The organism is Martelella sp. FOR1707 (genome assembly GCF_053484265.1).
Genome location: NZ_JBAKFP010000001.1, coordinates 288,599 through 346,269 on the forward strand (window position 1 = coordinate 288,599; position 57,671 = coordinate 346,269).

Here is a 57,671-nt window from a genome sequence, read left to right on the forward strand (position 1 = left end):
GTTGAGAAGAGCGCCCGCCGAACACGGCGGAGCAGCTCGTCAACAAACTGCTGATCGTTCCAGTTCCATTTCAATTGTGTTGTAGGCATATAGACGATGGTATTTCCAATAGGGCGGAGATTTGAAAATTCAATCAGCCCTGGAACCTCCATCCCCTCTTTGACAATATTCATCCAGAAATTCTTGCTGATTTGAAGTCTTCAAGCGAAGCAGCAGGCAGACCACGCCAATATTCTTGTCCGCATCAAAAACGATATCACGACCGGCGTCCGGGCCGGACTTGACCGCCTGGCTGTCGAAGATAGCAAACGATGGCTGGCGCTTGCGGGCCGTCACAAAACCCTTTCTGCGCGAAGCGCTTCCTTGAACAGTTCGAAAGCCGTCGTGCCGCGTCGATCGGGGTAATAGAGGTGGTAGCCGGAAAACGGCTCGCACCAGGGCTCCAGCAGGCGGATGAGGCGGCCATCGGCTATCGGCGCCGCCACCAGGTCCTCCAGGATATAGAGGATGCCGAAACCCTCGAGAGCGGCGGCGACCAGCAGATCGCCGTCGTTGAAGACCGGTCCCCGGCCTGGCTTGACCGTCACCGCGCGGCCGTCGCGCTCGAATGACCAGGGCGACAGCCTGCCTTGCGCGTCGGCGTAGGCGATGCAGCGATGGGCGGTGAGATCTGCCGGCTCCACCGGCGTGGGATGCTCGCGCAGATAGCTAGGAGCGGCCACCACCGCGACACGCAGCGGCGGCCCGACCGTGAGCGCGATCATGTCCTTCTCCAGCCGCTCCCCGAGCCGGATGCCCGCATCATAGCGGCCCGCCACGACATCGGTCATGTCGTCCTCCACGCTCACCGCCACCTCGATGCCCGGGTGGCGGCGCATGAAGGCGGGAAGCATCGGCCACAGCACCGTGTCCGCCGCGTGTTTGCCTGTCGTGATCCGGACCGTGCCGATCGCCGTCCCGCGGGCATGGGAGAGCGCCTCGAGCTCGTCGTTCAGTCCGGCAATAGCCGGCGACAGGGTGGCGAGCAGGCGCTCGCCGGCGGCGGTGGGAGCGACGCTGCGCGTCGTGCGGGTGAGCAGACGAAAGCCGAGCTGGTCCTCCAGCCGCTTCATGGTCTGGCTCAATGCAGACTGGGTGACGCCGAGCCGCTGCGCGGCGCGGGTGAAGCTGCGGTCGGAGGCAATCGCCGCGAAGATGGCGAGGTCGCCGAACTGATCCGGACGCATTGATGATTCCTGCTACTGGGGCCTATTACTCATTAGACAGTTATAATGATCCATTAGCTTATCTACATAGTCGGCAACTGCACAAGAGCAAGGAGACGACGATGTCAAAGATTTGGTTGGTGACCGGCGCAAGCCGGGGACTGGGACGCGAGATCGCGCGCGCGGCGCTCGATGCCGGCGAAACGGTGGTGGCGACGGCGCGCTCCGCCGACGCGGTGCGCGCGGCCTTCGGGGACCACGATCGCCTGCACGCGCTTGCGCTCGATATCACCGATGCCGAAGCCGCCAACGCGGCGGCCGCGGAGACAGCGGAGCGGTTCGGCGCGATCGACGTGCTGGTCAACAATGCCGGCTATGCCGAGCTGGGTTTCTTCGAGACCTTTACCGATGAAGCGGTGCGGCGTCAGTTCGAGGTCAACCTGTTCGGCACGATGAACGTGGCGCGCGCGGTCGTCCCCCACATGCGTCAGCGTCGCGCCGGCCTCATCATCACCATCTCGTCTGTCAGCGGGCTGGTCTCCAATGGCGGGGGCGCGGTCTATTCGGCGTCGAAATTCGCGGTCGAGGGGTGGATGGAAGGCTTTGCGCAGGAACTGGCGCCGTTCGGCATCCGCTCGCTGCTGGTCGAGCCGGGCATGCTGCGCACCGACTTCATGGACGGGAAATCGGCGCGCTTCGGCAGCATCGACATTCCGGACTATGCCGAGGCGATTGCGCAGTATCGCGCGTTCGTTGATGGCGCGAACGGCAACCAGCCGGGCGATCCGACGCTGCTCGCCACGCGGATCGTGGCGCTTGCCGCGCAGGACGAGGCGCCGGCGCGCTTCGTGTTCGGCGACGACGCCCGGCAGTGGGCCGGCGCAAAGGTCGATCAGTTGCGCCAGGAGATCGCCCGGTCGGCCGATTACGACTGATGCGACACTCGGGCGATCTGCCGCAGAGCATAACGCCCGAGAACTCACGATGGCGTCGCGCGCGGAAAGGCTCTATCTATTTGTTTTTACGCAATTCCGGACGGTGAACCGGTGTCCACTTCACCTGGGTTTGCGCTACCACGCGTCCGCCGATGGCAATGATCTCCAATGCAGCGACCTGGACCCACGCCAGGGCGGCGGCTTCGAATCCGGCGGGTTACGGGATAAGCACAACCCGACCCAGAATGGAATTTTCCTCGGCATAGGCATGGGCCGCCGTGGCCTCGCTCAGCGCAAATCGCCGGTCGATGGGCACGTCCAGCTCGCCGGAAGCGGCCCGTTTCAACATCGCTTCGACCGTCCGGTGGACTTCGGGTTTTTCGAGCTGGCTGCCCATGAACACCCCCATAAGCGTCTGGTTGGCCTGCAAGGCGGGCCAGAGGTCGAGCTCCAGCGCCGCGCGCCCGGCATTGCCGACGAACACAAGGCGGCCCTCGGGCCGCAGTGCGGCAAGCGATCCCGCGAGCGTGGAGCCGACGGGATCGACGACCAGATCCACGCCGCGGCCGTCAGTCAGCCGCATGACGGCCGCGGTCACATCCTCGGCGCGGTGGTCGATCGCCGCGTCCAACCCATAGGCCCGCAGCCGCGCGGCGCGATCCGCGCCCGAAACGGTCGCCAGCACCTTCGCGCCGGCGCGATGGGCCAACTGGATTGCCGCAGCCCCGACGCTGCCCGCTCCACCCTGCACGAGGAGGGTCTCGCCTGCGGCCAGCATTCCCCGTGCGAAAAGGCTGTGATGGGCGGTTCCGAAGGAGATGGGAAGCGCCGCCGCAGCCGCCATCTCCAGACCGTCCGGCACCACCCATGTCCGCGAGACCTTTACGGCACGCATTTCAGCATGGGACCCGCCCATGTCGAACGACGTCACCTTCTGCCCGACGAAGCGATCGCGAACCTTCGCGCCAACCGCGACAATCTCGCCCGCAGCCGCATAGCCCGGAACGTGGCCGGCTGCCTCAGGCGCGGCCGTCGCCCGATTGATGAGATCACCGCCTTCGATCGAGATCGCCTCCACCTTCAAAAGCACGCCATCCTCGGGACAGGCCGGCGCCTCGACGTCGGCGTAGCGCAGGACCTCCGGTCCGCCCGGAACATCGTAATATGCAGCCTTCATGGTCTTTCCTTCTATCTGTTCGCAGCCTGAGAGGGTGGAACGGCCGTCATCGACCGATCCTCCGTTGGCGAAACACCTCTTTGTACGGGCGCTGCCCGATAGCGGCGTGTCTCAGTGCTCTCGCACATCCGAAAATGCGCGGATCAACGCCTTGAAGCATCAGCGCCGGAATGCGGCGCCCGGCGCTCACTTGTGGGGCAGGACTTAATCAGTATTGGCTGAAATTCAATGCTCTCAAGGTCAGTGTGCTAGCGAGGACGAAACAAGAATCCAGCAGGTGCACCGTGAGGCTGCGCTGTTGGTGCAGCCCGAGTTCCTGGCGACGCTCGCAGTGCGGAATGAGGACAGAGCGCCCTCTCAGAGCCGCTTCCTTTTTTAGCCGGCGCTCCAACCGGCGGCACATCACGCGGCGATCAGGTCGTGAGCATCCCCGGCGGCTTGGTCCAGTGCATTCAGCGGTATGATTTTCGGCGCCGATGCCTTCTCCTTCAGCGTCGCCAGATCGAACTTTACATAGCCGAGGCTGTTGTAGGTTCGCACGAAGACGGCGCCGCGGGTGAGGTCGATCAGGGTGATCCATGAGGTGTATTCGGTGATGAATTCGGGCGGGGCGTCGGCGGACTGGCCGGTCAGTTCGCCGGCCGATTTGGTCAGGGCGCTGGCCTTGGCGCTGGAATAGACCGAGGCGCCCTTCGGGCGGTCGAACTTGTTCATCACGTGGCCGAGCTGTCGGATCGTCGCTTCCTGGCCGTCGGTCTTTTCGGAGAAATTGGCGTAGTAGACCGCGCGCACGAATCGATCGACGGCGGTGTCGGAGGCGGGCAGCGTGACCGTGGCGATGCCCGAATCCGGCTGGATGAAATCCTGGCCAAGAAATGTCGCGTTGGAATGGTCGACATTGCTGAGATGGGTGTAGTTGTTGAGGTTGGTCAGATGCCAGTCGAAGCGCGGGCTGTTGGTCATCACCCCGGTCGGATTGTCGAACACATGACGCTCGCCGTCGAAGAACTCGATCACGATCGAGGCGCCGGTCCTGTCGTGCACGGTGTAATGGAACGGCGGCACGACGCCGCCAAGGGCCGCCAGCGGATCGACCAGCACAGGCTGTTCCTCCAGCGCGGCCTTGACCTCGGCAACGGTGGAAAAGCGGGCCAGCATCCATGCGCCGAGATCGATGGCGGACAGCACGGGCACCTCGGCGGCGAAGGTGTCGTCCGGGCCATGCGTCTCGGAAAAGGCGAGCAGGCTGAAATTGAGCCCGGCATCGTTCAGGCCTTCGACGACCTTGAGGTCGTCCGCGCTGCCATTGGGCACGACGATGCCGAACACGTCATATTTGCAATCGTAATTCAGCGGGGCGTGGTCGCCGGCCTTCGATGAAAGCTTCGTGCCCTTCGGCAGGAACGCCACCAGATAGGGCAGTTCCACCGGCAGTTCGAGCGTGCGCCCCGCATAGACGGAGCCCGAAAGGTCTTTGAGAAGAAGCGATGTGCACATGGTATCCTCTTTGAAGCTTTGCTGGCCTGATAGTTCGTTCGCGGTTACCGAAGGCGGATCAGATTACCGTGACGGCGTGTTTTCGTGCACTGTCCGATCGAACAGTCGGCATGGTTCTCGTCCCTCATCCGGTCTTCCCTTTGTCCTGTCGGTTTCAGCATATACCCCGCCATTGTTCAATGCGCCGCATGTCGCGCTTCGACCATGCTCAGCGCGGCGGCGGTGAAGAAGCAGAACGCCCCGAACCAGAGATTCGCGTTCGATGCGTCGAGCGCCCATTGCGGATCGGTGCCACGGGGTATGTAGGCGACGGTCGAGGCGATCATGAAGGCGATGCAGCCGAGAAGGTTGATCGCGACGATCCACCATGCGAGCTCGCGCCGCGGGCGGACGTTGTGCGCATGGTTGGTCTCGATATAGGCGAGATAGGCCGAGACCAGGAACAGAACCGAGCCGATCATGCCCGGTAGCCAGATCACCGTGTTCTGCATCAGCCAGCCGGACGGGGCCTTGATGGCGTCGAAGGTGTTGAAGTTGAAGGCAACGGTGCCGACGAACTGGGTCGCGCCGCTGATCCAGCCGACGCTTTTCGGGTCCCATCCGAAAAGGTTCGGTCGCTTCGCGCCGCTGGTATAGGTCTCGTCGGCATTGGCCGCCTGGAAGAGCTGGAGATAGGCGGCGGTGGTAAACGGGATCGAGCCGGCGAAGAAGGTGACATTGGTCGTCCAGTCCGGCAGCCCCTTGGTCAGCGAGGGGAACAGCGCCAGCGCGCTGCCGAGCATGAACAGGAACGAGCCGATGCAGAAGATCAGCCCCATGATCCAGTTGTAGCGCGCGGTGTGCCAGGGCGCGGCCCGGGTGTGTTCCAGCGCGCGCCGTTCCCGGAACAGGCCCTTGCGGTGGTCGCGGGCAAGCCACAGCAGCGGCCGCCCGGCCCTGTGATACCGGCGGAGCGTCACGAACGGCCAGGGTCCGCGCACCTCTTCATGAGGCTCTGTCGTGGCGTTGCGGGCTTTCTGGTTCATGGTCTCGTCCGCGCCCTCTAGCTTATCAGCACGATCACGATGCCGAACAGGGTCAGGATCGTGCTTGAGGTTGCGTAGGGAACGGAGAAGCCAAGGGAGGGAACCTGACTTTCCGCCCTGTCGGTGATCATGCCAAGCGGCGCTGCCGCCGCGCGCGCGCCGGCGCAGCAGCCGAGCAGGATCGCATCATCGAAGCGGAAGATGTATTTGCCGATATAGATTGACAGCAGCATCGGCAGCGCGGCGGCGAACATGCTCCACAGCACGAAGACGAAGCCGAGCTCCTTCAGTCCCGCAAGCACGCTCGGCCCTGCCGAAAGGCCGACGACGGCAATGAACATGTTGAGCCCGATCGAACTCATGAACCAGGTCGTTGCCTGCGGCACCCGGCCGAAGGCGGGACGGATGGAGCGCAGCCAGCCGAACAGCAGGCCGACAAGCAGCACGCCGCCGGCGGTCGATAGCGTCAGCGGAACCGAGCCGATCCTGAGCGTCAGCGAACCGATCAGCGCGCCGACGATGATCGCGGCGGCGATGAAGGCGATGTCGGCCCGGTTGGTCTCGCGATCGAGATAACCGAACTTCTTCGCCACTGCCGAAATATCCGCCGAGCGGCCGACTATGGTGACGACATCGCCGCGATAGAGCCGGGTATCGGGCAGGATCGGAATGTCGACCGACATGGCGCCGCGTCGGATGCCGGTGAGGAATATTCCGCGCGTCTCGGGCATATGGGCGAGTTCGGCAAGCGACTTGCGGTGGATGTTCTTCGCCGTCACCAGAATATCCGTACCCTCGACCTGCACGCCGAGAAGTTCAGCGTCATCGACTTCCGCCAGCACCCGGCCGATCTCGCCAAGCAGCACGTGGCGCTCGCCGGCGAAGGCGAGGGTATCGCCCGGCCTGATAACGGTTTCGGCGGTTGCCTCGGTGATCGCGCCGTCCCGGCGAAGGCGGGGAATAAACAGGCGCCGCCCCTTGAAGAAGTGCTCGGCCTCGAACACCGTCAGGCCGTCAAGCGGCGCGCCCTCATCGACGCGGTAGGCGCGCGCGACATATTGGTGCCACGCCGTGCCCCGGCCGCTGCGGTCGCCAGCGCCGCCCACCCGGCGGATATAGTCGCGGCAGGCGGCGGCGATGTCGACGCGCATCAGCTTGGGGCCCAGTATGCCGAGCATCACCACCGAGCCGAATGTGCCGATCACATAGCTGATCGAGAAGGCGGCGGGGAGGATCTGGTTGGCGCTGGTCTTGGCGGCCGCGGAGATCGCCGATTGTCCGATCGCGGTCTGGGACAGGCCGAGCGCGGAGGACGTCGTCGTCGAGCCGGCGTAGAGCCCGGCGGCGATGCCGACGTCATAGCCGGCAAGGCGGACGGCGAGATAGACCGCGCCGAGGCTCATCACGCAGACGAGCGCGGCGAAGGCCGCCTGCTGCAGCCCGCCGGAAAAGAGGCCGCGCACGAATTGCGGTCCCGCGCTGTAGCCGACGGCGAACAGGTAGAACACGAAGAACACCGTCTTCACGTCATCGGAGACCGTGATGCCGATCTGGCCGATCACCAGAGCGGCGAGAAGCGTCGCGGTGACATCGCCGAGCGATATCCCGGCGAACTTCACCCGTCCGAGGGTGTAGCCCGCGAAGAGAGCAAGAAAGAGCGGGATTTCAACGTTTTCGCGCAGCGTGGTCGCCAGCCAGTCGAGCATGTCGTGCATTCACTCCGTTTTCAGGGCACCAGCGTCAAAAGGACGAAGACGACGAAGATGACGAGGTGCACCGCGCCCTGCAACACGGTCGTCCGGCCGGTGCCGAGCGTCAGCGTGCTGACGAACAGGGTGAGCAGCAGCATCACCATCTGCTCCGGCTCGAGCCCGAGGGTGAGCTGCTGGCCGATGAAGATCGAAACCAGCGCCACGACCGGGATCGACATGCCGATGCTGGCAAGCGCCGAACCCAGCACAAGGTTGATGCTCTGCTGGATCCGGTTTCGCGCCGCCGCCTGCACCGACGAAATGCCTTCCGGCAACAGCACCAGCGCCGCGATCACGACGCCGACCAGCGCATGCGGCAGGCCGGCCGACGAGATCGCGAGGTCGAGCGGATGGGACAGCGCCTCGGCAAGCAGAATGACCACGAGCAGCGATACCGGCAGCATGGCGGCGCTGGTCGCCGTCATCCGCGCTGATGGTTTTTCGGGGTGGTCGGGAAAGAAGCCCTCTTCCGCGGCGGCCTGCTCGTCGTGATCTGGTTCATCGACGAAATAGTTGCGGTGGCGCACGGTCTGGACGAACAGGAATACGCCGTAAAGCGTCAGGCAGCACAGGCTGATCACCAGAAGCTGAGCCCAGGAATACTGCCTTTCCGCGCCGGAGATCGCGAAATTGGGTAGCACGAAGGCAAGCGTCGACAGCGTGCCGAGCACGGCGAGCGCGGCCGAGGCGGCGGGGAGCTTGAAGTTCTGCTCGTGATAGATGCGGCCGCCGCGCACGAGGCAGAGGCCGATAATGCCGTTCAGCACGATCATCACCGCGGCAAACACCGTGTCGCGTGCGACCTCCTCGGCGCCGTCGATGCCGGAGAGCATGATCGAGATGATCAGCGCGACCTCGATCAGCGTCACGCAGCAGGCGAGGATGATCGAGCCCAATGGCTCGCCAAGCCTTGCGCCCAGCACCTCGGCATGGAGCACAGATGCGAACACGGAGCCGCCGAGCAGCAGGACGGCAGGCAGCACGAATACAAGCGAGGTTTCGTGCAGCACGCCGAGCAGTTCGAGCGCCGCCCAGAATGCGGCGAACAGCGGCAGCGCTATGCTCCATATTGGTATCGATCTGCGGCCGTGCATGCTGCGGTTTCTCCTCGGCTTTCTTGCGCGGTCTTTGCTGTGAAGCGGGTGGTTTAACGTGATGGCGTTCCGGCGGGCATTGCCGTTGTCGATGTGCCGAGCACGAAGGCGAGGTTGGCGGCGGCCGTGAATGCCGCCTCGCGCGCATCGCCCTCGGCGAGCCGGGCGTCGAGCAGGCCGTTTTGCGCCGTGGCAAGCGCGGAAACCGTGCCAACGCCGTTCTGGTAGGATTCGAGCGCGGAATCATAGGTCTTGTAGGCCGCCTGACGGAGCTTGACGGCGGAATCATTGGCCTGGATCGCGGTGGCGAGCGCGTTGGAGGCAACCACGATCTCGCGGGCGGCGGCATCCTTCAACTGGTCGAAATTGCGCTCTGCGGCTTCGACCCGGCTCTGGGCCTGCTTCAGATTGGCGTCGCGCATGCCGGCGTCGTAGAGCGGTATGGTGGCGCCGAACATGATGTTGCCGTTGAGGCCGCTGTTTTCCACCGCGGGAAGGCCGGCGGCGTCGAGCTGGGTCTCATAGGTCGAGAGCGTGCCGAACACGCCGATCTTCGGCATGAAGTCCGCCTTTGCCTTCTTGACGCCCTGACGGCTCGCCTCCAGCGCGGCATAGCCGGCGAAGATATCGGGGCGGTTGGCGAGCGCGATCTCGATCATCGTCTCGGTCGGCATGCTGGAGGCGCGCGGAAGCCTGCGATCCTTGGTGTCCTCGATCTTCAGCTTGGTCATTGGCGAGAGGCCGACCGCGCCGAGCAGCGCCTGATAGGTATCCTGTTCGCTTCCGCGCGCCTGGACCACGCGCAATTCCTCCTGCGCCACGATCTGCTCGGCCTGGGCGAGGTCGACCGAGGTGGCAAGGCCGCGATCGCGTCGGGCCCTGATCGCGTCGTAAACGGTGCGGCTGTTGGCAAGCGCCTGACCGGCGGCGCGGCTGTGGGCGCGGGCGGCGTTGTAATCGTGGAATGCGCTGGTGACCTCGAAAATGAGGCGCTGGTGGGTGGCGTTGAACTGGTAGTTGGCGGCGAGCGACAATTGCTTGGCCCCTTCCACCACCGCGCTGCGGCCGCCGAAATCGAAGGCCAGCCATTGCAGCGCCATGAACGGTACGACGCCGTTTATATTGGAATTGAAATAGGCGCTGCCGCCGATCGGGATCGGCAGTTCGGCGGCATTGTTGTTGCTGCCGCCGATGACATTGGCGGTGATCACCGGCAGGTAGGTGGCCTCCGCCATGCCGACGGCGAGTGCGGCCTGGCGGGCCTGCTCCCAGGCGACGCGGGTATCGGGGTTGCTGCGCTGGGCGAGGTCGATGAGTTGCGGCAGGCTGTAAAGTCGGCTTTCGTCCACCGCCGGCGCGGTCAGCGCCAGCGCGCCGCTTGCCTCGGCTTGCCGGCGCATCTCGCCGGCGGAGTCGCCGGCTTGCCATTGCGCATCAGGCGATTGCGGGGCGAGCGCGAGCGTATCGGCGACGCAGCCGGAAAGCGCCAGCATCATGGCAAGAAACGCGCCGCGGCCGACGGCAGGCATCAGATGTCGTCTCATCGGCTCTCTCCCGTTTCCGCCTGTTCCATTCCGGCCGTTTGCTCCGTTGCGGCGGTCTCGCCCTCATCAATGCGCCGCTCCGCGACCGCCAACCAGGATAGCGTTTCAGCATCGACCACGGGCCTGAAGTAAAGCGCCAGCGACAGATCCTCCAGCATGGCGGCGTCGCGGCGATAGGTTTCACGCTCGGTTTTCCCCGGACGCATATGTCGCGGTTCGTAGGAGGCCATGTCAACCGCTTCGCGGATAACGCCGAGGTCCGTCTGGATCGACGCGACGAGCCCCGTGGAGGCCTGGCGCGCGGGCGCGTCCGCGCTGGCGAGCGCCTTGAGCTTGGCGATCGCCGCTGCCGTGCGCCGCTTGACCTCGTCCTTGACGCTGACCGGCCAGATATTGGTGAAGATCACATAGACCACCGCATTGCCGAGCAGGATGCCGATGATGCGATCGCTGGCGGCACTCAGGCTTGTGCCGGGGCCGAAGCCCTGTATCACCGTCAGCAGGAAGGCGAGCGCGATCTGCACGCCGCCATAGGAGATGCGTTCATTGCCTGTGGAAACCCAGGCGGATAGCGAAACCACGGCGAAGATCAGGAAGGCCAGTCCGCCAACCGAATCGAGCTGCGGGATCACGAACAGGATGGCGATCAGGCCGAAAAACGCGCCGATCAGGCAGCCGGTGATGCGCAGCACCAGCTTGTGGACGGTGTCGCCGGTGGTGCCGAGCGCGGCGACATAGCAGGTGATCATCGCCGTGTGGATGCCCTGCCAGTCGATCGACGTATAGATGAAGAAGCAGGTGACGGCCGCCAGCGTCGTTTTCAGCGCGAAATGCAGGTGGCGCGGATGGGAAAAAATGTCTGGCGCGACCGGCGGATCGTCCACCGGGGCGCCCTTTTCAAGCGGCGTTGTCTGGCTGATGTCAATGAGCGCGCCGGCGACCGGTTCTAGCTCGGCAGGCAGATCGGCAGCGGGTTCAGGTTCGGGGAGGTCCTTTTTGGCCAGCACCGCTGCGGCAAGCGCGCTGCAGTCGGCCGCAAGGCGTTGCCGTGCCGGGCAGGCATCGTCCGTGAGGCCTTCCTGTGGAAGGGCCGAGATGGCGAGCATCAGGCGGTAGCTGTGGGACTGGGTCCGCTCCAGAAAGTCGTAGGCCCGGCCGCGCAGGATGCAGAGCAGCTTGATCAGCAGCAGGCGCTTTTCCTGCTCGGCGGTTCCCTCGCCGATGAGGTCCATCAGCTTATCGCGGGCGTCATCTCGTCCTTCCAGAACATCGGCGGACCGCTCCAGCCGTTCGGCGATGGCCTCGCGCAAAAGCTTCTGCGGCGGAATGCCGAACAAAAGATTGTAGACCGCCATCACCGCCATCGGCACGAACACCATCGCCCAGGCGTAGAGCACGGCCCGGGTCGCGATCTCGCCGATCGGCACATTGCCGAGCAGGGTCAGCACGAAGGCGATGACGAGGGCCACGATGCCGGCCTGCTCGCCGGCCTTGGTGGCGGAATCGAGATAGAGGAAGATGAACGAGGCGATCACGATCGCGGCGATCTGCGCCGGTGGAAAGTCGATGGTGAGGTTGATGATGCCGATCAGCAGGAACACGACGAGGCTGACCGCGATGATGATGCCGATGCCGGTGACGACGTTCTCGGCGGCATTGGCGCGCATCAGGAAGATCACCAGATAGCAGCCGATGGCCGCTTCCGGAAAATGGTACATCATCGACAGCACGGTCGAGATCGCGCAGATCGCGCCGATCGACAGTGACAGCCGCAGCCGTCCAGGAAACGGCATCAGGTCATCGATCAGGCGGTGGGACCGCCGCCTGAAGTCGCTGCGTTCAGCAGTGCTCGCCATGGCGAACCACTGTCGAGGCGGATGCGCCGATGCGCATCAGGTTTTCCGGCGGATCGATGAGCTTGATGCGCACCGGAAAGCGCTGCGCGATCCGGACCCAGTCGAGCTCCTTCGGCACGTAGGGAAGGGCGCTTTGAATGTCGATCGCGCCGCCGGAGATCACGCCCCAGCCGATGCCCTGCACCACGCCCTTGATCTCCACCGACCGGTCGGCCATCACATAAACCGAGGCGCAGGTGCCGGCCGGCAGTTTTTCCAGCTCCGCCTCCCGGTAGAGCGCGGAAGCGTACCATTCGCCGGTGTTGACCAGCGTGAACAGCGGCGCGCCGGAAGCGACGAACTGGCCGCTCGATGTGGTCAGCCCGACCACGCGCCCGTCGTGGGGCGCGTAAATCTTCGTGTTGGCGAGATTGTGCCGGGCGATGTCGAGGGCCGCCTGCCGGCTCTGGATCAGCGCCAGCGTCTCCTCCGGGGACGAAACCAGTGCGTCCGCCGCCTTGCTCTGCTGCAAGGCCTGTTCGAGCGATACCTCTGCGTCGCGTTTGGCCGTGCGCGCGTCCTGCACTTCCTGATCTGTGACGTAGCCCTTGGGCTGGAGCGGCAAAAGGCGATCGAGCGTTTCCTGCGCCAGTTCGAGATTGACGCGGGCGCGTTCGATCTGCTGCAGGGCGATCTCCGCATTGGCCGATTCCGCCTCGATACTGCGCTTCTGGCTTTCATGCATCGCCTCGGCGGCCCTCAGGTCGCCTTCGGCCTGGACCACGAGGAGGCGGTAGGATTCGTCCTCGATCTCGAACAGCAGCTGCCCCTTCTCGACCTTGTCGTTCTCCGCGACGTGGATTTCCGAGATCCGGCCGGGAACAGTCGAGGAAATCTGGGTGATCGGCGCCGTCAGGGTCGCATCCTGCGACAGGACATCGGCGCCCATCCTGGCCATGTGCTTCCAGCCGAGAAAGGCGGTTGCACCGATGACGATGACGGGGATGAGGGCGAGGGCGGCAGTCTTTGGGCTCAACATGGCTCTATCGTCCGAACAGGATGAGGGAGGCGGCAAGCCCGATGGCGATCGCCAGGAACAGATAGACGATCACGCGTAGCGGTATCACATCGTCGAGGCCGATCTTGATGAACACCAGACGCAAGACGACCGCGCCGAAAATGCCGATCAGCGAACAGGCGATCCAGGACGGGAAATAGGCGCCGAAGAAGGGGATCACGGGACTGCTGCTCGCGAATGCGCGAAACGGCGTGAAAATTCCCGCCATGAGGAGAAGCATTGAACCCGTTATACGCACGCAAGCACCCAGTTTTGTTATTTTTCCGCCCCCGAGGGTTGTGGCGCAGGAACAACTATCCTGCATAGCAGGAAAGACTGTCAACCGTCAGGGCTGACAGTCTGGGGCTAGAACCTGAAGCTCAGGCCCACCGTCGGGCCTTGCAGGACTGTGTCGAAAACATGCCCGTCATCGTCGTAGTCGATCGACATGTATCTGTAGCCGAAGGAGAGCGCGGTTGCTTTGGTGATCCGGTAGTTGACCGTGGCCATCGCCTGCCAGGTCAGGTCCGAACCCACCGAGAAGCCGCCGACATCGGCCTGGCCGACGAGGCTGACGCGGTCGCCGGCATCATAGGCCATCCGGAACCCGAGGGCGGGATCGACCCAGCCGAATTCGCTCTTAGCGCTGTAGGCGCGCGGGACCGAGGGGATAGAGGCGGTCACCTCCGTGGTGAGATGCGCGAAGCGGAGGCCGCCAAGCGCATCGAAACGAAAGTTATCGGTTTCGGCAAGCCGCACAGCGCCGAACAGCGAACCGGAAAACAGCTTGCTGTCGACGCTGACGTTGATGCCCGGCACGGTGATGCCGTAGGCCGGAATCGCGACCGGGCCGGAGGCCTCGTTGGCGGTGGTGTCGACATACATCAGGTCGGCGTAGAAGCCGAAGGCGCCGTTGGTCCCCCAGGCATTGGCGAAGCCGGCAATGTTCAACTCCTTGAGGATATCCGAGAAGCTGCTGTCGATATGGACGGTAGGCGCCCGCCGGAAGGGCGACACATCGCCAGACATCCCGGTCATCCAGACATAGGGCGTGATCTCGAACTGCCAGCCCTCGGCCGGCGTCTCCATCACGGCTGTTGGCTGCGGCGCGGGAGGCGTGGCGGACAGGTCTGCCGCCTCCGCCGTCAGGGCCATCGGGCATGCCAAAGCCGACACGGCAAATAATACGGACTTCAAATGTGCCCCCAATTGTCTAGCCCTGCAGGCTGTTCTTGAAAATGCGACCGTCCTTCATGATTACCGCGAAATTGTCCGGGTTTGCAACCAGAGCGATATTTTCAAGCGGATTGCCATCCACAAGCAGCATGTCCGCGAAAGCGCCCCTTTCGATCACGCCGAGCCGGCCGTCATAGGGGTTGCGTTCGCCCGACAGCGCCAGAAGCTCGCCGCTGCGGCTGGTCGCGAGCTTCAGCACCTCTGCCGGCGAGAACCATTCCGACAGTCTTGCAAGCTGGGCTCCTTGGGTTTCGGTTTTGGCCGGATTGAACAGGATGTCCGTGCCCCACACCATGCGCTCGAAATTGAATTTCTGCGCCCATTCGAAACAACGCCTCGTGCCCTCGGCGATCATCTGCTGCTCGCCGCGTTGTTTGTCGGTGCTCATCGGATTGGCGAACTCGCCGCCGAGGAAGGGCTGGATGCTCCACCAGATGCCCTTGTCGAGCATCATCCGCACCGTTTCCTCATCCGCGAGCTGGCCGTGTTCGATGCATTGGACGCCGTTTTCGATCGAGCGGCGAATGCCCTTTGCGGTATAGACATGGGTGCAGACATAGGTGCCCCAGTCGGTTGCGGCCTGAACGGCGGCGCGGATTTCATCCGGCGTGAACTGCAGGCTCGGCACGGGATCGTAGAGCGAGGATACGCCGCCGCCGGTCATGATCTTGATCTGGCTCGCGCCCAGCAGCAACTGTTCGCGCACGCGGTTGAGAACCTGCGGCACGCCGTTGGCGATCGACGCAATGCCGGCCTCCTCGGCATGGCTGAGCTGGCCGGAGGACGGGATCTCGTACTCCATCCGGAAATCGCCATGACCGGAGGTCTGGGAGATCATCGCGCCGGATGGATAGATGCGCGGGCCCACCGCCTTGCCGCCGTCAATCGCGCGCTTCAGGGCGAAGGACGGCCCGCCGACATCGCGCACCGTGGTGAAGCCGCGCATCAGCGTCTTCTCCGATTCGTTCGCCGCCACCAGATGAACATAGGGCACCTGCGCGGCCATGGCGGTCTGCATCGGAATGGCGCAAAGCAGGGAATGCCAGTGCGAATCGATCAGGCCGGGAATCAGCACCCGGTTGCCGCAATCGATGATATCGGCATCGGCGACCTCCTCGCTGACGGGGACGAATGCCTCGATGCGATTGCCGCGCACGAGAACGTTGCGGCCTTCGATCAGCGCATTGGAAAGGCCGTCGAACACCCGGACATTCGAAAACAGGATCGCCCGTTCGCCGTCCTGCGCGAAGGCCGGGACCGAGGTGAGCGCACTGGCCGTAGCCGCCCCGACGATGGCCTTGAGCACCGAGCGCCGGTTGACGCCCTGCATCAGCCGCTCATTCAGCCGGATCACCTCCGGCGTGTGGCACGGGCAGCCCGCATGGTGGACAAGGTGCTGGTATTTGGAGCCGGCGCGCATTTCTTCCTCCCGATGCAGTGACGATTTTTTTAGTCGATTGTTTGGGAAGATCGCCGCGATTGCAAGGCGGCGATCCCGAAACGGCACACGCCGACGGTGCGTTCAGGGCGAAGGCGTCGCGGCGGCCTGCGCGGGCTCGAAGAAACGGCCGCCGGCCTCGCGGAAGCCGCTGCTCACCAGATCGTCATTGTCTTCCAGCTCTTTGTACAGCGCCGCCATGGCGGTGTAGCGGCTGTGGCCCAGGGCATCGCTCGCAGGGATCGACGAGATGTCGAGAAGCAGGATATTCATCTCCCTGGCGGCTTCCACGACCTCCGGATCGGTGATGTCGAACTGGCCGGCGCGTTGGCGGTTGCCCTGGAGCAGGCGGGAGACGCGCAATGCAAAATCATCGCCCGAAACCATAACCATCATCGGCGGATCGAGCGGCCCGATGGCTTCGACCTGGGTAGCGAACACATCCTCGTCGATGTCGGGCGCGGCCAGGATGACGTTAAGTTTCCTCAGCGCCTTGATGTCGCCCTCGAGGCTGAGTTGGCGGAGCGACTCCATGGTCAGCCAGCCGCCCATGCTGTGACCGAACAAGAGGACCGAGCGCACGCCCGGCTGGCCGGTGACCTGCTGCAGCACATCCGTCAGGCCGTCGCGGGAGAAGGTCGCGGATTCCTTGTCGGTCACGTAGTCGAAGATGCGGGCCTGGGAGGGCCAGGAGAACAGGATCGGCACGCCGGATATGTTGGAATCGGCCGAAAGCTGCGCGATCCGGAACACCGCCTCCTGGAAGCTGACATTGAAGCCGTGGACGAACATCGCCGCCTTGCCGCTTTCGCGGGCGGCCCGGCCGATCCGGCTGTCGAACGCGGCCCGCGAGAGCGCCGTATGGCGAAGCACGGTGAAATCCTCATCCGGACGGGCCTTGCGGGAAAGCGGCCATTCGATCTCGCCGGGAACATGGTTTGGCGGGATCGAAATCACGAATTCGGCATAGCTTAACTCGTCTTCGCGCTCCCGCGTGTATCCTTCCACGCGGTTTTCGGCCGGCTCCCGCGTGGTTGCGACATAGATCGTCACGGTCCGCGCGGGCGCTGCGGCATCGGGATGCGGATAGAGGACTTCGGTTCCGGGGCGCTTGCCGCAGCCGGCGACCGCGAAGAGCAGCAGGCAAAGGAATATCGCGCGCAGGGCGAACGCCAGCATGCGGCGCGGATCTGCAAGCGTTTGCTGTGGAAACATCCCGTCCCCGCCGTAAATCGCGATCCGCATTGTCGCTTCCCTCGGTAAGCTGTGAATTGTCGTCCCGCGGAGATGCACTGCCGGACCCCTCGCTTTTTTACTACGGACGAACCCACAGAAAATCAATGGCGCGCCCTTACGGCGCGGCCAATCCAAGCATGGAGGCGGTGATCGTGAAATAGAGCAGCAGGCCGGTGAGGTCGACGATGGTGGTCAGCGCAGGGCCGGAGACGACGGCCGGGTCCTGCCTGACGGCGACGGCGGCAAGCGGCAGCACCGCGCCGATCAGCGTCGCGGAGATGACCTGGGCGGCAAGCGCGATCGCGATTGCGAAGCCGATCCCCTCGAGCGTCATCGTGGCGGGCACGTCGGCGGCGTTGGAGATCAGCAAGACCTTCAGGAAGGCGAACAGGAACAGGGTTCCGGCCATCAGCAGTGACACGCGCGTCTCCCGCCATAATATCCAGAGCGTCTCGCGTGTCTTGACGTCGCCGGTCGTGAGCGCGCGCGTCACAAGGCTTGCGGACTGGGTGCCGACATTGCCGCCGGTATCGGCGACCATCGGCATGTAAAGGGCGAGGATCACCAGCGCGTCGAGCGCATCCTCATAGATGTGGACGACATAGCCGGCGGCAAGGCCCGCGACGGCAAGCGCCAGCACCCAGGGCACCCGGCGGAGGAAATCGGACCAGACGGTGTGATCGAAGTAATCATCCTTCACTCCGCCCGCGATGCCGACCCAGCGATCGGCGTCCTCATGCAGTTCCTCGACCAGAAAGGCGTTGGCCTTTTCGGCATGAACCACGCCGGCCACGCGGCCATCCTTTTCCAGCACGGGCATGATGTCGATCTCGCGATCGATCATGTCATAGGCCGTTCGTTCGGCTCCGGCTTCACCGCGCCTGACGGTCGGAACCTTGGTGGTCATGACCTCTTTGATGGGACCGCTTCCGTTGAGGCAGTCCCGGAGGCTGACGATGCCGAGAAGGCGATTGTCGGCGTCGACCACGCAGGCGTTGGTGTGAAAGGCGCCGCTTCGTGTGGCAAAGCGATCGGTCGCCTCCGTGCAGGTAAGGTCGGGGGCAAGCAGCAACGGCGCGGCATCCCATATCGCTTCCACAGGATGTTCCGGCGCAAGCATGGCGCTGGCAATCTCGGTCATTTCATCGTCCCCCAATTTCCTTCGGCGCGTCCTGCCGCAACTGTTTCTCAGCTCTCGGCGCCGCAGCAATAGCGCGCCAGCATTAAAGTTTTTCGAAACTCACGATGGCGGCGGCGTTTGCTTATACGTTCGTAATGACTTACCTTCGATCCTTGACCCGGCGTCAACCGCTGGGTACTCCTTTTGCTGACACAAGATTAGGGGAGAGACCTGTGGCTGACAAACCTTCGGAACAAGAGCTGTTCGATCCGAATGACGAAACCTATGGTTCGGCAGATTTTCTGACCGTTTTGCCCAAAACGGAGTTCCCGCAGAAAGTCCGCGCGCCGCGTTCGGTCTATGCTGCGGTCAAGGACGAGTTGATGATGGACGGCAATGCCCGCCAGAACCTCGCCACCTTCTGCCAGACCTGGGAAGAACCCGAAGTCCACCAGTTGATGGACGACTGCATCGACAAGAACATGGTCGACAAGGACGAATATCCGCAGACCGCCGAGATCGAGGCGCGCTGCGTGAGCATGCTCGCCGATCTGTGGAACGCGCCCGAGGGGCCTGCGACCGGGGCCTCGACGACCGGCTCGTCCGAGGCCGCGATGCTGGGCGGGCTGGCCATGAAGCGGCGCTGGGAAGCGCGGCGCAAGGCCGAGGGCAAGCCCACCGACAAGCCCAACCTGATCACCGGCCCGGTGCAGATCTGCTGGCACAAATTCACGCGCTACTGGGATATCGAGCATCGCGAAATCCCGATGGAAAACGGCCGGCTTCTGATGACGCCCGAGGAGGTGCTGAAGCTCTGCGACGAGAACACGATCGGCGTGGTGCCGACGCTTGGCGTCACCTTTACCGGCGAATACGAGCCCGTGAAGGCCGTCTCCGATGCGCTGGATGACCTGCAGGCGCGCACCGGCCTCGATATTCCCATCCATGTCGATGGCGCCAGCGGCGCCTTTCTGGCGCCCTTCTGCGCGCCGGAACTCGAATGGGACTTCCGGCTCCCGCGGGTAAAATCAATCAATGCGTCCGGCCACAAGTTCGGCCTGGCGCCGCTTGGCGTGGGCTGGGTCGTGTGGCGCGAGGAACAGGACCTGCCCGAGGAGATGGTGTTCTGGGTCAACTATCTCGGCGGCAACATGCGCGACATCACGCTCAATTTCTCGCGTCCGGGCGGCCAGGTCGTCTGCCAGTACTACAATTTCCTGCGCCTCGGCCGCGACGGCTATCGCAAGGTGCACGAGGCCTGCTATCGCAGCGCCGCCTATCTTGCGAGCGAGCTGGAAAAGACCGGGCTTGTGGATATCGTGTTCGACGGCGACATGAAGCGCGGCATTCCGGCGGTATCATGGAAGCTCAAGGAAGGGGTGAAGACGGAATACACGCTGTTCGATCTCGCCGACAGGCTGCGTTCGCGCGGCTGGCAGGTGCCGGCCTATACGCTTCCCGCCAATTGCGAGGATCAGGCGGTGCAGCGCATTCTGGTGCGCAACGGCGTCAGCATCGATCTCTGCTCGCTGCTGATCCGCGATATCAAGGCGTCGGTGGAGTATTTCAAATCCCATCCGATAACCAGATCGGTCTCCGAGGAAGAAGCCTCGGGCTTCCACCACTGACACGCCAATGCGCCCGTCGCGCCCTTGAGGGGCGCGGCGGCGGCGATCCAGTCTTTGGGTGAGCCCCCACTGCTGCTGATCGGCAAGACCCATCCCAATGTTGAGAACTGCTCTAGCCTCATCAAAAGTATGATGTTTTTATCTTGACGTCATACTCGCTCGCACTAAACTGGTGATGCATTTAACCGGGGCGTTTCATGGCAGTTCTCAGAGCGGGCTTGTTTTCGCTATTGGCCGTGCTCGCCGCAGCAGCCCCCGCCGCCGCAAAATCCGATCTTATCCTTGCCATCGGCGGCGAGCCGGATACCGGCTATGATCCGCTGCTGGGTTGGGGGCGATACGGCCATCCGCTGTTTCAGTCGACCCTGCTGAAGCGCGATGCGGCCCTTGAAACCGTTCCCGACCTCGCCAGTGCGTGGTCGCTTTCCGATGACAGGCTGGCCTGGACCATCACGCTGCGACCGGACGTGACCTTCAGCGACGGCACGCCGCTTTCGGCCGAGGACGTGGCCTTCACCTTTAACGCGGCGGCCAAAGCCGGCGGCGCGCTCGATCTGACGGTGATGGACAGCGCCAAGGCTGTTGACGACCTCACGGTGGAAATCCGCCTGAAGCGCCCCTGGGTGACATTTTCGGAGAATTTCTATTCGCTCGGCATCGTGCCGTCGGACGGCTATGGGCCCGGCTATGCCCGCAACCCGGTCGGCTCCGGTCCCTTCAGGATGGTCTCCTGGACGGAAGGGGAGCAACTCATCGTCGAGGCCAATCCGGACTATTATGGCCGGAAGCCTGAATTCGAACGTCTGACCTTCGTGTTCTCGGGCGAGGACACCAGTCTCGCCGCGGCGCGCACCGGTCAGGTCGATATGGTCTCCGTGCCGGCACTGATGGCGGATGACGAGATTGACGGGTTCCGCAAGGTCATCGTGCCCTCCGTCGACAATCGCGGCCTCTCCTTTCCCATGACCGCGCCCGGCGCGGTGAATGGCGAAACGGCGGGCAACGCCGTGACGTCCGATCTCGCCATCCGCCGCGCCGTCAATCTGGGCGTCGACCGGGAGCAGCTCGTCGAGGTGGCGCTGAACGGCTATGGCCGCCCGGCCTATGGACCGGCCGACGGGTTGCCCTGGTCCAATCCCCATGCCGCCGTCGCCCATGACCCGGATAGCGCGCGCGCTTTACTGGACGAAGCGGGATGGGCCGTCCGCGATGACGGCATCCGCGTTCGCGACGGCGTGAGGGCCGCGTTCGACATCTATTATCCGGCCTCCGATTTCGTGCGTCAGGCGCTTGCCGTCGTCACCGCCGAACAACTGAAGTCGTTGGGCATTGCCGCCCGGCCGCTGGGTGCGACCTGGGAGCAGATCGGCCGCGTCGACCACCGAGAGCCGGTGATGTTCGGCTGGGGCAGCCATAGCCCGCTCGAGGTCTACAGCCTTTATAATTCCGCCTGGGGCGGCATCGAGTTCTACAATCCCGGCTATTTCTCCGACGAAACCGTCGATGCCCATTTCGACGATGCCCAGCAATCAGCAAGCCTCGAGGCGTCCTATCCCCATTGGCAGGCGGCGGAATGGGACGGGCAGACGGGTTTTTCCGCGCGCGGTCTTGCCGGCTGGGCCTGGCTCGTCAATCTCGATCACGTCTATTTCGTCAATGAATGCCTCGATATTGGCGAGACCCAGATCGAGCCGCACGGCCATGGATGGCCGATCTCCGCCATGATCGAACACTGGACATGGACGTGTGAGTAATCCCGGCTTGAGCTCCGTCCCGAAATTGGTGGCCACGCGCGTCGCGCGGCTTGCGGCCGTGCTTCTTCTCGTAGCCGTGGTCGCCTTCGCGCTCGCCAAAATCTCCCCGGTCGATCCGGTCAATGCCTATCTCGGCATCGATATCGCCCGCGTCGGTCCGGAACAGCGCGCCCTGATCGCGGCGCGCTGGGGGCTCGACCAGCCTCCTCTGGCGCAGTTTACGCTATGGGTGCGCAACCTGTTGCACGGCGATCTCGGTTATTCGATGATCTACAATGCGCCGGTTTCCGAGGTGATTGCCGCGCGGTTCTGGACCTCGCTGCCGCTCGTGGGGCTGGCATGGCTGTTTTCCGGCCTATTCGGTTTTGCGCTCGGCGTCGTCGCGGGCGCGCATGCGGGTTCCTGGCTCGACCGGGTGATCCGGCTCTATGCCTATTTCCTCTCCTCCGCGCCGACCTTCTGGATCGCGATCCTGCTCCTGATCGTATTCTCTGTCCAGCTTGGCTGGGCGCCGGTCTGTTGCGCCGGACCGCTCGGCGTCGTGCCCGCCGATGTCACCTTCGCCGAGCGGTTGCAGCATCTCGTCCTGCCGCTCGCGGCGCTCTCCCTGCTCGGCGTGGCGCAGGTCGCGCTGCACACGCGCGCCAAGATCGCCGAGATCCTGCAGCTTGACGCCGCCCTTTACGCCCGCGCCCAGGGCGCGGGCAAATGGGACGTCGTGCTCCGGCACGGGGTGCGCAACGCGGCGCTGCCGGCGATCACCATCCTGTTCGCCTCGCTGGGAGAACTGTTTGGCGGCTCGATCCTGGCGGAACAGGTCTTCGCCTATCCGGGTCTCGGGCAGGCCGCCGTGGCCGCAGGCGTGCGGGGCGACGTGCCGCTGCTGCTCGCCATTACCCTGTTCCTCACCCTGTTCGTGTCGATCGGCAACATGATCGCCGACATGCTCTATCACCGCGTCGATCCGAGGATACGGGAAGCGGAATTCACGGCGGGAGGCGCGCATGGCTGAAACCCTCCACGCGCCGGCGCCGGAGCCGATGATCCTGCCGCGCATGGGTAATCGGGTCTGGACGCTGTCGGTCGCCGCGCTCGGGCTGGCGCTGATCCTGTTCGTTCCCCTTGCCGTGCAGATGGCGGGACCGGCGGGGGTCGCCCCCGATTTCGCCGCCCGGCTGTCGCCGCCGGACTGGCGGCACTGGTTCGGAACCGACCAGATGGGCCACGACATGTTGGCGCGCACGTTGAAGGGCCTCAACACCAGCCTCTGGGTCGGGCTTGTGGCCTCGGCCTGTTCGGTGCTGATCGCCACGGTTCTGGCGATCGTCTCCATCGTTGGCGGCAAGTGGGTCGACGGGCTGGTGTCGCTTTTGGTGGACGCCGCCATCGGCCTGCCGCATCTGGTGCTGCTGATCCTGATCTGCTTTGCGCTCGGCGGCGGGCCGGTTGCCGTGACGCTTGCCGTCGCGCTGACCCACTGGCCGCGCCTGACGCGGATATTGCGCGCCGAAGTGCTGCAGATCCGGCAGGCGCCCTATGTCGTCGCGGCCCGCCATTTCGGCAGGTCCTGGGCGTCGATCGCCTTCGGCCACGTCCTCCCGCATCTGCTGCCGCAGATGCTGGTCGGCCTGGTGCTGATGTTCCCGCATGCGATCCTGCACGAGGCGAGCCTGACCTTCCTCGGGTTCGGCCTTGATCCGACGCGACCGGCAATCGGCGTGATGCTGGCGGATTCGATGCGCTACCTGACCGCCGGGAAATGGTGGCTGGGCCTGTTTCCCGGGCTCTGCCTGCTGGCGCTGGTGCTGTGCTTCGATGCCGTCGGCAACGGCTTTCGCCTGATCCTCGATCCAAGGACGGCAGAGACATGACGCTTCTTTCCTTCCACGATTTCGGCATCGGTTTTCGCCGCTACAGCGGCCTGCTTTCGATGCGGGAGGTGCCGGTCGTCAGCGGCATCGGCTTTTCCGTGCGGTGCGGCGAGGTGGTTGCCCTGATCGGCGCTTCCGGCGGGGGCAAGAGCCTGATCGCCCATGCGCTGTTCGGCGTGCTGCCGCCCAATGCCTGCACTTCCGGCGCGATCCGCTTCGAAGGCCGGGAGGTCGATGAGCGGAGCCGGCCGGCCCTGCTGGGGCGGCGCATGGCGCTGATGCCGCAATCGGTGAGCCATCTCGATCCGATGGCGCGCTGCATCAGCCAGCTTCGCTGGGCGGCGCGGCGGTCGGGTGCCGCGGCGGATGATGCCCGCCTTGCCGCGACGCTCGCGCAGTTCGGGCTCGGCCGGGAGGCGGGTAACGCCTTTCCCCACCAGCTTTCCGGGGGTATGGCGCGGCGCATGCTGATGGCGATCGCGACCATTGGCGATCCGGACCTGATTGTCGCGGACGAGCCCACCAGCGGGCTTGACGACGACAATGCCGATATCGTGCTGGCGCGGCTTCGAAGGCTTGCCGGCGATGGCAAGGGTGTTCTGCTGGTCACGCATTCGCTCGCCTCGGCGCTTGCCTATGCCGATCGGGTCTGCCTGATCCGCGATGGCCGGCTCGAAGGCGAGGAAGACGCCACCGGTTTTTCGGGCGGCGGCGGCGGGCTGCACACGGCCTATGCCCGCGCCTTGTGGCAGGCCCTGCCGCAGAATGCATTTCGAGGCGACGACCATGCTTGAGGCGAGACGCGTTCGCTTCGGCTACGGCGTCAGCGCGCCGGTGGTTGACGGGGTCGACATTGCCATCCGCCCGGGCGAGATCGTCGGCCTCACCGGCCGGTCGGGCGCGGGCAAGTCGACGCTGGGGCGGCTTCTTGCCGGCTACCACAGGCCGGCCTCCGGCGAGGTGCTGGTCGATGGCAAGACCCATGCGAAGGGCTACAACGCGGTGCAATATCTCCACCAGTCGCCGATCTTCGCCGTCGACCCGCGCTGGACGGTGGGCCGGATCATCGCGGAGGGCTGGACGCCCGACGAGGAGACCCGGCAGGCGCTCGGCGTTTCGAAGAGCTGGTACGACCGCTTTCCGCACGAAATCTCGGGCGGGGAACTGCAGCGGATCGCGGTGCTGCGCGCGCTCGGCCCGCGCACAAGATACCTCGTGGCCGACGAGATCTCCGCGCCGCTCGACCCGCTGACCCAGGCCCAGATCTGGGATGCCCTCATCGGCGCGGTGCGCAAGCGCAATCTCGGCATGCTGGTCATCAGCCACAACCGCCCGCTGCTCGCCCGCCTGTCCGGCCGCGTCGTCACGCTTTGATCTTCGCTGCCCGGTTGGCGAATGCTGAGAAGGCGGTTATCAAGGGGTGGCGGAGCAATGAAGGAAACCGGGCCATGCAGCGCGTCACCGTAACCCTCGACGACAATCTGATGGACGAGCTGGACAAGGTCGTTCGCGAACGCGGCTACCAGAACCGCTCGGAGGCGATCCGCGACCTGACGCGCGCCGGCATGCAGCAGACCCTCGTCGACAGCGGCGCGGTGGAGGAATGCATCGGCGTGTTGAGCTATGTCTATGACCACGAGGCGCGCGACCTGGCGCGCCGGCTGACAAACACCTTCCACCACGATCACGACCTCTCGATCGTCAGCACCCATGTTCATCTCGACCATGACCGCTGTCTGGAGGTCTCGATCCTCAGGGGCGCGCCGGGCATGGTGAAACATCTCGCCGACCACGTGATCACCGAGCGCCACGTGCTCCACGGCAAGCTGGTCCTCATCCCGGTGGAGGACAATGAGACGGGCGGCGAGGGCGCCTGAGCCTTTGCCAGCAGAGGCAATATCAGCGCGGCAAGCGCGATCCCGCTTTCTTGGTATAACATCATTCGGGAGCATGCCATGATTACCGATCCGACGACGCTCTATCTCCTGCACATCATCTATCTCGTCGCCCTCGCCGCAGAAGCCATGACGGCAGCGCTTGCGGCCGGGCGGCGCAGCATGGATTGGGTCGGCGTGATCTTGCTCGCATGCATCACCGGGCTTGGGGGAGGCTCGGTCCGGGACCTGGTTCTGGATCACCATCCGCTTTCATGGGTTGGCTCGCCGGAGCTTCTTCTGGTGACCGGCGGTGCTGCGGTCCTGACAATCATCATTGCACGGCACATGTATCGTCTAAAGCGCCTGTTTCTCTTTCTCGATGCTGTCGGGCTTGTTGTCTTCAGCATTATCGGCAGCAACATTGCCATCGGCCTCGACCAGCCGTTTCTCGTCGTGGTCGCCGCCGGCATGATCACCGGCTGTGTCGGCGGCGTGTTGCGGGATATCCTGTGCAACGATGTCCCTCTGCTGTTCCATAAGGAACTTTATGCGACCGTCTCCGTCATCACGGTTGCGATCTTCGCAGGCGGCGGCCGGCTTGGCCTCGATCACAACCTCGTCCTGCTGCTTGCCCTGAGTGCTGGCCTCTGCCTGCGTTTGCTGGCGCTCCGCTTTGGCTGGAGCATGCCGAAATTCGTCTACAAACACGATCTGCATTGAGTTCAGCAGCGGATATCAATTCGGCCTTCCTTGGCTGAATCCCTCGATCTCACCCTGGACACGACGGGCCTCTTCGCGCGGCAATCCGCATAAGCCTCAGGCAACTTTTTCAGGCGGAAGACGTTTCTTTCTTCAAAAGGAGAAAGCAATGTCAAAATCCGAATTCTGGAAAGAGATGGACGATGTCCGCGCCGCGATGCTGGGCATTGGATCGGCCCGTCATGTGCCGATGTCGCCCTACCCCAACGACAAGGAAGGGGTGATCTGGTTCATCACCGCGAAGGGCACGGATCTGGTGAAGGCGATCGAGGCGGGCGAGAGCGAGAGTTCGCTGATCGTCACCGGCAATGGAGAGACGCATGCCCGCGTGGAAGGTCGCTCCGAGGTGGTCCAGGACCGGGAAAAGCTCGAGGAGCTCTGGAACCCGATTGCTTCAAGCTGGTTCGACGGCATCGACGATCCCGACATCCGGCTGATCCGGTTTACGCCAGATTTCGCCGAGGTCTGGGCCACCAAGGGCTCGATCGGGTTTGCCATCCAGATCGCGAAGGCCAAGGTGACGGATGAGGAACCCGATATGGGAGACCATTTCGAGGTCCGCTTCTAGCCGATCATTGAGGCCTTTGGCCCAACTCGCAAAGATAGCGATGGCGGTCGATTTACCAGCCGCCGCCACCGCCGCCCCCTCCTCCCCCGCCGGAGAAGCCGCCACCCGAAAAGCCGCCGCCCGAGCCCGATCCGTTGGGCGAGATGCAGGCCGTGAGGTTGGTGCTGAGCGCCTGGCAGGCGCCGAAGATGGTCGCGCCGTTCGCGCCCGTATCGTAGAAGGTCGGGTGCAGGCCGAAGGGGATCGGGTTGATGGTGCCGGAGCCGGCGTCCATGACGCTGTCGAAGGCGCGGCTCCATTCTGACTTCATGTTGAGCGCCACCGCGAAGGGCAGCAGGGCCGGCAGCGCGTCTCTTTCGCTGCGATTGGCGTGGCGCATGTCGCCGACGCGTTCGAGATAGAGGCGCAGCCCCGCGATTTCCGCCTCGCGCGCCCGCCCCTCCTCCGTCGGCTGGCCGATCCGCGCGGCAAATATCCAGAACAGAACCGGCGTTGCCACGAGGCCAAGCGCCGTCGCCCAGCCGAAGGCGCCGGTGAAGAAGCCCGTCACCAGCCACAGCCCCGCGCTCGCGACCAGTCCCCCGCCCATGCCATTTCCCGCCGCATTGCTGAACGTATCCGCCGAGGCGCGCGCATCGAAGCCCGCAAAGGCAAGACCGATCACGATCGGCAGCAGCGGTCCATAGGCGAGGATCCACCCTTCGCCATCCATGCCGGTCAGCGCAAGGGCCGCGGCAAGGCCGGTGCAGAGGAAGGCGGCGGCCAGTTTCCACTTGCCGTTCGGCGCGTAATACCGCCGGCCATGGGTGGCGCGCACCACGCGGGCGAAGTCGCCGTAAAGCCGCCTCAGGACCTGCCGGTTCTTGCGATCGACCAGGACGCTGCCGCCTTCAGCGCGCACACCCGCCACCAGAGCTTCCTCCTCGGGCGCCAGCGCGCCGGTCTCGCCCTTATCCAGCACGATCCGCCAGGCCTTGCCCTCGGGCACGATGGTCATCAGCCCGCGCAGGCCGAGATTGATGACCGTGGCGAGGAGCGCGGAATGGCCGAGCATCCGCCGCATCGAAATATACTGCACCTGAGCAGGCGTCGTGCCGCGCGGCGGCTTGCGCCGCTCGATCACCGGATAGCGTCCGGCGTGCTCCTCTCCGGGCCGCCTGATCCGCCGGGAGACAAACAGGAAAAGCAAGCCGAGAGCGCCGAGGCCGGTAACGGAAATCGCGACGCCCGGATTGCGGCGCAACCACCACCGGAACCGCTCGGCGGCCGCCGGCTCGCTGATGAAGCCCTTCGGGAACCCGACAGCGACCGTGAGCCCCTCCTCCGGGTCGAGAATGCGGTAGGTCTCAATATCGACCGTGGCGCCATCCGGGCTGAGGCGACGAGACACCTCGGTGCGCGTCGAGCCGAGTGGCCCGGTAAAGCCGGCGACCTGTGTCGCCGACGCGCCCTCTGGCAGATGAATGGTCGCTGAGGCATTGTCGATCGGGAAGGCCCAGTAGGAGCCGGTCACATTCCAGTAGAATTGGTCCTGACCGTCGCGGTTTTCGATCTGCGGTCCGGTGCGATAGGAAAGCCGGAAGGTGTGAACGCCCGGTTCGAGATCGGTTCCGGCATCTCCCAGAAAGATGCGGATATAGTCGCTGCGGCGGGCAACCCGCATGGACACCGGCTTGCCGTCGAGCGTGGCGGAAAGGATCTGCAGCGCGCCGGGATCGACGCCGCCCTCCGCCGTGCGTCCCGCGATCGGCAGATCGCGAAAGATACCGTGTTCGATCCGGTACCCCTCCGCCTTGATCGCGATGGTCTCGGTGATATCGAGGCGGCCGGTCGGGCCAATCGCAATATCGCTTTCGAAACGCTCGATCCGCTCGCGCGCCGAGGCCGGCGCGAACCAGATCAGCACCAGCAGGACGGCCGCGACGATCGGCCGCGTCGCGGCCAAACTTCGGTCCCCGCCATTCGTTTTGCAATGACGTGCATAAAAAACTGTCTGAAAAATCGGGCGTGATTTCATGAACAAGACTGCTGGGGACCCTGTTGTTCCGTATGGCGAATCCGGCTGAGGGGGCCTTATAGCCCGGCCAAAAAGCATAAACAAATCCGTTTGTTACAACGATCTTTCCCGACAGGGAGTAAATCTCAACTTACAGTTACTTGCCTCTCTCAGCCCGCCCCTTCATGACTGCGCCATCGAAGGAGAAAGCATGACCGAACGACGTTTCTGGTTCGCCCTGCTTGTCGCCGCCATTCCCGGCGTGGCAAAGGCCGAGACCATCATTTTCGACCCCGCTGTCGGCAGCGAACGGACCTATCACCTCGAAATTTCCATGGCTTCCGGCTTCAGTGATTCGCGTTTCCGCGACAACCAGTTCGTGTCGGCGCTGACTCGCTTTGCGGTCACCGACCGCGACGACGATGGCGAGATCAGCATGGATGTCTTCCCTTTGTGGTTTGCCTATGACGAGGGATCGCGGGTGACGAGCACGGCCTTCGGCGACGCGCCCGACGATCTTGCCCTGCTGATGCGCGAGGGCTTTTCCGCCACGATCGATCCGGAAAGTCACGGGCTCAAGGATTTCGCCCCGCGCGGCGATGCCGAGATGCCGCAAGCCATGCTGGCCCAGATGCGCGACCAGCTCGGCCAGCCGGTCCTGCCGGTCGAAATCGAAGTCGAGAAAGGCTGGACGACCACCACCACGCTGCCCGGCGTTGCCAATGTGGACATCACGGTCAGCGCGGTGACGCCAAACGAGGTTTTCCTCAGCTATGAGGGTGTGTCGGCGGATACGAGACTGTCCGGCGTTTCGGTGCTGGCGCGCGACAGCGGCTGGGTCGAGCGCTCGGTGATGACCTATGATACGCGCATCAATCCCGGCGCGGAGGATGAGCGTTTCTCGCGCCAGACCATCGCGATGGCGAATACGGAAAGCCCCTTCCCGCTCTACACCCACGCATCCCGGGGCGAGCCTGAATGGCATGACATGCCGACCTTTCCGTTTTCAACCATCGTCATGCCGCCCGAGCCGGACATGGTGTTTCCCGGCGGACCGGGAGAGGCAGACAGGCATGGCAAGACTTACACGCTGAGCTTCGCCCACGATCCCGCGGCGGGCAGCAATATCGGCCGTTTCGCGCTTCATGATTTTCATCTCTTCGACGGCGAAACCGCGTTGCCGACGCGGTTCATCGCCACCTTGCCCGTGACTGTTCCGGGCGATGGCGGGTTTCGGACGGTCTCGCGGGCGCGTCCGGTCGGCATCGGCGATGTCCGCGAGGATCTCGAACGGGCAACGGCGCTCACCGCAGATGTCGACTGGTATCCCTCCGAGCCTTTCACGCTGACGCTGCATCCGGATGCAGACGGAAAGGCCAGCGTAAGCCGCAATGACGCCACGGCGGAATTCCGGCCGACCGATGACGGCTATGAGCTGCTGCTCTCCGGCAAAACCTGGGACTTCTTTGGTCTCTCCTTCCCGGAAGGCAGCAACGTCAAGGGACAGATCTACGCCGCCGACAGCGGCGCGGACTGGCTGACGCCGACCGAAAGCCAGGCAAGACGACTGGCACTGCCGGATTACAGCGCCCTCAAGGTTGTGCTCAAGGCTGAAACCGTGCCGGAAAAGATCGAAATCCGCGTCGAACGCTATGCCGAAACGCCGGCCGCGACCCGCGCGGTCACCTTCCGCACCGAACGCGGCAAACGCCTCGATCCCGACACCGAACCCGAGACGCGGGCGCTTTATCCGGATGGCGCGCCGCCGGCGCTCGATGCGCTCACGCCCGAAGGCCTCGATCTGGCCGCGCTGCGTTTCAGGCTCCCGACGACACAGGCAAAGCACTGCGCGGCGGGGCTGGATGAGCCCGTATCGCTTGCCGGTCATCCGCTGGTCTTCGAAACGCAGGCTGACGAACGGACAGGCACGACGACGCTGCAGCTTCAGACCGATGACGGCATCCGCACCCATTTCTACGGGCATGAACCGGTCACCGTCGTCATCGATTGCGAAACCACCGTCGCATGGCGTGAGGCGAGCGAAGCGCTCGATCCGGAGCGGCCATGGCTGATCGATCCTGAAACGCTCGGCGTCGACAACACCATGACGATTGGCGCATTCAACGCGCGTTTCCGGCTGGTCGATGCCGAGGGCACGGCGCTGGCGCTGGTCACGCCGGATGGCACGCCCCTCACCCCCGACGACACGCTCGCTTCGGCGCTGTTCGAAGACGGCCATATCCGCGCGGCCGGCCGGCCCGAACGCATCCTTGAAGCGGATACCGGTTCCGACCCGGTGACCCGGCGCTTCGAAATCCGCTTTCCCGATCTGCCCGAACCGAGGGAGGATAACCGTTGAAAACCGCTCTCGCCCTTCTGCTCGCGCTTGCCGCGAGCGCGGTACATGCCGCCAATGTCGATGAAAATCTGGCTGCCGCCCCGGACGGGGCCTACAGCTACACGCCGCCGGAAAAGGCGAAGGACGGCGTCTATATCATCGATATCTACGACGAAGACGATGACCGTTACGCCCGCGTCTGGAACACCGCCCCGACGCTGGATGAAGGCCGCAAGGTCGGAAAGATCGAGACCTTCTATCCCGGCTCGGGCTACCTCAAAACCCGCGTTCCGCTCAACGAGGACGGCCGCCGCGACGGCGAGATGGTGACCTTCGACGAGGATGAGAATGTCGTGGGCCGCACGCCTTATGAGGATGGAAAGAAAAACGGTACGGAGGTCCGGTACTGGGCGGATGGCAAGACTCAGCGCGAAACCACCTGGAAGGATGGCGTGCTAAACGGCCCCTGGCGCCTCTATTATGAGGACGGCACGCTTTCGACCGAAAACAATCATGTCGACGGCCATATCGATGGCGTGGAGCGCAAATACCACGAAAACGGCAAGCTCGCCGCCGAAATCCACTGGTCGATGAGCCGGCGCGACGGCCCCTACAGGGACTATGACAAGGAGGGAAATCTCATCGAGGAAGGCCGTTATGTCGATGGCGCGGCCGATGGGGTCGTCACCGAATACTGGCCCTCGGGCGAGCGCCGGGCCGAACGTCGCTACGACATGGGCAAACCGACGGGCAGTGCAAAACGCTGGTCGGAATCCGGCGAACTCGTGGCCCAGACCGATTATGCCGAGGATGGCAGCGAGGTGAGAAACCGGAAATGGAAGGACGGTGAGTTGATCTGGCTCCAGGAGCCGGTGCAGATCGACGGCCGCGGCGAAGGGCAAAAAACCGTCGAGCATTACGGCAACTTCACCGAGACCGAGATCAAGGCCGACGGCTATCTCCTGTTCACGAAGTATCTCAACGACCAACTGCTGGACCGCACCGAACTGGTTGACGGCGAATATCGCGGGCTGTTCGTATCGACCACCGAGATCGACCAGATCACCACCCGCGTCCACTATGTCGACGGCAAGGAGGACGGCCTTTACACCCGCGCCTGGCGCGGCCGGGAGTGGGACCGGGGCTATTACGACCATGGCAAGCGCGTCGGCGACTGGCGCCGGACGGAACACTCCAGCGACGTCATCCACGAGACCTATGACGATGACGGCAAGCTGACCGGCGCGCAGCGGACATACAGGATGAACGGCCAACTGAAGCGGCTCGCCACCTATGACGCGGGCGTATTGGACGGACCCTACAAGGAGCTGGACGGCGACCGGATGATTGCCGGCGGCCGCTATGTCGACGGCGAGAAGCATGGCGAATGGCTGGAACCGGTGCCCTACAGGGACGAGACGAAACAGGGCCGCTACGACCACGGCATCAAGGACGGCCGCTGGACGACCTTTGACGGCCATGGCTACCGCATCACGGTCACAAGCTTTAGCAACGGGCTGAAGGACGGGCCGCGCTACATCCTGGCGGAAAACGGCGCGCTGGAGGAAGTGCAGATGTGGAAGGACGACAAGCGCGACGGCACCACCACCTATTACGACGCCGAGGGCCTCGTTTCACACGAGCCCTGGCGCGATGGCCGGCTGAAAGGAAATGCGGTCCCCGCCCGGGATGCGCGATAACCGTTCTCGGGCGGCCGCGAGCCCGCGGGCGCGTATCTGTCGTTTCACAACCGGTTATGCCGCCGCGCGCCGTACGCAAAAAAAAACGCCCGGCACACGCGCCGGGCGTTTTTCTGTCTTCGGAAGCGGAAGGCAATCCTTGGTCCCGATCAGCCGCCGAAGCCGAAGCCGGGGGGCATGTCGGTCAGCGAGATGCCGAACGGTTCGAGGCTCTTCAGGATCCAGGTCTGGTTGTTGCCGATACGGCGGTTATATTCGGCCCAGGCGGATACGAAGCTCTTGAACGTTTCATCCGCGCCGTAGTTCACGGCGATCACCGAAGGCGTGGACAGAACCGGGGTCGGCACCTTGACGCTGCCGACGCTTGCGGCCTTCTTGGAAATCACCAGCCCGTTGAGCATGGTGTTGATCAAGCCCTGCGCCTTGCCGGTGGTGACGGCGACGATCGCCTCATCGCGGGTCTTGAAGCGCAGAATATTGGCCTTGGGCAGATATTGCTGCGCCATCAGATCCTGCGCGGAGCCGAGATCCACGGCGAAGGTATATTGCTGGTCGTTGAGCTCGTTCCAGCTCTTGCCTGCAAGCGTTTCATCGGCGGAGATCAGCACGAAACTGTTGTAATAGGTCGGGTCGGAAAACGAAACCGACAGCGCGCGCACCGGCGTCGCGGTAACGGCGAAGGCCATGTCGACCTTGCCGCTCTGGACGTCCAGAATGGCGTTGGACCAGCTCGATTCCACCACTTCAAGCTCGACATCGAGCGTCTTGGCGATATCCGACGCCATGTCGATGACGAAGCCGGTCCATTCCCCCGTGCGCGGGTCCTTGTTGAAATACGGCACTTCGTTCAGGATCGCCGGAATGCGCAACGTGCCGCGTTCGCGGATGTCGCTGACCGTGTCGGCGCTGGCGGAGGCTGAGAACAGCGAAAGCGCCACCGCCGTCGCGCCACAGATCTTGGCAAACAAGTTCATTGAGAGATCTCCATAATTCCCCGGATTGATCGTATTCTTGAACCGCAACCCCCATCGGCCACGTCCGGGAACAGGCTAGCGGCTCAGCCGATCCAGGCAATGCTAGAGAAAAGACGGCGCTTGTGCGCTTTTTTGTATGTTCGGGTCATAGAGGCGGCAGGATATCGCCGCTCGGCGGGTCCAGAACTGGCCCCACCAGCTCGCGCTGGCAATCCTCGTATAGCTGCTGGACCATGGGGTGGGTCTGCAGGAATCCGGCGCTGCCGAAATAGACCCGGATTTCCGGCAGGCTGGTCAGGCGGAGCGAGGCGACCTTCTCGTCATCGGCGGCCACGCACCATGAGGGAATGATGGAAAAGCCGAGCCCCTCCTCCACGCACAGCTTCACGCTGGAACTGCCCGAGGTCGAGATCGCGGGATGAACCGCCCTGCCCTCGCGGCCGAGAAAATCGACCGAGACATTGCGCAGGGTCTGCCCGGGTTCATAGGTGACGAACGGCTTGTCCGCGGCCCAGGCCGGAATATCCTCCTGCGCCGGCACATCGCCCCAGGCGCGCGGGAAGACAAGCGAAAGCCGGTAGCTGCCGAGCATGCGTTGCGGCACGACCGGATCGCCGAAATAGCGTTCCGAGATGCAGACATCGAGACTGCCGTTCTTCACCAGTTCCGCCAGCACCGTATCGCGCTCGTAGACGGAAAACTCCATCTCTGGAAAAGCCTCGCGGAAGCGGGCCAGAACCTTGGGAAACAGATAGAAGAAGATCGCCTGGGGCATGCCTACCCTCAGCGCGGAACGCTGGTTCTCGATCAGCGTCGTCAGCCGCTCCAGCATGATGTCGAGCTCGGGATGGAGCAGGTTGTAGAGCGCGCGGCCGCGCGGCGTAAGCGTGATGCGCTTTGCCCCCTGTTCGGATTCGATGAGCCTGCTTTTCAAGATCTGCTCGAGCCGGCGCACATGGTTGGCGGCGGACTGATAGGACAGGTTCAGCTCGCGCGCCGCCGCCGAAAACGAGCCGTAGCGCGCCACATGATAGAATGTCTGCACCAGCGTAAGACTGATCTTTGCCATCGCGAAAATCCCCTTTCTTCTCTTTTAAGGGGTGGCCGGCCAGAAGCCTGATACAAAAAACATGACTTTCGAAGGCCATTCTCTTGTATCGACGCCCGAAGCCGACAGCCGTCAATATGACCGATATCGAACGCCATCATACCGGTCAAACCAAATGCATGCCCGCTCCTCACCATCCGCCATCGTCATCGGCTCCGGCATCGTCGGCGCGGCAACCGGCTACTTTCTGGCGAAAGCGGGCGTCAGCGTCACGCTGATCGACAGCAGCGCGCCGGCGGCGGAAGCGACCGGCGCTGCCGATGGCGCGGTCTCCGTGGCCAGCAAGCGTCCCGGCCCGATGATGACGACGGCTCTGGAAGGCATTGCGCTTTACCGCAGGCTTGCCGAGGACGGGCTGTTCGCCGGCCTGTTCAAGCAGCGCTCGACCTTCATTATTGCCTCCAGCGCTGAGGAATGCACGGTGCTGGAGGCGCATGCGGCAGCCCTTTCATCCGCCGGCGTGAGCGTGGAGCACCTCAACAACTGCGCGCTGCGACGGCGCTTTCCGGCGCTTTCGGAAAGCGCGTCCCTTGCCGTGGAAGTTCATGCGGAGGGGCACGCGATCGGCTACCGGATCGTTCACCGGCTGATCGAAGTCGCCGGCATCGCCGTGCACCGCAACACCCGCGCCAGCCGCCTGCGGCTTGCCGGCGACGGCGAACGGGTCGAGGGCGTTGAAACCGACAACGGGTTTCTCTCCGCCGACGCTTTCATCATCTGCGCCGGTTCCGGCTCCGAGCGTCTCGTCAATGTCGGCGCCGGGCTCATTCCGCGCAAGGGACAATTGCTCGTGACCGAACGCGCCTTCGCCCTCAACGCCTCCATGCCCGGCGCGATCATGTCGGGCCGCTATCTGCTTTCCAAGCGCTCCGGCAGCAGCGAGGCTGGTCGGCCCGGACGCGGGTTCGGGCTTGTCATCGACCCTCTGGAGACGGGGCAATTCCTGATCGGCGGCACGCGCGAAGCCTTCGGCGACCGCAAGGTCAACGATCTTGAGGCGGTATCCCGCATCCTGAGCGATGCCGTCGCGCTGGTGCCCGGCCTCGCCCGGCTCAGGCTTCTCAGGGCCTTTGCCGGCGCGCGCACCGCCGTGTCCGACGGATTGCCGCTGATCGGCAGGCTGCCCGGCATAGAAAACGGCTTCATCGCCACCGGCTTTGAAGGGGACGGCATCTGCCTCGGTCCGGTCACCGGCAGGACGATCGCCGAACTGGTCACCGGCCAGCTCCCCTCGATCGATATTGGCCCGTTTGATCCCGCTCGCTTCGGTGTCTGCGAGGTGGCGGCATGAGCCGGGGGACATTCTTTTTCATGGGGCGCGAAATCGCCTTCCGCCCGGGCGAAACCATCGCGGCCGCTCTTGTTGCCGAAGGCGTGACGCAGTTCGGCGCCGACGGGCTCGGCCAGCCGACCCGCTATTTCTGCGGCATCGGCGCTTGCCAGGGCTGTGTCGCGCGGGTCGACGGGATCGTGCGCGAAACCTGCCTGACCCCTGCCCGTGATGGCATGCAGGTGGAGAGCATGGAGGGCGGCTATGTCTGAGCCCAGGAAAACAGCCGACGTGCTTATCATCGGCGCCGGCCCGGCGGGACTTGCGGCCGCAGCCACGCTGAAGCGCGCCGGCGTTTCGGTCGAGATCATCGAACAGCGGCCGACGATCGGCGGCGCGATCTTCCGTCAGCCCATCGACGGCGTCACGCCGGTTCCCCAGCCGCGCGCGGCCAAGGCGCGCTTCGCGCGGCTGAGACAGGCCGCCGAAAACATCCCGATCCACCATGAACAGGTCTTCATTGCGGTCGACGGCGACGGCTGGGTGGTGACGGAAAACCGCCGGACGAGGCGTATCGAAACATGCCGGCCGAAGGCGGTCATCATCGCAACCGGCGCGGTCGAGAAGATCCTTCCGCGTCCGGGCTGGCACCTGCCCGGCGTTTCCACCGCCGGCGGGTTGCAGGTGATGATGAAGGAAACCGGACGGCCGCCCCAGGGCCGCGTTCTGCTCGCCGGCAACGGCCCGCTCCTTATCGCTGTTGCGGCCCAGATGGCGCGGCTTGGCAATCCGCCGGTCGCCGTCGTCGAGGCGGGCGCGCCCTTCAGGGCGGTATCCGCCGGCCTTGCGCTTTTCCAGTTCCCCCGATTGCTGATGGAATCCCTCGGCTATATGACGACGCTTCTTGCCCGGCGGATACCGGTTCTGCAGGCGACCACGGTGCGCGATATCCGTCGGACCGACGAGGGCCTTGTCGTCACGCTGGCCGGGCGGAATGACCGCAGCCGGGAAATCATCGCCGATCGCGTTGGCCTGCATGACGGTATCCGGCCCAATGACTTCGCATTGCCGCCCGAGGGTCAGCCTTCCCCAAGCCACCCCTTGATCCTCCATGCCGGCGACGGGCGCGAGGCGCTGGGCAGCAGCGCCGCCGAAGCCGACGGCCGCAAGGCCGCGGGCCAGGTAATCGCGGGACTTCCCGGACAGGCGCCAAGGCCCGAAGCAATGCTGGCGCACATGCGCGCGGCGCAGGGGGTGCTTGACCGGATGTTCGCACCGACGGCGGGCGCTCAATCCCTTGCGGCGCTGCCGGATGACACGATCCTCTGCCGCTGCGAAGGCAAGACGACGGGTGATCTGAAGCGGCTCGCGCTCGGCGTCGATGCGCCGTCCGAGCGCGAGATCAAGCACAATGGCCGCTTCGCCATGGGCGCATGCCAGGGGCGGTTCTGCGCCCACAATAGCGCGGCGCTGATGGCCGAACTCAGACCGGACCGCACAATACCCGCAGCCGGCAATCTTGCCGGCAGGCGATGGCCGGTCCGCCCGGTCACGATCGGCGCGATGATCGCCGCCGATCCCTCCCCAACCGAACCGAAAGACCAGTGAGGCACCTATGGCACAGGCACAGGCGGCGATCCTGCCGAAAACAGAAATGATTTCCGTCCGCAACCCGTTTTCCGGCGCGCCGGTGGGCGAGCTCTGCGTGAACACGCCGGCGGAGATCGACGCCGCCGTGATCAACGCCAAGGCCGCCGCCAGCGCCTTCCGTTTCTCGACGCCGGCCACGCGTCGCGCCCTGCTCAATGCCCTTGCCGCCGAAATGGCCGCCGATGCCGAAAATCTGGCGCGCCTCGTGTCTTCGGAAATGGGCAAGACCATAAGGGAAGCCCGCAATGAAATCCGTCGCGCCCAGAACACGCTGAGGCTTTCCGGCGACGCCGCCACCTTCCTTGACGGCGAGGCTTTGCACTGCGCCATCGTCGAGGGCGGCGCTGACAGGCTTGCGACTGTCACCTACGAGCCTGTCGGCGTTGTCGGGGCGATAACGCCGTTCAACTATCCGGTCAATCTCCTCTGCCACAAGCTCGGTCCTGCGATTGCCGCCGGCAACGCCGTCGTCGCCAAGCCTTCGCCAAAAGCGCCGCTTGCGGCCAACAGGCTATGCGAACTGGCCCGCAAGGCGGGCTGGCCGGAGGACCTGTTCCAGGTCGTCAATGGTGGCGCGGAGGCAGCGCTTGCCCTTGCCCGCGCGCCAATCGACCTGCTGTCGTTCACCGGCGGTCCGGCCGCCGGTCTGGCGCTGAAGAACGCAAGCGGTCTGGTGCGCTGCCTGATGGAGCTTGGCGGCAATGATCCGCTGTTCGTCCTGCCCGATGCCGATCTTGACCGCGCCGTCGCCACCACGATCGGTCACCGATTCGAGATCGCCGGCCAGAGCTGCGCCGCCGTCAAGAAGCTCTATCTCCACGCTGACATTGAAAAGCCCTTCACCGAAAAACTGATGGCCGCCGTGGACGCAATCGAATTCGGCGACCCCGCGCGTGACGACACCGACATGGGCACCGTGATCGATCTCCCTGCGGCCCGCATGGTCGCCGAGAGGATCGAGGCCACAGTCAGCGCCGGCAAGGGCAGGCTCCTGACTGGCGGCAATCATGATGGCACCGTTTTCGCGCCGACTGTTCTGACTGATGTCGCCGTCGATGCCCCGGTCATTGCAGAGGAGACTTTCGGTCCCGTGATCGCGATCCGCAGCTTCACCGACGCCGGCGCGGCGATCGCCGAGGTCAATGCCAGCGAATACGGGCTGCAGGCGGGCGTCTTCACCAATGACCACGCGCTGGTCCGGATGTTTTCCCGCAACCTCGCCGTTGGCGGCGTGATGATCAATGAGGGGCCGGATTTCCGCGCCGAGCATGTGCCCTTCGGCGGCATCAAGCGCTCCGGCCTTGGCCGCGAGGGCGTACGCGTCGCCATCAGGGAAATGTCGGAACAGAAGGTCGTGATCGACTGAGGAGAGCATAATGCGAATCGGAATTTTCGGCGCTTCGGGCCGTGTGGGAACCAGTCTCGTGGAGCTGATCGTCTCCAATCCCGGCCTTGAGCTTGCCGCGGCCATGGTGTCGCCGGGATCCAAGCTTGTCGGCAAGCCCGTTGCCGGCAGCAGCATTGAATACCGTCCCGCCGATGCGGCGATGAAGAGCCATTGCGACGCCATCATCGATTTTTCGACGCCTCAGGCCAGCATGGCGCTTCAGGAGGCAATCGGCCTCAAGAACATACCGATGGTCATCGGCACCACCGGGTTCTCGGCCGAGGACGATGCCCGCCTTTCGGCCTGCTGCGCCCACCGGCCCATGCTCATCAGCGCGAATTTCGCCCGCGGCTTCGAGGCCTTTCGGCTGAACGTGCTCGGCTTCGCCCGGATGATGCCGGAGGGCGAGCCGCGCGTGACCGAGACCTACCACGCCCGCAAGAAGGCCGAACCCTCGGGGACATCGAAACTGCTCGCGGGGCAGATCGAGGAAGCGAGAAGCGCCGTCATGGGCTTTGCCGCGGCAAAGATGCCGATCACCGTGTTCCGCGAGGGCGATACCGTGGGCATCAACGCCGTCAGCTTCGATCTCGGCTCGGCGGAAGCCCGGTTCACCTACCAGGTCCACACGCTCTCGGCCTATGCCGAGGGCGCCATCGCCGCGGCGCAATGGCTGATTTCCGGTCATCGCGAACCGCGCCGCTACGCACTCGCCGACAGCCTCGCCGCCCGTTGAAATCCCAATCAGAGGAGAACACAATGAACGAACTCAGGAGCCGCTTTACCGGCGTTTTCACCGCCCTCGTCACCCCGTTTCGCGATAGCATGATCGATTTTGACGCCTTCGATGCGCTTGTCGAGCGGCAGATCGCGGCCGGCGTCGCCGGCCTCGTGCCCGTCGGCACCACCGGAGAGGCCGCGACCCTTTCCGACGACGAGGCCGATCAGCTGATTGCCCGCACGGTCGAAAAGACGAAGGGCCGGGCGCTCGTGATGGCGGGCGCCGGCGCCAACGACACCAAGAAGGCGGTAGAAAAGGTCCGCCGCGCCGAGGCGGCCGGGGCCGATGCCGTGCTCGTCGTCACGCCCTATTACAACAAGCCGACACAGGCGGGCCTGATCGCCCATTACGGCGCGGTGGCGAACGCGACCGCGCTGCCCGCCATGCTCTATTCCGTGCCCGGCCGCTGCGGGATCGAGATCTCGGCCGAAACCTGCGCGACGCTGATGCGCAATCACGCCAACATCTTCTCCATCAAGGAGGCCGGCGGCTCGGCGGCACGGGTGAGCGAGCTGCGCCGCGCCTGCGGCGACGAGCTGATCGTGCATTCGGGCGATGACGGGCTGACATTGCCGTTCCTGTCGCTCGGCGCGGTCGGCGTCACCTCCGTCGTCGCCAATGTTGCACCGGACACGATGGTGGCGATGGTCCGGGCCTGGCATGAGGGCAACACCGCCCACGCGCTTGCGCTGCACGATCTGGTGGCGGAACTGACCGACGGGATGTTCGTCGAGAGCAATCCCGGCCCGGTCAAGGCGGCGCTGGCGCTGAACAACCTTTCGGGCCCGGAAATGCGGTTGCCGATGGTGCCGGTCTCCGATGCCAACCGCGAGCGTCTCGCCGGCATCCTGAACCGCTACACGTCGGCGGCCTCAAGCGTGCTCGGCGCGCGCTGACGGCGTACCAGCGCCGGCCCGGCTGTCCGTTTTCGGTCCGGGTTTGCGCGAGGACAATTGAACGCTGCGCTGCTGCGGCTAACAGAATGCGGTTCGGCGCGCTGCACGAGAACGACAGACGGCCGGCTTCCTGTCTCGTGAGGAGCCGGACTTCACCAAAACGAGGGGAACCGAAATGAACAGAAAATGGCATCAACAGCAGTGTTGCGGGTGCTGGGCGGCCCGAACAGGGCATCGATGTGACAACCAGGGAGCAAGGTGATGCAGTATAACTGGGATTTTCATTCGGTATGGCAGTATCGCGACCTGTTCCTCTACGGTCTCGGGATCAGCATCGTCTACACGTTCGGATCGATCTTTTTCGGCGTGATCCTCGGCTTTATCACCTGCGCGGCGCGGCTGTCGCGGTTCCGGGTGTTCAACTGGATCGGGCGGATCTATCAGGAAATCTTCCGCTGCAGCCCGCTCCTGGTGCAGTTGCTGTGGTTCTACTACGCCTTTCCGCTCCTGATCGGCGTCAATATCGACAACCGGTTCGCGGCCATGCTGACCCTGTCGCTTTATGTCGGCGCGTTCTACGCGGAGATCTTCCGCGGCGGGATCGTGTCGATCGACAAGGGCCAGCGCGAGGCGGCAGCGGCCATCGGCATGAGCCCGTTCCAGGCAATGCGCCGCATCATCCTGCCGCAGGCGCTGAAACGGGTGCTGCCGTCCTTCATCAACCAGTCGGTCATCCAGTTCAAGAACACCTCGCTCGTCTCCGTCATTTCGGTTGCCGACCTCGCCTATATGGCCGCGGTGGTGAACGGGCAGACCTACCGGCCGCTGGAATCCTACACGGTCATGGCCGTGCTCTACATCGTCGTGCTGCTGCCTTTGATGCAGGCCGCGGACTGGTTTGAAAAACGGCTCAGGGTCAGCGACTGAGGGGAAGGAAGATGAACATGACACAGCAAAGCCAGACCGGCGCGCCGGTTCTCGAAGCTCTCGGCCTTCAGAAAAGCTACGGCGTTCACGAGGTCCTGAAGGGGATCGACCTGACCCTGACGCGCGGCGAGGTGGTCGCCTTGATCGGCCCGTCCGGCTCCGGCAAGTCCACCTTCATCCGCTGCCTCAACGTGATGGAGACGCCGACCGGCGGCACGATCCGCTTTCGCGGTTGCGATGTTGGCGCAAGCTTCCGCGATGCCGGCGGCAAGATCGGTATAGGCACGCTTCGCCGCCATGTCGGCATGGTGTTCCAGCATTTCAATCTGTTTCCGCACAAGACGGTGCTGGAAAATGTCATCGAAGGGCCGGTGATCGTGTGCCGGAAGCCGAAGAAGGAAGCCATCGCGCACGCAATGGACCTTCTGGCCCAGGTCGGTCTCGCCGAAAAACACGCCGCCTACCCCAATCACCTTTCCGGCGGCCAGAAACAGCGCGTCGCGATTGCCCGTGCGCTGGCGATGGAGCCGGAGGTGCTGCTGCTCGACGAGGTGACGAGCGCGCTCGATCCCGAACTTGTCGGCGAGGTCCTCGCGGTTATCCGCAAGCTCGCCGAAGACGGCATGACCATGGCGATCGTGACCCACGAAATGGCCTTTGCCGCCGATGTCTCGAGCCGGGTCCTGTTTCTGGACCAGGGCGTGATCGCGGAAACCGGTTCGCCGGAACAGGTGATCCTCAATCCGCAGAACCCGAGACTTCAGGCCTTCGTTTCCCGTTTCAGGGGGTAGATCATGGACAGGTTCAAGGTTGCGATCTTCGGCGCCGGCAAGGTCGGTTCGGCGCTTGCGGCAACGCTGTGTCTCACGGGCGACATCGACCTCACGATCATCGACCCTTCCGAGGAGGCGCTCGACGCGTTTGCCGCCCTCGGCCTTCCGGTGAAGGCGCTGCGCCAGCGCCCGAATGAGAAAATGCCGGCCGAGGCGCGCGGGAGCGATCTGATCGTTGCCGCCGCCCCCGACTGGGCTGCCTCCGGCATTGCCGAACTCGCCGGCGCTTCACACGCGCATTTTCTGGATTTCTCCCCGGCGCGGCCTGAAAATCTTTCCCTGCTGCAACGGCTTGCCGAAACGCGCCTGGTGCTTTCGGGCGCAGGCGTGGCGCCGGGGCTGGTGGACAACATTGCCTCGGGGCTGATGGAGCCCGGGCGGACGATCAGCGATCTGACGATCCGGGTGGGCGCCCTGCCCCGCTACCCAACCAACCGGCTGGGTTACGGCCAGATCTGGGACATCGACGCGATGATCGAGGAATATACCCGCGCCTGCGAAGCCGTTCAGGACGGCAAGGCGGTGTTCCTGAACCCGCTGGAGCATCTGGAAAAGGTCACGCTTGACGGCACGGTCTATGAGTGCTTCACCACGGCGCGCGGCCTTTCCGACCTCGCGCCCTATCTGGAGGCGGGGGTGCGGAACGTCACCTTCAAGACCCTGCGCTATCCCGGCCATCTGGATTACATGCGCTTCCTGCTGGATGATCTGAGACTGAAAACACGCCGCGACATGCTGCGATCGCTGCTGATGAACGGGTTGCCGGTCATTGACGAGGACGAACTCCTGCTGTTCCTGACGGCGCGCAGCACGCATCGCAACCGTCCCGCCGAACGGTCACTGTCGCTGCGCTTCCGCTCCGACCGGCATCAGCCGTTCAACGCCATGACCTCGGTCGCCGCGGCCTACGCCGCAAGCCTGATCGACCTTCTGCGCAAGGGCGCGTTCGGCGCAAGCGGCATGGTGGCCCACAATCGTATCGAGAGCGAACAATTGCTGGAAAACCCTTTCCTCAAGCGGCTGCTAGTGGCCTGAACGCGACAACCGCGGTTGGATGATCACGACGCGACGTTTTCCATCGAGGGAACGCCACTCAGCGAGAACGGCGTCAATGCCGGGCTGAAGATCCGCTTTTAGCGCGCCGCCCCGAAATTCGGGCTTCGAAACGCTTATTGATTTGCAGAGGGCCGGGGCTGTCGGGTGACGGCTCCGGCCTTCATGCCGATTCATCGAGTGAAACGGCCGTTTCATCGGCGACGCGTTGACCGGTTTCGGCCCGCTCTTTACAGCCATCATGCACTTTTTTCCATTATTGACGTCGCCGCTGCGGCGAACTGAGGGACGAGGACAGACTGATGGCCAAGGGTTGGAAGCGTCTGGGGGGCAAGCGCGGCGCGGTTCGCGGAAACAACGGAGCGACCGGGGCAGCGCTTCTCCTGACAACGGTCTCCGCGCTCGCCCTGCTGATGCCGCCGTCAGCCGGGGCGCAGACGGTGTTCTGCCTCTCCCCCGACGATGCCAGTTCCTGCACGATTTCGAGCGGCACTTACACGGCCAGCTATCCGCTGGTCGGCGAAGGCGATGATGGCGACGACGACAGCAATGGCGACGATGGCCCCGATTACCGGCTCGACAATTACGGCACGATCACCATCGGCGATGACGGACGCTATGGTCTGGCGCTTTCCTCCAGCGGCGGCGACGGCGACGATGACGGCCATACGGATGGCGGCGATGGCGGCAATCTCTCGGTCTACAACTACGCCCCGATAACCATTGCCGGATCGTCGAATGACGAGGTCTACGGCATTCTCGTCCAGAGCCTCGGCGGCCATGGCGGCGGCGACGAAGACGATACCGGCGCCGGCGGCGATGATGGCGGACGCGGCGGCGACAGCGGCACGATCTATATCGAGAACAATTCCACCGTCTCGCTGCAGCAGGCGCTTCCGAACGGCGGCGCGGGCATCTATGCGCTTGCCCATGCCGGCAAGGGCGGCGACCAGGATTCGACGGTCGGCAACCAGCGCGGTGGCAGTAGCGGCGACGCAAAGGATATGGCCATCGTCAACAATGGCGCGATCACGCTCGGCACGAGCAGCGCCCATATCGACGGCCGCGATTTCGGCTGGGGCATTGCCGCGATCGCCGAAGGCAACAAGGGCGGCCATGACAATGGCAATGGCGGCACGGGCGGCAATATCTCCGTCACCAACAATGGCACGATCGACATCTACTGGAACGACCATAATGGCTCCGGTGACGGCGTGCGCGGCATCTATGCGCTGAGCAAGGGCGGTGATGGTCGCGATTCCGAAGACAACAGCGACAAGGGCGGAAAGGGAGAAGCCGGGTACCAGGTCGAAGTCTATGTCAACAACGACATCCATATCGTTTCCGACAATCATGTCGACGGGCTTTCCGGCGCGGTGGTCGCCATCAGTCAGGGCGGCGATGGCGGCAAGGCGCCCGGCAGCAACAAGGGCGGCAACGGTGGCAATGCCGGCGACACCAGCGGCGATGTTGCCGGCCTCAGCAAGGTCGAACTGCATGGCAGCGCCAACATCACCACCCAGGGCGAGGCGATTTCGGGCGTCGTGATGCGTAGCAAGGGCGGCGACGGCGGCGATGGCGAGGACGGCTCGCGCGACAGTTCCGGCGGCGATGGCGGCAATGGCGGCCGCGTTTCCGTCGGCATCTACGATACCGCGTCGATCACCACGTCCGGCACGTCTGCCTATGGGTTTCTCGCCCAATCGATCGGTGGGACCGGCGGCGATGGCGGCGACGATACCGCGCTTGTCGGCCAGACCGGCGGCGGGGGCGTCGGCGGCAATGGCGGGCGCATCACCTTTGCGACCGACAGCGGCACGGAAACGGAGACCTCCGGCGATTATGCCGCGGCCATTGCCCTGCAGTCGATCGGCGGGGGCGGAGGCACCGGCGGCGATTTCGTCACCGTGCTCGGGGCCGGCGGCGCCGGCGGACAGGGCGGCGACGGCGGCGCGATCACCGCGTCCAATGCCGGCCTCATTTTCACAAGCGGCAATCTGGCGCCCGGCATGCTGGTCCAGTCGATCGCCGGCAGCGGCGGCGCGGGCGACCTGCCGGTCGCCTCGATCATCAGCCTTGGCGGCGATGGCGGACTTGGCGGCGATGGCGGCCATGTCTCCGTCACCAATACCGGCATCATCGCGACCTTCGGCTATGGCTCGCGCGGCATCATCGCCCAATCGATCAGCGGCGGCGGGGGAGCTGCCGGCACGCTTGGCGGCGGCAAGCTTATCGTCGGCGGCAGCGGCGGCGGCGGCGGAGCCGGCGGCCTCGTCCAGGTTTACAATCGCGGCTCCGTGCAGACCTCGCGCAACGCTTCGACCGGCATTCTGGCGCAATCCATCGGCGGCGGCGGCGGCGCGGGCGCGGGCGGTTTCGGCCTGCTTTCCGTCGGCGGCCAAGGCGGCGAAGGCGGCGATGCCGGCGCGGTTCAGGCCTTCCTCGAAGACAGTTCGATCTCTACCGGCGGCGATTTCTCCTATGGCCTGTCCGCCCAGTCGATTGGCGGCGGCGGCGGTGATGGCGGCGACGTGCTCGATTTCGGCGTGCTTGTCGGCGTTGGCGTCGGCGGCAGCGGCGGGATCGGCGGCGATGGCGGTCTCGTCTCCGTCGGCAACCGCAATCTGGTCACCGGCGCCTATAGTGGCGCGCCGACCGTCGCCACCGCCGGCGACAATGCCTCGGCCATTCTCGCGCAGTCGATCGGCGGCGGCGGCGGCACGGGCGGCAACGCGGTGAGTGAGGCCGTGCTGACGGTTGCGCAACTGACGGTGGGCGGGGATGCCGGCGATGGCAGCACCGGCGGCAGGGTCGACGTCGCCTTCGACAATCTGCAGGCATCGACGCTCGGCTCCAATGCCAACGGCATTGTCGCCCAGTCCATCGGCGGCGGCGGCGGCATTGGCGGCGCGGCTTATGGCGCGAATGAATCGCTGGTGTTCGCCTCGACCTTCTCGCTTGGCGGCACGGGCGGCCAGGGCGGCGATGGCGGCCGGGTCAATGTCGACCTCACCGACAGCATTATCTCCACCGGCACGGCCGGCGACGACACGTCGGATTCGATCGGCATCATCGCGCAATCGATCGGCGGCGGCGGCGGCATTGGCGGGCGCGCCATGTCGGCGGCGATTGCCCAGGTGATCCCGGTTGAGGTGCCGGTCTCGATGAGCTTCACGCTCTCGGCGGGCGGCGATGGCGGCGCGGCCGGCAAGGGCGGCGATGTCGATGTCGGGCTCAACGGCACGACCGGCGTAATCACCGCCGGCGACGGCTCGCACGGCATTCTCGCCCAGTCGATCGGCGGCGGCGGCGGAGCCGGCGGCAATTCCTGGACCTATGCCATGACCAGCGGCCTCGGCGCCGGCGTGTTCTCCGCATCCTTCGCCGAGACGCTCGGCAGCACGGGCGGGGCCGGCGGCAATGGCGACACCGTCACGGTGGCGCTCAACGATACGGCTTCGATCGTGACCAGCGGCAATAATGCCGATGGCATCGTGGCGCAGTCGATCGGCGGCGGCGGCGGCAATGCCGGCCGGGCATCGACCGGGGCTTCCGCCTCTTTCGGTTTTTCCGGCTTCACCGGCAAGAAACAGCTCGGCGGCGATGGCGGCGCGGGCGGCGACGGCGACTATGTCACGGTCACGCTCGCCAATGGCGCCGGCGTCGCAACCTCGGGCGACAATTCCCACGGCATCGTGGCGCAGTCGATCGGCGGCGGCGGCGGCACCTCGCAGGGCAGCGCCTTCGGCATTTCCGGAAAGGTCGGCGTTTCCGGCACGCCGATGACGGTGACCGGCTCGCTCTCCATGACGCTCGGGCTGAAGGGCGGCCTCGGCGGCGACGGCTCCGACGTGACGATTTCCGATTACGGTACAATCACCACGACCGGCGTCGGCTCCATCGGCATTGCCGCGCAGTCGATCGGCGGCGGCGGCGGCATTGGCGGCTCGGTCGCCGGCAATGATGTCGCGGCCGGCTCCTACCTCTCGTTGCTCTACCAAACCTATCAGGGCAATGTCGGCATTGGCGGCACGGGCGGCACGGGCGGCGTCGGCAAGGCGGTCGACGTCACCTTCGGCGGCTCCATCGGCACAAATGGCGATCATGCTATCGGCATCATGGCGCAGTCGATCGGCGGCGGCGGCGGTCTCGGCGGCGCGGCGACCATCCCCGGCGGTCGGGTGACCGGCGAGGCAAACCTGCTGCTCGGCGGTACGGGCGGCGACGGCGGCGACGGCGGCAAGGTGACGGCGACCTTCGAAAACGCCAATGCGATCGTCACCAACGGCGTGATGGCCCACGGCGCGCTGCTGCAATCGATCGGCGGCGGTGGCGGCGTTGGCGGCGATGCGACCGACAACCCCTTCGGCGCGATGGTGCTCGGCGCCAATTTCGGCGGCGATGGCGGTGAAGGCTCGGATGGCGACACCGTCACCGTCAAGGGCGGCACGGCCAACATCGCGACCTATGGCAATGACGCGATGGGTCTGGTGGCCCAGTCGGTCGGCGGCGGCGGCGGTCTTGGCGCGATCGGCAGCGGTCAGGATTCCTACCGCCTGCGCGACGCGACGCTGCAGATCCAGGTCGGCGGCAATGGCGGAAGAAGCGCCCATGGCGGCGACGTCAACATCCAGTCCGGCCTCAACATCACCACCAATGGCAGCCGCGCCTTCGGCGTGCTCGCCCAGTCGGTCGGTGGCGGCGGCGGCATGGGTGCGGTCGGCGCGTCCGATGTCATCCTGTCGCTGGGCGTCGGCGGCCGCGGCGGTTCTGGCGGCGATGGCGGCGATGTCACCGTGATCGCGGGCAATGGCAGTTCTATTGAAACCCATGGCAGCGGCGCGCACGGCCTCTTCGCCCAGTCGGTCGGCGGCGGCGGCGGCATTGCCGGCGACGCGACCACCTCGACGCTCTCGCTCGACCGCAAGTTCGACAGCATCGAGGGCAGCGGCGACGGCGGCGATGTCGGCGTCCAGTTCGACGGCACGATCAACGTCTCCGGCGTCGACGCGTTCGGCCTCGTCGCGCAGTCGATCGGCGGCGGCGGCGGGTTCGGCGGCGACAGTTCCGGCGCGTTCGCGGGCTCGACCAGCCTGTTCGGCGATGGTCACGGCGGCGACGTCAACGTGGTCCAGAGCGGCGAGATCAACGCGATCGGCTCGAACGGCATCGGCATTTTCGCGCAGAGCCAGGGCGCTGCCAGCACCGATGCGTCCGATCTCGGAACGATCAGCATCGAGGTCGGCGGCACGGTCGGCGGCGGCACCAATCAGGGCGCCGGCGTTTTCGTCAACGGCGGGCGCGATAACGTGCTGCTCGTCGATAACGGCGCCATGATCAGCGCCTATTCCGGCACGGCGGTCCGCTTCGTCGGCGACAGGTCGTCGGCCGATGGCAGCAGTCTCGATATCTACAATTACGGCGTGGTCGCGGGCGATGTCATGCTGGAAAACGCCGACGGCAACGGTTCTGGCGCGGGCTATGAATACGACCTTGCGACCCAGAGCCTGGCTACGACCGCGTTCATCGCGGTACCCTACAATGCCGGCACGTTCAACAATTTCGGCGTCAGCCGGGGCGCGCGGACGCTGCAGGCCAATGTGGTCAACCACGGTCAACTGTTTGTCGGCGACGAGAATGGCATCGGCGAAACCCGCGTGACCGGCAATTTCCGGCAGGCGGACAGCGGCACGCTGGTCGTCGACGCCGATTTCGAAAACAACCGGATCGACCAGCTCATCCTGCAGCAGGACGCGACATTGGCGGGCACGCTCGATGTCGCGCCGATCTCGCTTCTGCCGCGCAAGCTCTCCTTCCTCACGGTAGACGGCGCGCGCACCGGCACGCTGACCGGCAAGCTGCATGACATCTTCACCTACAAGGTTCTGGAGGAAGGCTCGTCGCTGGCCCTGTCGGTCGACGCCGATTTCGACGGTTCGCGCTTCGGCCTGACCGGCAACCGCGCCCGCATCGCCGACTATTTCCAGCGGGTCTGGGACATGGGCGGCGGGGGCTTTGGCACCGCCTTTGCCGAACTCGCCAAGGTCGGCGGCGGCGGGCTTGCCAATGCGATCGACGCGATCCACTCGCCGATGGCATCGGTGCCCGCATCGCAGTCCGCGAGCATGGCGCAGCAGCGTCTCGACCGGCTGATGAGCTGCCCGGTCTTCGACGGTCCGACGGCGATGATCGTGCAGACGGAATGCGTCTGGGCGCAGTTCGGCGGCCAGCGGTTCAACCAGGGCACGATCGATGGCGTCAGCGGCTATGACGACACCACCTACAGCTATGCTCTCGGCGGACAGTTCGCCATTGCTGATGATCTGTTCATGGGGCTGACGGCGGCTTATGAGAACAGCGACATCAACGGCGCGGACGGCCGCACCTCGATCAACGGCGACACATTCGCGGTCGGCGCAAGCCTGAAGTACAATCCGGGGGCCTGGCTTTTTGCTGGCGCGGTTTCGGGCAGCTACGGCTCGTTCGACAACAGCCGCCAGTCGGTCCTCGGCTCGGTCGGCGGTCTGGCGACAAGCTCGAGCGACGTGTCGACCTTCGCCGCCCGCGGGCGCATGGCCTACACCTTCGCGCAGGACAGCTTCTACGCCAAGCCCTATGTCGATATTGACCTGATCTACGCCAATGCCGGCGGTTACACCGAAACCGGAGCCGGCGTCTTTAACCAGACGGTGGAAGACAGCGACCAGTGGGCGATCATGGCCTCGCCGTCCTTCGAGGTCGGCTCGCGCTTCGCCCTGTCGGAAACCTACCAGCTTCGCAGCTATGCGCGGGCCGGGGTGACCGTCTCGTCGGCTGACGACTGGACCACCAAGGCCCGTTTCACCGCGGCCCCGGCCGGCGCGGGAACCTTCGACGTCACCCTGCCGATGGACGATGTCTTCGGCCGCATCAGCCTCGGCGCGGAGCTGACCAATCTCAACAACGGCATGCATCTGCGCGCCGAATATGACGGCGCGTTTTCCGAGAACACCTCCAGCAATTCCGGAATGCTGCGGTTCTCCTACGATTTCTGAAGCTCGAGGCGCCCCGACATGGGGCGCCTCACAACACGGTTAGCTCTGGCTCGTGTCGACGCGGGTGACGACCGAGAGGCCGGGGGCGAGCTTTTCGGCGTCTTTCTGGTCGGGATCGATGACAATCCTGACGGGGACACGCTGGGCGACCTTGGTGAAATTGCCGGTGGCATTGTCCGGCGTGATCACCGAGAACTGCGAGCCTGAGGCCGGCGAGAAGCTCTCGATATGGCCGGTGAAGGCCTCGCCATTCAGGGCATCGACGGTGAATATAACCTTCTGCCCCGGCTTCATGCCGCGGAGCTGGGTCTCCTTGTAGTTGGCGATCACCCAGCGGCTGTCCGGCACAAGCGCCACGAGTTGGGCGCCGGCGGTGACATACTGCCCCTCGCGCGCCTTGACCTGGCCGAGCGTGCCATCGCGCGGGGCGGTGATCTTGGTGTTTTCCAGGTTGATTTCGGCAAGCGCGCGCGCAGCCTCAGCCGCGGCCACGCTGGCTTCGAGAGCGCGGCGGTTGACGATCGTGGTCTGCAGCGCCTCTTTGGCGACCGCGACCTTGGCATTGGCCTGCGCGACCGCTGCTTTCGCCTGATCGAGCGTTGCCCGCGCCTTGTCCATGTCGCTGCCGGTCGAAAGCTCTTTGGCGCTAAGACGCTCCATGCGCTCCCATTGCGACTGTGCGTTTTCAAGGCTTGCCTTGGCGCTTTCGACGCCGGCCTCGGCGGAGCTGATATTGGCCTTCGCGGTCTTTTGCGCCTGTGCATTGCTATCGAGCGCGGCCTCGGCCGAGCGCAGGCTGGCCTCGGCCTGGGCAAGCTGCTGGCTATAGATGCGGTCGTCGAGACGGACCAGAAGATCGCCCTTCCTGACCCTCTGGTAATCGGTCACGGGCACTTCGGCCACAAGGGCGGAGAGCTGCGGGGAAAGCAGCGTGACCTTGCCCTGGACATAGGCGTCGTCGGTGCGTTCCACCGACCCGTCGAAGGGCGGCAGGTTCCAGGCAAACAACAGGGCGACGATCCCGGCAATGCCGATGGCGAGCGTCAGATAGGTGGCGAATGAGCGGAGAATTCGTGTCATCTTGAAATGTCTTTTTTGGTTGTCAGGCGGTCATACCAAGGATCAGCGATTAGAACCCATATGACCGGAGCGATTTTGAAAGCCGGCTAGGCGAAAGCCGCAGTCGTAGCCATAGCTACGGCGAGGATTTTCAACGACGCAGGCTTTCAAAAGCGCCCGGCCCTTTAAGGGTGCGGCTGGAATGGCCCCCGAGGGCGTCAAAATCCTCGCGCGATGCTCCAGCATCGCTCTGCGGTGTTTTCCTACTCGGATGGCCATTCCAGCGCGCATCATATGGGTCCTAATCGCTGATCCTTGGTATAAGCCCTTCGGCGGCGGCGCGCTTGTGTTCCCATGTCTCGAAGGCGACATCGACGATGAGAACGACAAGGGCGACGCAGGCCAGAAGGCAGAGGAAACGGAAGGCGTCGTTATAGGCAAGCACATAGGCCTGCTGGCGCACCTGGCTTGCAAACTGGACCGCGCCTTCGGCCTTTCGCACCACCGTGTCGCTGATGGTTGCGCCATAGGCCCCGGCAAGCTGGGCGATGCGCTGGCTGACCAGCGGATCGCCGGCGGCGAGGTCCTGCGCAAGTGCTGCGGAATGAACCTGCTCGCGCCAGGTGACGAAGCTTCCGAACAGGGCCGAGCCGAGGATCCCCCCGATGCGCTGGGTGGTGAGGAACACGATAATGAAGCTCAGGAGATAGTTGGGGCCGCGTTTGAGCGCCGCCATGATGCCGACCAGCATGGCGGGCGGCAGATAGAGGCCCGCCGCAAAGGCGATCAGGGTCTGGCTCAGATACATCTGCGAGGGACGGGTAAGGCTGGTGGAATGGCTGTCGAGCCAGGTCCCGATAATCAGCAGCACCAGCGCAAAGCCATGCATGGCGGCAACCCGTCCGGGCTTCAGCAGCATGGCGCAGGTCGCGCCGGCCGCGATGGTTGCCAGCAGGATGACGATATAGAGGCCACGCAGCTGCTCGTTGCCGAGCCCGAGCATCATGAAAAACGCCCGCGCGCCGCTCGACTGTTCCGAGAGAATGATGCGGAAGATCAGCAGAGCGCCGGTGAAATGGATGATCTCGGCGGAGGTAATCCACCTGATGTCGAGTAGCGGGTTTTCCCGGTGCGTCTCCATCAGCACCATGATGGTCAGGCTGGCGACGCCGAGGATCATCAGCCAGCCGATCCACGGCTTTTCCGTCCACCAGTAGATCTTGCCGACCGTCAGCGCGACGGTGAGCGCGCCCATGCCCACGAACAGGAAGCCGAAGGCGATCAGGTCGTTGCGACTGATCACCTTGACCCGTTCGCCCGATACTAGAGGCAACTTGTAGATCAGCGCGAGCGAAATCAGGGCAAGCCCGATCTCGCAGATATAGAGCCGCTGCCAGCCGCCATGGTCCAGAAGAACCGGCGCCATCAGCCCGGCAAGCGGCGTGCCGAGCGAAATCACCGTCATCGCGGCGCAGATGCCGATCGAGAACTTCTTCTCGCGCGGCAGGCCCTCGAGCATATAGAGGATCGCGATCGACGACATCGGCGCAGCGGCCACACCGGCAAAGAAGCGCACGATGATCGCGGACTGATAGCTGTCGGTCCACAGATGGCAGAGACTGATCAGCACATAGAGAACGATCGAATACTCGGCGAAGCGGCGAATGCCGAATTGCTGACGCATCTTGAACAGCATCAGCGTCAAACTGGCATTGGGCACCAGATAGGCGGCAAGCAGCCATGTCGCCTCCGCCGTCGTGGCTTTCAGCGGGCCGGCGATCTGCTGGATCGACACGGTGATGAATGACATGCCAAGGGCCTGGGTCAGGCCAACGACGGTTGCGGCAAACATGTAGAGCAGCAATTGCGGCAACGGTTTGGGCGGCTGCATCGGCGGCGCGCCGGGATAGAGCGGCGGCGGTGACGCGGGTTGCTCGTCCGGCGCTTCGGCAGCTTTCTCTTCCGGCTCTTCGCGCAGTTCGGCACTCTGGACGGCGCTCATGGTTCGCGCTCCATCCGTTCGATGCGTCCCACGATAGCGTGCAGCAGGCTGGTCGCATCCTTCAGCGCCTCTTCGTCTTCCGGAACGAAGAAGGCGCCGATAAAGCTGGCGCGTTCGGCAAGCAGCTTTTCGGCCATCGCCCTGCCGTGCGGGCGCAGGCGCACCAGGTTGACCCTGCGGTCATCCGGGTCGGGCACGCGCTCGATCAGATCGAGCTCCGCCATCCTGTCGAGCATGCGCACCAGCGTCGGCTTCTCCAACTCCAGTTCGCAGGCAAGCGCGCTCTGATTGCAGCTCTCGCTTCTGGCAAGCAGGGTCAGCACCCGGGCGCGCGAAAAGGTCAGCCCCAACTCCGCAACCCGCGCATTGTAAAGCGTGCGCATCTTGCGGCTGGCAACGCCAAGCGCCTCGATAAAGGCGATCTGCAATTCCGTCGATGTCTGGGCCATGTCGATAGAACACTATATGTTAGCTAGCTATTAGTTAGCATACTACATATAAATTTGACAAAAGCAAGACCGGTGTTCTCGGGCGTTAACGTTTGCTCGTAGGATTATCGTCGGGGCGCGAGCCAGGTCGGAGGGAATTGCTGGCAGCAGCAACCAAACGTTCGATTATGCGTGAGAAACGGCTCTGTCGCCGCGTACGATGCGCAACCAGACTGTGCGGACCAACAGGATGCTCAGCGCGATCGGAGCGATCAGGCGCGCTTCGCCACCGGACGAATGCGGTCGCCGGCCTCTATCACCAGCGGATCGAAACCGCTGCCGGGCTGTTCCAGCATCTCGAAAAGCTGGGCGCGCATGCGCGGTTCCCAGAATTTGCTGATGTGATCGGCGACGCCCGCCACTGCCTCGTCGTGCGGGCGGGTGCGGAAGAAGGCGGCGATCTGGTTTGCCATATGGGTCAGCTTTTCAGGGGCCATTTGCTCTATCCTCTGCTAAAGGGGGATGCCGCTGGACGACGGATCTACTCCGCCGCCTCGACCCGCCGGGCCTGTCTTGAAAAGCGCTCATAGTCTTCCTGCCAGTCCGTCGGCCCGTTCGACGGCGAGACCTGAACCGCCGTCACCTTGTATTCCGGGCAGTTGGTCGCCCAGTCGGAGAAATCCGTGGTGATGACATTGGCCTGCGTGGCCGGGTGGTGGAAGGTCGTATAGACGACGCCCGGCGACATCCGGTCGGTGATCTTCGCCCTCAGGCTGGTTTCGCCGGAACGGCTCTGCAGTTTCACCCAGTCGCCGTTCTTGACGCCGCGAAGCTCGGCGTCATGTGGATGGATTTCGAGAACGTCTTCCTCGTGCCAGACGACATTATCGGTCCGTCGCGTCTGCGCGCCGACATTATACTGGCTGAGAATGCGCCCGGTGGTCAGAAGCAGCGGGAAGCGCGGCCCGGTCTTCTCGTCGGTTGCAATGTAATCAGTGCGGATGAAGCGCCCCTTGCCGCGCACGAAGCCGTCGATATGCATGATCGGCGTGCCGTCCGGCGTCTCGTCACTGCAGGGCCACTGGACCGAGCCTTTCTCGTCCAGCAGTTCATAGGTCACATTGGCAAAGCTCGGCGTGGTCGCGGCGATCTCCGCCATGATCTCGGACGGGTGCGTATAGGACCAGTTGCCGCCCATCGCATTTGCGAGCAGCTGCGTCACCTCCCAGTCGGCATAACCGGCCTTCGGCGACATCACCCGGCGCACCCGGTTGATGCGCCGTTCGGCATTGGTGAAGGTTCCGTCTTTTTCCAGGAAGGTCGAACCCGGCAGGAAGACATGCGCGTAATTGGCCGTCTCGTTCAAAAAGATGTCGTGCACGATGACGCATTCCATCGCCGCCAGACCGGCGGACACATGCTTGGTATCGGGGTCGGACTGCAGAATATCCTCGCCCTGGCAGTAAAGCCCCTTGAACGTGCCATCGACGGCGGCATCCAGCATGTTGGGAATGCGCAGGCCTGGTTCATCCGAGATCGGCACGCCCCACGCCTTCTCGAAGATATCGCGGACATCCGCATTGTTGACATGGCGATAGCCCGGCAGTTCGTGCGGGAAGGACCCCATATCGCAGGAGCCCTGAACATTGTTCTGGCCGCGCAGCGGGTTCACGCCGACACCGCGCCGCCCGATATTGCCGGTCATCATGGCCAGGTTGGCAAGGCCGATGACAGTGGTCGAGCCCTGCGAATGTTCGGTAACCCCAAGGCCGTAATAGATCGCCGCATTTCCGCCCTTCGCATAAAGCCGGGCGGCTTCGCGAACCGCGTCAGCCGGAACGCCAGTCAGCGCCTCGACGGTTTCCGGGCTGTTGGCCGGATCGGCGGCAAAGGCGGCATAATCCTGGAACTCGTCCCAGTCGCAGCGTTCACGGATAAAGCCCTCGTCGTAAAGCCCCTCGGTGACGATCACATGCGCCAGCGCGGTGACGACGGCGACATTGGTGCCCGGGCGCAGTGCCAGATGATGGCTTGCCGCCACATGCGGCGTCCGGACCAGATCGATGCGGCGCGGATCGATGACGATGAGCTTTGCGCCCTGTCGCAGCCGCTTTTTCAGCCGCGAGGCGAAGACCGGATGCCCGTCGGTGGGGTTGGCGCCAATGACGAGCGCGACATCGACGTCTTCAACGCTGTCGAAATCCTGCGTGCCGGCAGAGGTGCCGAATGTCTGGCCGAGGCCGTAGCCGGTCGGCGAGTGGCAGACGCGGGCGCAGGTATCGGTGTTGTTGTTGCCGAAGACGGCGCGGGTAAGCTTTTGCACCAGATAGGTTTCTTCATTGGTGCAGCGCGAGGAGGTGATGACGCCGATCGAATCCTGCCCGTAATTCGCCTGGAGACGGCGCAGCCTGGATGCGGCAAAGCCGAGCGCCTCCTCCCACGAAACCTCGCGCCAGGGGTCGGTGATGTTCTCGCGGATCATCGGTTTCAGGACACGGTCCTTGTGGCTGGCATAGCCATAGGCGAAACGGCCCTTGACGCAGGAGTGCCCGTGATTGGCCTTGCCATCCTTGTAGGGCACCATGCGCACCAGTTCCTCGCCGCGCATTTCCGCCTTGAACGAACAGCCGACGCCGCAATAGGCGCAGGTGGTGACGACCGAGTGTTCCGGCTGGCCGATATCGATGATCGACTTTTCCTGCAGCGTCGCCGTCGGGCAGGCCTGTACGCAGGCCCCGCAGGAGACGCATTCGGAGCCGAGGAAATCGTCGCCGAAGCTGCCGGGCGACACGCGGGATTCGAAACCCCGTCCTGCAATCGTCAGCGCAAACGTGCCCTGCACTTCCTCGCAGGCGCGCACGCAGCGCGAACAGACGATGCATTTCGACGGGTCGTAGGTGAAATAGGGATTGCTCTCATCCTTCGGCAGGTAGCGGGCGTTCACCTCGCCGCCGCCGTCGCGCGTCCTCACATGGTTGCCGCCGTCATAGCCGTAGCGCACATCGCGCAGGCCCACGGCACCGGCCATATCCTGCAATTCGCAATCGCCATTGGCTGCGCAGGTGAGGCAATCCAGCGGATGGTCGGAGATGTAGAGCTCCATCACCCCGCGGCGCAGCGTCTTCAACTGGTCGGTCTGGGTCGAGACCACCATGCCATCGGCAACCGGCGTGGTGCAGGAGGCTGGTGTGCCGCGCCGCCCCTCGATCTCCACCAGACAGAGCCGGCAGGAGCCGAAGGCGTCGACCATGTCTGTCGAGCACAGCTTGGGGATGGCGATCCCGGTTTCCATGGCCGCCCGCATCACCGATGTGCCTTCCGGAACGGTGACCTTGAAGCCGTCAATCGTGAGCGACACCGTCGCTTCCGATTTCGAAGCCGGCGTGCCGTAATCGATTTCCTTGATCAGGGACATGTCACTACTCCGCCGCTTCTGCCGGTTGGGGCCGTGATTGGGGACGCGGTCCGAAATCTTCCGGAAAATGCGTAAGCGCGCTTGAAACCGGATAGGGCGTGAACCCGCCCAGCGCGCAGAGCGAACCTAGCCGCATCGTGTTGCAGAGATCGTCCAGAAGCGTCTTTTGCTCGGCCAGTCCTGCGCCGGCGGCGATCTTGTCGATCACCTCCG

47 protein-coding genes (2 of these 47 running past the window's edge) are annotated in these 57,671 nt (G+C 64.4%); 22 read left to right on the forward strand and 25 right to left on the reverse strand.

What is annotated here, in order from left to right:
* The 3 genes in view from V6765_RS01315 to V6765_RS01325 are tightly spaced (each overlapping or abutting the next) and all read right to left on the reverse strand, a layout consistent with a single transcriptional unit that may run on beyond the window.
* A protein-coding gene (locus tag V6765_RS01315; RefSeq protein WP_448425809.1) for a hypothetical protein crosses the window boundary here: on the reverse strand, window positions 1-173 show its beginning. 235 nt of this gene lie to the left of the window's left edge; 173 of the gene's 408 nt are visible here — the first part of the coding sequence; the start codon lies at window positions 171-173; its stop codon lies off the left edge, out of view.
* Window positions 130-336, reverse strand: coding sequence for a hypothetical protein (locus tag V6765_RS01320; protein WP_448425810.1), 207 nt, complete (start codon window positions 334-336; stop codon window positions 130-132). The genes V6765_RS01315 and V6765_RS01320 overlap by 44 nt, the downstream gene beginning before the upstream one ends.
* On the reverse strand, window positions 333-1,226 hold the full coding sequence (locus V6765_RS01325; protein ID WP_448425812.1) for a LysR family transcriptional regulator: 894 nt from the start codon (window positions 1,224-1,226) through the stop codon (window positions 333-335). The genes V6765_RS01320 and V6765_RS01325 overlap by 4 nt, the downstream gene beginning before the upstream one ends.
* Before the next feature lie 101 nt (window positions 1,227-1,327).
* On the opposite strand from V6765_RS01325, the gene V6765_RS01330 reads away from it, so the two are divergent.
* Window positions 1,328-2,140, forward strand: coding sequence for an SDR family NAD(P)-dependent oxidoreductase (locus V6765_RS01330; protein ID WP_448425814.1), 813 nt, complete (start codon window positions 1,328-1,330; stop codon window positions 2,138-2,140).
* Between the two features lie 217 nt (window positions 2,141-2,357).
* Here the strand turns inward: V6765_RS01330 and V6765_RS01335 are convergent, their stop codons facing one another.
* The 13 genes from V6765_RS01335 to V6765_RS01395 all read right to left on the reverse strand — a co-directional run bounded on the left by V6765_RS01335 (window position 2,358) and on the right by V6765_RS01395 (window position 18,171).
* Entirely contained in the window at window positions 2,358-3,317 is a 960-nt protein-coding gene (locus V6765_RS01335) for a quinone oxidoreductase family protein (RefSeq protein WP_448425815.1), read from the reverse strand.
* A 402-nt stretch (window positions 3,318-3,719) separates the two neighbouring features.
* A complete protein-coding gene (locus V6765_RS01340; protein WP_448425817.1) occupies window positions 3,720-4,814 on the reverse strand; it encodes a linear amide C-N hydrolase in 1,095 nt (364 codons plus the stop codon).
* A gap of 176 nt (window positions 4,815-4,990) precedes the next feature.
* Complete coding sequence (locus V6765_RS01345) at window positions 4,991-5,839, reverse strand: hypothetical protein (RefSeq protein WP_448425819.1); 849 nt, start codon at window positions 5,837-5,839, stop codon at window positions 4,991-4,993.
* Between the two features lie 17 nt (window positions 5,840-5,856).
* Window positions 5,857-7,554: an aspartate-alanine antiporter gene (aspT, locus tag V6765_RS01350; RefSeq protein ID WP_448425821.1), complete on the reverse strand. Its 1,698-nt coding sequence runs from the start codon at window positions 7,552-7,554 to the stop codon at window positions 5,857-5,859.
* Window positions 7,555-7,565: 11 nt separating this feature from the next.
* Window positions 7,566-8,684: a calcium:proton antiporter gene (locus V6765_RS01355; protein ID WP_448425823.1), complete on the reverse strand. Its 1,119-nt coding sequence runs from the start codon at window positions 8,682-8,684 to the stop codon at window positions 7,566-7,568.
* A gap of 53 nt (window positions 8,685-8,737) precedes the next feature.
* A complete protein-coding gene (locus V6765_RS01360; protein WP_448425825.1) occupies window positions 8,738-10,228 on the reverse strand; it encodes a TolC family protein in 1,491 nt (496 codons plus the stop codon).
* Complete coding sequence (locus V6765_RS01365) at window positions 10,225-12,084, reverse strand: FUSC family protein (protein WP_448425826.1); 1,860 nt, start codon at window positions 12,082-12,084, stop codon at window positions 10,225-10,227. Before V6765_RS01365 ends, V6765_RS01360 begins: the two co-directional genes overlap by 4 nt.
* On the reverse strand, window positions 12,068-13,102 hold the full coding sequence (mdtN, locus tag V6765_RS01370) for a multidrug transporter subunit MdtN (RefSeq protein WP_448425827.1): 1,035 nt from the start codon (window positions 13,100-13,102) through the stop codon (window positions 12,068-12,070). The genes V6765_RS01365 and mdtN overlap by 17 nt, the downstream gene beginning before the upstream one ends.
* A gap of 4 nt (window positions 13,103-13,106) precedes the next feature.
* Window positions 13,107-13,349, reverse strand: coding sequence for a YtcA family lipoprotein (locus V6765_RS01375; RefSeq protein WP_448425829.1), 243 nt, complete (start codon window positions 13,347-13,349; stop codon window positions 13,107-13,109).
* 137 nt (window positions 13,350-13,486) lie between these two features.
* Window positions 13,487-14,275, reverse strand: coding sequence for a hypothetical protein (locus tag V6765_RS01380; RefSeq protein WP_448425831.1), 789 nt, complete (start codon window positions 14,273-14,275; stop codon window positions 13,487-13,489).
* Window positions 14,276-14,333: 58 nt separating this feature from the next.
* On the reverse strand, window positions 14,334-15,776 hold the full coding sequence (locus V6765_RS01385; protein ID WP_448425833.1) for an amidohydrolase family protein: 1,443 nt from the start codon (window positions 15,774-15,776) through the stop codon (window positions 14,334-14,336).
* A gap of 102 nt (window positions 15,777-15,878) precedes the next feature.
* Entirely contained in the window at window positions 15,879-17,039 is a 1,161-nt protein-coding gene (locus tag V6765_RS01390; protein WP_448425835.1) for an alpha/beta hydrolase, read from the reverse strand.
* A gap of 106 nt (window positions 17,040-17,145) precedes the next feature.
* Window positions 17,146-18,171, reverse strand: a complete 1,026-nt coding sequence (locus V6765_RS01395; RefSeq protein ID WP_448425837.1) for a magnesium transporter — start codon at window positions 18,169-18,171, stop codon at window positions 17,146-17,148.
* 212 nt (window positions 18,172-18,383) lie between these two features.
* Between V6765_RS01395 and V6765_RS01400 the strand changes: the two genes are divergently transcribed.
* The 9 genes from V6765_RS01400 to V6765_RS01440 all read left to right on the forward strand — a co-directional run bounded on the left by V6765_RS01400 (window position 18,384) and on the right by V6765_RS01440 (window position 26,607).
* Window positions 18,384-19,778: a glutamate decarboxylase gene (locus V6765_RS01400; RefSeq protein ID WP_448425838.1), complete on the forward strand. Its 1,395-nt coding sequence runs from the start codon at window positions 18,384-18,386 to the stop codon at window positions 19,776-19,778.
* 197 nt (window positions 19,779-19,975) lie between these two features.
* Window positions 19,976-21,532 carry an ABC transporter substrate-binding protein gene (locus V6765_RS01405; RefSeq protein ID WP_448425839.1) on the forward strand — a complete coding sequence of 519 codons (1,557 nt, stop codon included), beginning with the start codon at window positions 19,976-19,978 and terminating at the stop codon, window positions 21,530-21,532.
* A 28-nt stretch (window positions 21,533-21,560) separates the two neighbouring features.
* A complete protein-coding gene (locus V6765_RS01410; RefSeq protein WP_448425840.1) occupies window positions 21,561-22,544 on the forward strand; it encodes an ABC transporter permease in 984 nt (327 codons plus the stop codon).
* Window positions 22,537-23,403: an ABC transporter permease gene (locus V6765_RS01415; protein WP_448425841.1), complete on the forward strand. Its 867-nt coding sequence runs from the start codon at window positions 22,537-22,539 to the stop codon at window positions 23,401-23,403. Before V6765_RS01410 ends, V6765_RS01415 begins: the two co-directional genes overlap by 8 nt.
* Complete coding sequence (locus tag V6765_RS01420) at window positions 23,400-24,197, forward strand: ATP-binding cassette domain-containing protein (protein WP_448425842.1); 798 nt, start codon at window positions 23,400-23,402, stop codon at window positions 24,195-24,197. Before V6765_RS01415 ends, V6765_RS01420 begins: the two co-directional genes overlap by 4 nt.
* Window positions 24,190-24,777, forward strand: coding sequence for an ABC transporter ATP-binding protein (locus tag V6765_RS01425; RefSeq protein WP_448425843.1), 588 nt, complete (start codon window positions 24,190-24,192; stop codon window positions 24,775-24,777). Before V6765_RS01420 ends, V6765_RS01425 begins: the two co-directional genes overlap by 8 nt.
* Window positions 24,778-24,851: 74 nt before the next feature.
* Window positions 24,852-25,280: a nickel-responsive transcriptional regulator NikR gene (gene nikR / locus V6765_RS01430; protein ID WP_448425844.1), complete on the forward strand. Its 429-nt coding sequence runs from the start codon at window positions 24,852-24,854 to the stop codon at window positions 25,278-25,280.
* A gap of 78 nt (window positions 25,281-25,358) precedes the next feature.
* Entirely contained in the window at window positions 25,359-26,000 is a 642-nt protein-coding gene (locus V6765_RS01435; RefSeq protein ID WP_448425845.1) for a trimeric intracellular cation channel family protein, read from the forward strand.
* A gap of 148 nt (window positions 26,001-26,148) precedes the next feature.
* Complete coding sequence (locus tag V6765_RS01440; RefSeq protein ID WP_448425846.1) at window positions 26,149-26,607, forward strand: pyridoxamine 5'-phosphate oxidase family protein; 459 nt, start codon at window positions 26,149-26,151, stop codon at window positions 26,605-26,607.
* A gap of 52 nt (window positions 26,608-26,659) precedes the next feature.
* Here the strand turns inward: V6765_RS01440 and V6765_RS01445 are convergent, their stop codons facing one another.
* Window positions 26,660-28,552: a DUF2207 domain-containing protein gene (locus tag V6765_RS01445; protein WP_448425847.1), complete on the reverse strand. Its 1,893-nt coding sequence runs from the start codon at window positions 28,550-28,552 to the stop codon at window positions 26,660-26,662.
* Between the two features lie 262 nt (window positions 28,553-28,814).
* On the opposite strand from V6765_RS01445, the gene V6765_RS01450 reads away from it, so the two are divergent.
* Together V6765_RS01450 and V6765_RS01455 are read left to right on the forward strand one after the other, a co-directional pair.
* Window positions 28,815-30,962 carry a hypothetical protein gene (locus V6765_RS01450; RefSeq protein WP_448425848.1) on the forward strand — a complete coding sequence of 716 codons (2,148 nt, stop codon included), beginning with the start codon at window positions 28,815-28,817 and terminating at the stop codon, window positions 30,960-30,962.
* Entirely contained in the window at window positions 30,959-32,641 is a 1,683-nt protein-coding gene (locus V6765_RS01455; RefSeq protein WP_448425849.1) for a hypothetical protein, read from the forward strand. The genes V6765_RS01450 and V6765_RS01455 overlap by 4 nt, the downstream gene beginning before the upstream one ends.
* Before the next feature lie 149 nt (window positions 32,642-32,790).
* Here V6765_RS01455 and V6765_RS01460 read toward each other — a convergent pair whose 3' ends face one another.
* Window positions 32,791-33,615 carry a transporter substrate-binding domain-containing protein gene (locus V6765_RS01460; protein ID WP_448425851.1) on the reverse strand — a complete coding sequence of 275 codons (825 nt, stop codon included), beginning with the start codon at window positions 33,613-33,615 and terminating at the stop codon, window positions 32,791-32,793.
* Between the two features lie 145 nt (window positions 33,616-33,760).
* Entirely contained in the window at window positions 33,761-34,684 is a 924-nt protein-coding gene (locus V6765_RS01465) for a LysR family transcriptional regulator (protein ID WP_448425853.1), read from the reverse strand.
* Between the two features lie 154 nt (window positions 34,685-34,838).
* Between V6765_RS01465 and V6765_RS01470 the strand changes: the two genes are divergently transcribed.
* The 10 genes from V6765_RS01470 to V6765_RS01515 all read left to right on the forward strand — a co-directional run bounded on the left by V6765_RS01470 (window position 34,839) and on the right by V6765_RS01515 (window position 50,554).
* Window positions 34,839-36,014, forward strand: coding sequence for an NAD(P)/FAD-dependent oxidoreductase (locus V6765_RS01470; protein WP_448425854.1), 1,176 nt, complete (start codon window positions 34,839-34,841; stop codon window positions 36,012-36,014).
* Window positions 36,011-36,265, forward strand: a complete 255-nt coding sequence (locus V6765_RS01475) for a 2Fe-2S iron-sulfur cluster-binding protein (RefSeq protein WP_448425855.1) — start codon at window positions 36,011-36,013, stop codon at window positions 36,263-36,265. The genes V6765_RS01470 and V6765_RS01475 overlap by 4 nt, the downstream gene beginning before the upstream one ends.
* Window positions 36,258-37,601, forward strand: coding sequence for an FAD-dependent oxidoreductase (locus V6765_RS01480; RefSeq protein WP_448425857.1), 1,344 nt, complete (start codon window positions 36,258-36,260; stop codon window positions 37,599-37,601). Before V6765_RS01475 ends, V6765_RS01480 begins: the two co-directional genes overlap by 8 nt.
* A 7-nt stretch (window positions 37,602-37,608) precedes the next feature.
* Complete coding sequence (locus V6765_RS01485; RefSeq protein WP_448425858.1) at window positions 37,609-39,009, forward strand: aldehyde dehydrogenase family protein; 1,401 nt, start codon at window positions 37,609-37,611, stop codon at window positions 39,007-39,009.
* Between the two features lie 10 nt (window positions 39,010-39,019).
* Window positions 39,020-39,766, forward strand: coding sequence for a 4-hydroxy-tetrahydrodipicolinate reductase (locus V6765_RS01490; RefSeq protein WP_448425859.1), 747 nt, complete (start codon window positions 39,020-39,022; stop codon window positions 39,764-39,766).
* Between the two features lie 23 nt (window positions 39,767-39,789).
* The gene (gene dapA, locus V6765_RS01495; RefSeq protein WP_448425860.1) at window positions 39,790-40,707 is read left to right on the forward strand and encodes a 4-hydroxy-tetrahydrodipicolinate synthase; all 918 of its coding nucleotides are present in this window, start codon (window positions 39,790-39,792) and stop codon (window positions 40,705-40,707) included.
* Window positions 40,708-40,968: 261 nt separating this feature from the next.
* On the forward strand, window positions 40,969-41,634 hold the full coding sequence (locus V6765_RS01500) for an amino acid ABC transporter permease (protein WP_448425861.1): 666 nt from the start codon (window positions 40,969-40,971) through the stop codon (window positions 41,632-41,634).
* An 11-nt stretch (window positions 41,635-41,645) separates the two neighbouring features.
* Window positions 41,646-42,425, forward strand: a complete 780-nt coding sequence (locus tag V6765_RS01505; RefSeq protein ID WP_448425862.1) for an amino acid ABC transporter ATP-binding protein — start codon at window positions 41,646-41,648, stop codon at window positions 42,423-42,425.
* A gap of 3 nt (window positions 42,426-42,428) precedes the next feature.
* Entirely contained in the window at window positions 42,429-43,502 is a 1,074-nt protein-coding gene (locus tag V6765_RS01510) for a saccharopine dehydrogenase C-terminal domain-containing protein (protein ID WP_448425863.1), read from the forward strand.
* Window positions 43,503-43,822: 320 nt separating this feature from the next.
* The gene (locus V6765_RS01515; protein WP_448425865.1) at window positions 43,823-50,554 is read left to right on the forward strand and encodes an autotransporter outer membrane beta-barrel domain-containing protein; all 6,732 of its coding nucleotides are present in this window, start codon (window positions 43,823-43,825) and stop codon (window positions 50,552-50,554) included.
* Window positions 50,555-50,593: 39 nt separating this feature from the next.
* On the opposite strand, the gene V6765_RS01520 is transcribed toward V6765_RS01515, so the two are convergent.
* The 6 genes from V6765_RS01520 to V6765_RS01545 form a co-directional block, all read right to left on the reverse strand.
* Window positions 50,594-51,634 carry an HlyD family secretion protein gene (locus V6765_RS01520; protein WP_448425866.1) on the reverse strand — a complete coding sequence of 347 codons (1,041 nt, stop codon included), beginning with the start codon at window positions 51,632-51,634 and terminating at the stop codon, window positions 50,594-50,596.
* Between the two features lie 280 nt (window positions 51,635-51,914).
* Window positions 51,915-53,615 (reverse strand): MFS transporter, encoded by a 1,701-nt coding sequence (locus V6765_RS01525; RefSeq protein ID WP_448425867.1) that lies wholly within the window; start codon window positions 53,613-53,615, stop codon window positions 51,915-51,917.
* Entirely contained in the window at window positions 53,612-54,064 is a 453-nt protein-coding gene (locus V6765_RS01530) for a MarR family winged helix-turn-helix transcriptional regulator (protein ID WP_448425868.1), read from the reverse strand. The genes V6765_RS01525 and V6765_RS01530 overlap by 4 nt, the downstream gene beginning before the upstream one ends.
* A gap of 251 nt (window positions 54,065-54,315) precedes the next feature.
* Window positions 54,316-54,540 carry a formate dehydrogenase subunit delta gene (locus V6765_RS01535; protein WP_448425870.1) on the reverse strand — a complete coding sequence of 75 codons (225 nt, stop codon included), beginning with the start codon at window positions 54,538-54,540 and terminating at the stop codon, window positions 54,316-54,318.
* Between the two features lie 44 nt (window positions 54,541-54,584).
* A complete protein-coding gene (fdhF, locus tag V6765_RS01540; protein WP_448425872.1) occupies window positions 54,585-57,458 on the reverse strand; it encodes a formate dehydrogenase subunit alpha in 2,874 nt (957 codons plus the stop codon).
* 4 nt (window positions 57,459-57,462) lie between these two features.
* Window positions 57,463-57,671, reverse strand: the end of a protein-coding gene (locus tag V6765_RS01545) for a formate dehydrogenase beta subunit (protein WP_448425873.1). It continues 1,363 nt past the right edge of the window; 209 of the gene's 1,572 nt are visible here — the last part of the coding sequence; its start codon lies beyond the right edge, outside the window; its stop codon occupies window positions 57,463-57,465.

Excerpts from the sequence above, each read along its gene's own strand:
- V6765_RS01325 (WP_448425812.1), bottom strand. The coding sequence starts at position 1,226 with ATGCGTCCGGATCAGTTCGGCGACCTCGCCATCTTCGCGGCGATTGCC.
- V6765_RS01330 (WP_448425814.1), top strand. The coding sequence starts at position 1,328 with ATGTCAAAGATTTGGTTGGTGACCGGCGCAAGCCGGGGACTGGGACGC.
- V6765_RS01335 (WP_448425815.1), bottom strand. The coding sequence starts at position 3,317 with ATGAAGGCTGCATATTACGATGTTCCGGGCGGACCGGAGGTCCTGCGC.
- V6765_RS01340 (WP_448425817.1), bottom strand. The coding sequence starts at position 4,814 with ATGTGCACATCGCTTCTTCTCAAAGACCTTTCGGGCTCCGTCTATGCG.
- V6765_RS01345 (WP_448425819.1), bottom strand. The coding sequence starts at position 5,839 with ATGAACCAGAAAGCCCGCAACGCCACGACAGAGCCTCATGAAGAGGTG.
- aspT (WP_448425821.1), bottom strand. The coding sequence starts at position 7,554 with ATGCACGACATGCTCGACTGGCTGGCGACCACGCTGCGCGAAAACGTT.
- V6765_RS01355 (WP_448425823.1), bottom strand. The coding sequence starts at position 8,684 with ATGCACGGCCGCAGATCGATACCAATATGGAGCATAGCGCTGCCGCTG.
- V6765_RS01360 (WP_448425825.1), bottom strand. The coding sequence starts at position 10,228 with ATGAGACGACATCTGATGCCTGCCGTCGGCCGCGGCGCGTTTCTTGCC.
- V6765_RS01365 (WP_448425826.1), bottom strand. The coding sequence starts at position 12,084 with ATGGCGAGCACTGCTGAACGCAGCGACTTCAGGCGGCGGTCCCACCGC.
- mdtN (WP_448425827.1), bottom strand. The coding sequence starts at position 13,102 with ATGTTGAGCCCAAAGACTGCCGCCCTCGCCCTCATCCCCGTCATCGTC.
- V6765_RS01375 (WP_448425829.1), bottom strand. The coding sequence starts at position 13,349 with ATGGCGGGAATTTTCACGCCGTTTCGCGCATTCGCGAGCAGCAGTCCC.
- V6765_RS01380 (WP_448425831.1), bottom strand. The coding sequence starts at position 14,275 with ATGGCCCTGACGGCGGAGGCGGCAGACCTGTCCGCCACGCCTCCCGCG.
- V6765_RS01385 (WP_448425833.1), bottom strand. The coding sequence starts at position 15,776 with ATGCGCGCCGGCTCCAAATACCAGCACCTTGTCCACCATGCGGGCTGC.
- V6765_RS01390 (WP_448425835.1), bottom strand. The coding sequence starts at position 17,039 with ATGCGGATCGCGATTTACGGCGGGGACGGGATGTTTCCACAGCAAACG.
- V6765_RS01395 (WP_448425837.1), bottom strand. The coding sequence starts at position 18,171 with ATGACCGAGATTGCCAGCGCCATGCTTGCGCCGGAACATCCTGTGGAA.
- V6765_RS01405 (WP_448425839.1), top strand. The coding sequence starts at position 19,976 with ATGGCAGTTCTCAGAGCGGGCTTGTTTTCGCTATTGGCCGTGCTCGCC.
- V6765_RS01415 (WP_448425841.1), top strand. The coding sequence starts at position 22,537 with ATGGCTGAAACCCTCCACGCGCCGGCGCCGGAGCCGATGATCCTGCCG.
- V6765_RS01420 (WP_448425842.1), top strand. The coding sequence starts at position 23,400 with ATGACGCTTCTTTCCTTCCACGATTTCGGCATCGGTTTTCGCCGCTAC.
- V6765_RS01425 (WP_448425843.1), top strand. The coding sequence starts at position 24,190 with ATGCTTGAGGCGAGACGCGTTCGCTTCGGCTACGGCGTCAGCGCGCCG.
- nikR (WP_448425844.1), top strand. The coding sequence starts at position 24,852 with ATGCAGCGCGTCACCGTAACCCTCGACGACAATCTGATGGACGAGCTG.
- V6765_RS01435 (WP_448425845.1), top strand. The coding sequence starts at position 25,359 with ATGATTACCGATCCGACGACGCTCTATCTCCTGCACATCATCTATCTC.
- V6765_RS01440 (WP_448425846.1), top strand. The coding sequence starts at position 26,149 with ATGTCAAAATCCGAATTCTGGAAAGAGATGGACGATGTCCGCGCCGCG.
- V6765_RS01450 (WP_448425848.1), top strand. The coding sequence starts at position 28,815 with ATGACCGAACGACGTTTCTGGTTCGCCCTGCTTGTCGCCGCCATTCCC.
- V6765_RS01460 (WP_448425851.1), bottom strand. The coding sequence starts at position 33,615 with ATGAACTTGTTTGCCAAGATCTGTGGCGCGACGGCGGTGGCGCTTTCG.
- V6765_RS01465 (WP_448425853.1), bottom strand. The coding sequence starts at position 34,684 with ATGGCAAAGATCAGTCTTACGCTGGTGCAGACATTCTATCATGTGGCG.
- V6765_RS01470 (WP_448425854.1), top strand. The coding sequence starts at position 34,839 with ATGCATGCCCGCTCCTCACCATCCGCCATCGTCATCGGCTCCGGCATC.
- V6765_RS01475 (WP_448425855.1), top strand. The coding sequence starts at position 36,011 with ATGAGCCGGGGGACATTCTTTTTCATGGGGCGCGAAATCGCCTTCCGC.
- V6765_RS01480 (WP_448425857.1), top strand. The coding sequence starts at position 36,258 with ATGTCTGAGCCCAGGAAAACAGCCGACGTGCTTATCATCGGCGCCGGC.
- V6765_RS01485 (WP_448425858.1), top strand. The coding sequence starts at position 37,609 with ATGGCACAGGCACAGGCGGCGATCCTGCCGAAAACAGAAATGATTTCC.
- V6765_RS01490 (WP_448425859.1), top strand. The coding sequence starts at position 39,020 with ATGCGAATCGGAATTTTCGGCGCTTCGGGCCGTGTGGGAACCAGTCTC.
- dapA (WP_448425860.1), top strand. The coding sequence starts at position 39,790 with ATGAACGAACTCAGGAGCCGCTTTACCGGCGTTTTCACCGCCCTCGTC.
- V6765_RS01500 (WP_448425861.1), top strand. The coding sequence starts at position 40,969 with ATGCAGTATAACTGGGATTTTCATTCGGTATGGCAGTATCGCGACCTG.
- V6765_RS01505 (WP_448425862.1), top strand. The coding sequence starts at position 41,646 with ATGAACATGACACAGCAAAGCCAGACCGGCGCGCCGGTTCTCGAAGCT.
- V6765_RS01510 (WP_448425863.1), top strand. The coding sequence starts at position 42,429 with ATGGACAGGTTCAAGGTTGCGATCTTCGGCGCCGGCAAGGTCGGTTCG.
- V6765_RS01515 (WP_448425865.1), top strand. The coding sequence starts at position 43,823 with ATGGCCAAGGGTTGGAAGCGTCTGGGGGGCAAGCGCGGCGCGGTTCGC.
- V6765_RS01520 (WP_448425866.1), bottom strand. The coding sequence starts at position 51,634 with ATGACACGAATTCTCCGCTCATTCGCCACCTATCTGACGCTCGCCATC.
- V6765_RS01525 (WP_448425867.1), bottom strand. The coding sequence starts at position 53,615 with ATGAGCGCCGTCCAGAGTGCCGAACTGCGCGAAGAGCCGGAAGAGAAA.
- V6765_RS01530 (WP_448425868.1), bottom strand. The coding sequence starts at position 54,064 with ATGGCCCAGACATCGACGGAATTGCAGATCGCCTTTATCGAGGCGCTT.
- V6765_RS01535 (WP_448425870.1), bottom strand. The coding sequence starts at position 54,540 with ATGGCCCCTGAAAAGCTGACCCATATGGCAAACCAGATCGCCGCCTTC.
- fdhF (WP_448425872.1), bottom strand. The coding sequence starts at position 57,458 with ATGTCCCTGATCAAGGAAATCGATTACGGCACGCCGGCTTCGAAATCG.